This window comes from Duganella violaceipulchra (genome assembly GCF_019166075.1).
Classification (GTDB): domain Bacteria; phylum Pseudomonadota; class Gammaproteobacteria; order Burkholderiales; family Burkholderiaceae_D; genus Rugamonas; species Rugamonas violaceipulchra.
In genome coordinates, this window is the sequence record NZ_JAHTGR010000013.1 from 170,059 (window position 1) to 227,729 (window position 57,671).

The 57,671-nt window shown below is 64.2% G+C and carries 46 protein-coding genes (2 of these 46 only partly in view); 18 read left to right on the plus strand and 28 right to left on the minus strand.

The features are described 5' to 3' along the window. A protein-coding gene (locus KVP70_RS23125) for an arginine/lysine/ornithine decarboxylase (RefSeq protein WP_217944700.1) crosses the window boundary here: on the plus strand, positions 1–632 show its 3' end. It extends 1,621 nt beyond the left edge of the window; the window shows 632 of its 2,253 coding nt (coding positions 1,622–2,253); its start codon lies off the left edge, out of view; the stop codon is at positions 630–632. On the opposite strand, the gene KVP70_RS23130 is transcribed toward KVP70_RS23125, so the two are convergent. After that, entirely contained in the window at positions 622–810 is a 189-nt protein-coding gene (locus KVP70_RS23130; RefSeq protein WP_217944702.1) for a hypothetical protein, read from the minus strand. The two genes, KVP70_RS23125 and KVP70_RS23130, sit on opposite strands and share 11 nt — an antisense overlap. Positions 811–912: 102 nt before the next feature. Here KVP70_RS23130 and KVP70_RS23135 point away from each other — a divergent pair, with 102 nt between their 5' ends. The 3 genes from KVP70_RS23135 to KVP70_RS23145 are packed head-to-tail and all read left to right on the plus strand — an operon-like array spanning position 913 to position 4,954. Next, on the plus strand, positions 913–2,673 hold the full coding sequence (locus KVP70_RS23135) for a DUF1800 domain-containing protein (protein WP_262311700.1): 1,761 nt from the start codon (positions 913–915) through the stop codon (positions 2,671–2,673). Positions 2,674–2,682: 9 nt separating this feature from the next. Beyond that, entirely contained in the window at positions 2,683–4,113 is a 1,431-nt protein-coding gene (locus KVP70_RS23140) for a DUF1501 domain-containing protein (protein ID WP_217944704.1), read from the plus strand. 34 nt (positions 4,114–4,147) lie between these two features. Next, entirely contained in the window at positions 4,148–4,954 is an 807-nt protein-coding gene (locus KVP70_RS23145) for a lipid II flippase Amj family protein (RefSeq protein WP_217944706.1), read from the plus strand. On the opposite strand, the gene KVP70_RS23150 is transcribed toward KVP70_RS23145, so the two are convergent. From KVP70_RS23150 to KVP70_RS23160, 3 genes are read right to left on the minus strand one after another with little or no spacing between them, the layout of a single operon-like run. Then, positions 4,955–5,821 (minus strand): dioxygenase family protein, encoded by an 867-nt coding sequence (locus KVP70_RS23150; RefSeq protein WP_217944708.1) that lies wholly within the window; start codon positions 5,819–5,821, stop codon positions 4,955–4,957. A gap of 13 nt (positions 5,822–5,834) precedes the next feature. Then, on the minus strand, positions 5,835–6,536 hold the full coding sequence (locus tag KVP70_RS23155; protein WP_217944710.1) for a hypothetical protein: 702 nt from the start codon (positions 6,534–6,536) through the stop codon (positions 5,835–5,837). Between the two features lie 30 nt (positions 6,537–6,566). Continuing rightward, positions 6,567–7,115, minus strand: a complete 549-nt coding sequence (locus tag KVP70_RS23160) for a Spy/CpxP family protein refolding chaperone (protein WP_217944711.1) — start codon at positions 7,113–7,115, stop codon at positions 6,567–6,569. 206 nt (positions 7,116–7,321) lie between these two features. Here KVP70_RS23160 and KVP70_RS23165 point away from each other — a divergent pair, with 206 nt between their 5' ends. Then, on the plus strand, positions 7,322–8,014 hold the full coding sequence (locus KVP70_RS23165; RefSeq protein WP_217944713.1) for a response regulator transcription factor: 693 nt from the start codon (positions 7,322–7,324) through the stop codon (positions 8,012–8,014). 3 nt (positions 8,015–8,017) lie between these two features. Beyond that, the gene (locus KVP70_RS23170; RefSeq protein ID WP_217944715.1) at positions 8,018–9,580 is read left to right on the plus strand and encodes a sensor histidine kinase; all 1,563 of its coding nucleotides are present in this window, start codon (positions 8,018–8,020) and stop codon (positions 9,578–9,580) included. Positions 9,581–9,588: 8 nt separating this feature from the next. Here the strand turns inward: KVP70_RS23170 and dcd are convergent, their stop codons facing one another. The 10 genes from dcd to KVP70_RS23220 form a co-directional block, all read right to left on the minus strand. Further along, positions 9,589–10,155, minus strand: a complete 567-nt coding sequence (dcd, locus tag KVP70_RS23175; protein WP_026334698.1) for a dCTP deaminase — start codon at positions 10,153–10,155, stop codon at positions 9,589–9,591. Between the two features lie 55 nt (positions 10,156–10,210). Continuing rightward, positions 10,211–11,044: an alpha/beta hydrolase gene (locus tag KVP70_RS23180; protein ID WP_217944716.1), complete on the minus strand. Its 834-nt coding sequence runs from the start codon at positions 11,042–11,044 to the stop codon at positions 10,211–10,213. Positions 11,045–11,120: 76 nt separating this feature from the next. After that, positions 11,121–13,574, minus strand: a complete 2,454-nt coding sequence (locus KVP70_RS23185) for a DNA internalization-related competence protein ComEC/Rec2 (RefSeq protein ID WP_217944718.1) — start codon at positions 13,572–13,574, stop codon at positions 11,121–11,123. Positions 13,575–13,601: 27 nt separating this feature from the next. Further along, positions 13,602–13,745 carry a hypothetical protein gene (locus tag KVP70_RS23190; RefSeq protein ID WP_217944789.1) on the minus strand — a complete coding sequence of 48 codons (144 nt, stop codon included), beginning with the start codon at positions 13,743–13,745 and terminating at the stop codon, positions 13,602–13,604. A gap of 47 nt (positions 13,746–13,792) precedes the next feature. After that, the gene (locus KVP70_RS23195; protein WP_217944720.1) at positions 13,793–14,599 is read right to left on the minus strand and encodes a CsgG/HfaB family protein; all 807 of its coding nucleotides are present in this window, start codon (positions 14,597–14,599) and stop codon (positions 13,793–13,795) included. A 99-nt stretch (positions 14,600–14,698) separates the two neighbouring features. Then, positions 14,699–15,490: a TatD family hydrolase gene (locus KVP70_RS23200; protein WP_217944722.1), complete on the minus strand. Its 792-nt coding sequence runs from the start codon at positions 15,488–15,490 to the stop codon at positions 14,699–14,701. Positions 15,491–15,494: 4 nt separating this feature from the next. Next, positions 15,495–16,190 carry a lipoprotein-releasing ABC transporter ATP-binding protein LolD gene (gene lolD / locus KVP70_RS23205; protein ID WP_217944723.1) on the minus strand — a complete coding sequence of 232 codons (696 nt, stop codon included), beginning with the start codon at positions 16,188–16,190 and terminating at the stop codon, positions 15,495–15,497. After that, a complete protein-coding gene (locus tag KVP70_RS23210) occupies positions 16,183–17,448 on the minus strand; it encodes a lipoprotein-releasing ABC transporter permease subunit (RefSeq protein ID WP_217944725.1) in 1,266 nt (421 codons plus the stop codon). The genes lolD and KVP70_RS23210 overlap by 8 nt, the downstream gene beginning before the upstream one ends. Before the next feature lie 90 nt (positions 17,449–17,538). Next, positions 17,539–18,213, minus strand: a complete 675-nt coding sequence (locus KVP70_RS23215; protein ID WP_217944726.1) for a PEP-CTERM sorting domain-containing protein — start codon at positions 18,211–18,213, stop codon at positions 17,539–17,541. 73 nt (positions 18,214–18,286) lie between these two features. Continuing rightward, positions 18,287–24,487: an SdrD B-like domain-containing protein gene (locus tag KVP70_RS23220; protein ID WP_217944727.1), complete on the minus strand. Its 6,201-nt coding sequence runs from the start codon at positions 24,485–24,487 to the stop codon at positions 18,287–18,289. A 310-nt stretch (positions 24,488–24,797) separates the two neighbouring features. On the opposite strand from KVP70_RS23220, the gene KVP70_RS23225 reads away from it, so the two are divergent. The 4 genes from KVP70_RS23225 (at position 24,798) to KVP70_RS23240 (ending at position 28,446) form a co-directional block, all read left to right on the plus strand. After that, on the plus strand, positions 24,798–25,841 hold the full coding sequence (locus KVP70_RS23225) for a hypothetical protein (protein ID WP_217944729.1): 1,044 nt from the start codon (positions 24,798–24,800) through the stop codon (positions 25,839–25,841). 1 nt (position 25,842) lies between these two features. Continuing rightward, positions 25,843–27,537, plus strand: coding sequence for a single-stranded-DNA-specific exonuclease RecJ (gene recJ / locus KVP70_RS23230; protein ID WP_217944730.1), 1,695 nt, complete (start codon positions 25,843–25,845; stop codon positions 27,535–27,537). 93 nt (positions 27,538–27,630) lie between these two features. Next, positions 27,631–28,026, plus strand: coding sequence for a VOC family protein (locus KVP70_RS23235; protein ID WP_217944731.1), 396 nt, complete (start codon positions 27,631–27,633; stop codon positions 28,024–28,026). A gap of 144 nt (positions 28,027–28,170) precedes the next feature. Then, positions 28,171–28,446 carry a hypothetical protein gene (locus tag KVP70_RS23240; protein ID WP_217944733.1) on the plus strand — a complete coding sequence of 92 codons (276 nt, stop codon included), beginning with the start codon at positions 28,171–28,173 and terminating at the stop codon, positions 28,444–28,446. Between the two features lie 121 nt (positions 28,447–28,567). On the opposite strand, the gene KVP70_RS23245 is transcribed toward KVP70_RS23240, so the two are convergent. Next, positions 28,568–29,014: a YybH family protein gene (locus KVP70_RS23245; RefSeq protein WP_217944735.1), complete on the minus strand. Its 447-nt coding sequence runs from the start codon at positions 29,012–29,014 to the stop codon at positions 28,568–28,570. A gap of 105 nt (positions 29,015–29,119) precedes the next feature. Between KVP70_RS23245 and KVP70_RS23250 the strand changes: the two genes are divergently transcribed. Genes KVP70_RS23250 through KVP70_RS23260 form a run of 3 tightly spaced genes read left to right on the plus strand, consistent with a single transcriptional unit; the run spans position 29,120 to position 30,580 of the window. Then, positions 29,120–29,557 carry an antitoxin Xre/MbcA/ParS toxin-binding domain-containing protein gene (locus tag KVP70_RS23250; RefSeq protein WP_020703698.1) on the plus strand — a complete coding sequence of 146 codons (438 nt, stop codon included), beginning with the start codon at positions 29,120–29,122 and terminating at the stop codon, positions 29,555–29,557. Next, the gene (locus KVP70_RS23255) at positions 29,558–30,247 is read left to right on the plus strand and encodes an RES family NAD+ phosphorylase (protein ID WP_217944737.1); all 690 of its coding nucleotides are present in this window, start codon (positions 29,558–29,560) and stop codon (positions 30,245–30,247) included. Between the two features lie 3 nt (positions 30,248–30,250). Continuing rightward, positions 30,251–30,580 (plus strand): DUF2288 domain-containing protein, encoded by a 330-nt coding sequence (locus KVP70_RS23260; protein ID WP_217944738.1) that lies wholly within the window; start codon positions 30,251–30,253, stop codon positions 30,578–30,580. On the opposite strand, the gene KVP70_RS23265 is transcribed toward KVP70_RS23260, so the two are convergent. Next, positions 30,577–32,424, minus strand: coding sequence for a carbohydrate-binding module family 20 domain-containing protein (locus KVP70_RS23265; RefSeq protein WP_217944740.1), 1,848 nt, complete (start codon positions 32,422–32,424; stop codon positions 30,577–30,579). The two genes, KVP70_RS23260 and KVP70_RS23265, sit on opposite strands and share 4 nt — an antisense overlap. A gap of 252 nt (positions 32,425–32,676) precedes the next feature. Between KVP70_RS23265 and KVP70_RS23270 the strand changes: the two genes are divergently transcribed. The 3 genes from KVP70_RS23270 to KVP70_RS23280 all read left to right on the plus strand — a co-directional run bounded on the left by KVP70_RS23270 (position 32,677) and on the right by KVP70_RS23280 (position 35,088). Next, positions 32,677–33,363 carry a GntR family transcriptional regulator gene (locus KVP70_RS23270; protein WP_217944742.1) on the plus strand — a complete coding sequence of 229 codons (687 nt, stop codon included), beginning with the start codon at positions 32,677–32,679 and terminating at the stop codon, positions 33,361–33,363. A 115-nt stretch (positions 33,364–33,478) separates the two neighbouring features. After that, positions 33,479–34,405 carry a family 43 glycosylhydrolase gene (locus KVP70_RS23275; protein WP_217944744.1) on the plus strand — a complete coding sequence of 309 codons (927 nt, stop codon included), beginning with the start codon at positions 33,479–33,481 and terminating at the stop codon, positions 34,403–34,405. Between the two features lie 20 nt (positions 34,406–34,425). After that, positions 34,426–35,088, plus strand: a complete 663-nt coding sequence (locus tag KVP70_RS23280) for a hypothetical protein (protein WP_217944746.1) — start codon at positions 34,426–34,428, stop codon at positions 35,086–35,088. Here KVP70_RS23280 and KVP70_RS23285 read toward each other — a convergent pair. From KVP70_RS23285 to KVP70_RS23295, 3 genes are all read right to left on the minus strand, one after another. Next, positions 35,064–36,425, minus strand: coding sequence for an 8-oxoguanine deaminase (locus tag KVP70_RS23285; RefSeq protein WP_217944748.1), 1,362 nt, complete (start codon positions 36,423–36,425; stop codon positions 35,064–35,066). The genes KVP70_RS23280 and KVP70_RS23285 overlap by 25 nt on opposite strands. 75 nt (positions 36,426–36,500) lie before the next feature. Beyond that, positions 36,501–37,862: a nucleobase:cation symporter-2 family protein gene (locus KVP70_RS23290; RefSeq protein ID WP_217944749.1), complete on the minus strand. Its 1,362-nt coding sequence runs from the start codon at positions 37,860–37,862 to the stop codon at positions 36,501–36,503. Positions 37,863–38,045: 183 nt separating this feature from the next. Further along, a complete protein-coding gene (locus KVP70_RS23295; protein ID WP_217944751.1) occupies positions 38,046–38,945 on the minus strand; it encodes a LysR family transcriptional regulator in 900 nt (299 codons plus the stop codon). 116 nt (positions 38,946–39,061) lie between these two features. On the opposite strand from KVP70_RS23295, the gene KVP70_RS23300 reads away from it, so the two are divergent. Together KVP70_RS23300 and KVP70_RS23305 are read left to right on the plus strand one after the other, a co-directional pair. Further along, a complete protein-coding gene (locus tag KVP70_RS23300; RefSeq protein WP_217944753.1) occupies positions 39,062–39,607 on the plus strand; it encodes a carboxymuconolactone decarboxylase family protein in 546 nt (181 codons plus the stop codon). A 25-nt stretch (positions 39,608–39,632) separates the two neighbouring features. Next, positions 39,633–40,256: a pyridoxamine 5'-phosphate oxidase family protein gene (locus KVP70_RS23305; protein WP_217944755.1), complete on the plus strand. Its 624-nt coding sequence runs from the start codon at positions 39,633–39,635 to the stop codon at positions 40,254–40,256. On the opposite strand, the gene KVP70_RS23310 is transcribed toward KVP70_RS23305, so the two are convergent. The 9 genes from KVP70_RS23310 to KVP70_RS23350 all read right to left on the minus strand — a co-directional run. Beyond that, positions 40,257–42,302, minus strand: coding sequence for an alpha/beta hydrolase domain-containing protein (locus KVP70_RS23310; protein ID WP_217944757.1), 2,046 nt, complete (start codon positions 42,300–42,302; stop codon positions 40,257–40,259). It lies immediately after the preceding gene. Continuing rightward, complete coding sequence (locus KVP70_RS23315; RefSeq protein ID WP_217944759.1) at positions 42,296–42,751, minus strand: YbaK/EbsC family protein; 456 nt, start codon at positions 42,749–42,751, stop codon at positions 42,296–42,298. Before KVP70_RS23315 ends, KVP70_RS23310 begins: the two co-directional genes overlap by 7 nt. A gap of 13 nt (positions 42,752–42,764) precedes the next feature. Then, positions 42,765–43,838 (minus strand): DUF4272 domain-containing protein, encoded by a 1,074-nt coding sequence (locus KVP70_RS23320; protein ID WP_217944761.1) that lies wholly within the window; start codon positions 43,836–43,838, stop codon positions 42,765–42,767. Between the two features lie 53 nt (positions 43,839–43,891). Next, entirely contained in the window at positions 43,892–44,305 is a 414-nt protein-coding gene (locus tag KVP70_RS23325; RefSeq protein ID WP_217944763.1) for an RcnB family protein, read from the minus strand. Between the two features lie 82 nt (positions 44,306–44,387). Beyond that, on the minus strand, positions 44,388–45,119 hold the full coding sequence (locus KVP70_RS23330; protein WP_217944765.1) for a hypothetical protein: 732 nt from the start codon (positions 45,117–45,119) through the stop codon (positions 44,388–44,390). 9 nt (positions 45,120–45,128) lie between these two features. Continuing rightward, a complete protein-coding gene (locus KVP70_RS23335; RefSeq protein ID WP_217944767.1) occupies positions 45,129–45,968 on the minus strand; it encodes an aldo/keto reductase in 840 nt (279 codons plus the stop codon). Beyond that, positions 45,874–46,845, minus strand: coding sequence for a hemagglutinin repeat-containing protein (locus KVP70_RS23340; protein ID WP_217944769.1), 972 nt, complete (start codon positions 46,843–46,845; stop codon positions 45,874–45,876). Before KVP70_RS23340 ends, KVP70_RS23335 begins: the two co-directional genes overlap by 95 nt. 82 nt (positions 46,846–46,927) lie before the next feature. Further along, positions 46,928–47,785 carry a PoNe immunity protein domain-containing protein gene (locus KVP70_RS23345; RefSeq protein WP_217944771.1) on the minus strand — a complete coding sequence of 286 codons (858 nt, stop codon included), beginning with the start codon at positions 47,783–47,785 and terminating at the stop codon, positions 46,928–46,930. Further along, positions 47,782–57,671, minus strand: the 3' portion of a protein-coding gene (locus tag KVP70_RS23350; RefSeq protein WP_217944772.1) for a hemagglutinin repeat-containing protein. 382 nt of this gene lie beyond the right edge of the window; the window shows 9,890 of its 10,272 coding nt (coding positions 383–10,272); the start codon falls outside the window, past its right edge; its stop codon occupies positions 47,782–47,784. The genes KVP70_RS23345 and KVP70_RS23350 overlap by 4 nt, the downstream gene beginning before the upstream one ends.

Genomic DNA, 57,671 nt, shown 5'->3' on the forward strand with positions numbered 1-57,671 from the left:
ACGGCAAGTTCGCCGAGACCGGCATCCCGGCGTCGATCGTCACCAAGTACCTGGCCGAGCACGGCGTGATCATCGAGAAGTGCGGCCTGTACTCGTTCTTCATCATGTTCACCATCGGCATCACCAAGGGCCGCTGGAACACCTTGCTGACCGCTTTGCAGCAGTTCAAGGACGATTACGACAAGAACCAGCCGATGTGGCGCATCCTGCCGGAATTCGCGGCCGCCAACCCGACCTACGAAAAAATGGGCCTGCGCGACCTGTGTCAGCAGATCCACGATTTCTACAAGGCCTACGACGTCGCGCGCCTGACCACCGAGATGTACCTGTCGGACATGATCCCGGCCATGAAGCCGTCGGACGCCTTCGCCAAGATGGCGCACCGCGAAATCGAGCGCGTCGCCATCGACGAGCTGGAAGGCCGCATCACGTCCATCCTGCTGACGCCTTACCCGCCGGGCATCCCGTTGCTGATCCCAGGCGAGCGCTTCAACAAGACCATCGTCGACTACCTGCGCTTCGCGCGCGACTTCAACGAGCGCTTCCCCGGCTTCGAGACCGACGTGCACGGCCTGGTCAAGCGCGAGGTCGATGGCAAGCGCGGTTACTTCGTCGATTGCGTCAAGCAATAGCACCTATCCCATAGCAAAAAAGCCCGCCATCCTGAATACGTTCAGGGCGGCGGGTTTTTTTTCGTCCCGTCAAGCCACGTTGCGAAAAAACCCCATTTCCAAATAGCATCTTTATTTGCAGCGCATTAAGTTCGTACAACACCCATCCAACTTCTTCCAACGTCAGGCAATTATTCATAGTTGCCGCGCGGAATTGAAATTGGTTTCCTCTTGAAAGTTGGACTCTTCTACAATCGCCGTTTTTGGAATTCCAGAAGGCAAGGGTATGAAGTTTACGTCTGTGAAATTGACATTCGGGGTGGCGCTGGCCCTGGCAACGGCTGCGTGCGGTGGTGGCGGCGCTCCTGGCGGCGAGACCGCCGATCACACCGCCTCCAGCCTGACCAGCGCCAGGCTGAGCCAGGGTGCCAGCCGTTCAGGCAGCGCCAGCGGGCTAAGCGCGCCGCAGGCGTCGCCCATGCCAAGCACCGCGGATACGTCCGGCCCCGCGCCGCTCACCCCCACGGGCGCCTCGCACTTCCTGGCCCAGGCCACTTTCGGCCCCACCACGGACAGCATCGCCGCCCTCGTCAACAGCGGCAAGGAAGACTGGCTTGCCGCTCAGTTCAAGAAGCCACAAACACTCCACCTTAGCTACGTGCAAGGGGCCCTCCCAGCCGGCACGGCCTTGACGCAATATCAAGTCTTGGAATCGTTCTGGAAACAGGCGGCCACGGCCGACGACCAGTTGCGCCAACGGGTGACCTATGCGCTGTCGCAAATCTTTGTGGTCTCCATGGCCGACCTGAATCTCCAGGCACGTCCGGCCGGCGTGGCCAGCTATTACGACATGCTGGGCCACCACGCCTTCGGCAACTTCCGCGATCTGCTGCAAGGCGTGGCGCTACATCCGATGATGGGCCTCTATCTCACCCACCTGCACAACCAAAAGGAAAACGGCCCGCGCGTCCCGGACGAGAACTTCGCGCGGGAAATCATGCAGTTGATGAGCATCGGGCTGTACCAGCTCAATCCCGACGGCAGCCTGAAACTGCAGAACGGCAAACCGGTCGAGACCTATACGCGTGACGACGTCGTGGGCATGGCCAAGGTATTTACCGGCTGGAGCTGGGCCGGCCCCGACCAGTCCCAGGACCGGTTCTTTGGCATGGTCGCCGATCCCGCCCGAGACTGGACGCCGATGCAGAATTATCCGGCCTACCACTCCAACTCAGCCAAGAGTTTCCTGGGCACACAGGTCAGCGGAGGCAGCGGCGAAGCCGATCTGAAGGCCGCGCTCGATACGCTGTTCCAGCACCCGAACGTCGGCCCCTTCATCGGCCGCCAGTTGATCCAGCGCCTGGTCAGCAGCAATCCCAGCCCGGCTTACATCAACCACGTCTCGGCAGTGTTTGCCAATAACGGCAATGGCGTGCGCGGCGACATGCGCGCCGTCATCCGGGCGGTACTGTTCGACCCCGAGGCGTCCGACCAGGGGAGCGCGAAAAAACTGCGCGAACCGGTCCTGCGCCTGGCCCACTGGATGCGGGCCTTCAATGCCAAATCGGCTTCCGGCCGCTTCCTGCTACAAAGCACGGACGTTGCCGCCCGCCCGCTGGGCCAGACGCCGCTGCGTGCGTCGTCGGTGTTCAACTTCTACCGCCCGTCCTACACGCCGTCCAACACCTCGCTGTCCGCGCAGGGACTGGTGGCGCCGGAAATGCAGATCACTGCGGAACCGTCGGTGGCCGGCTATCTGAACTACATGCAGGAAGTCATCCCCCTGGGCGCCGGCACCGCCCACGATATCCAAGCCGACTACAGCGCCGAACTGGCGTTGGCCGCGCACCCCTGGCAGCTGACGGAACGGATCAATCTGCTCCTGATGCACGGCAGCATGTCGTCGACCTTGCGCAACCAGATCATCAGCGCACTCAACGCCATCCCTCTGCCGGCCACGACGGGCAACAACGCCACCCAGATCGAGGCCGCGCGCAAAAACCGCGTTTACCTGGCCATCTACTTGACCATGGCATCGCCAGAATATCTGGCGCAACGATAAGGAATCCCTATGCAAACCGACATCTCCTCCCGCCGGCATTTCCTTGGCAAAATGCTGGCGCTCGCCGGCGGCAGCAGCGTGCCTTTCACTATGAATCTGGCAGCCATGGGCAATGCCGCGGCAGCCGGGGCCACCGACTACAAGGCGATCGTCTGCCTGTTCCTGGCCGGCGGCAACGACCATTTCAATACGCTGCTGGCCACGGACAGCGGCTCATGGGACGAATACCGGCGCCTGCGCGCGACCGCCAGCACCACCTCGATCGCGCTGCCAGCGGCCGGCGCGACGGGCGGCGTGCTGCCCATCGCGCCGAACGCGGCGCATGGCGGCCGCACCTTCGCGCTGCACCCGTCGCTGCGGCCGCTGAAGGAACTGTTCGACGCCGGCCGTGTCGCCGTGCTGGCCAACGTCGGCACCCTGATTCAGCCGCTGACCCTGGCGCAATATAAGGCGCGCACTGTTGCCTTGCCGACCCGCCTGTTTTCGCACAACGACCAGCAGGCGATGTGGCAATCCTCGCAAACGGAACAGGCCGGCGGCGCCGGCTGGGGCGGGCGGCTCGGCGACTTGATGGCCAGCGGCAACGGCAACGCCGCATTTACCTGCATCTCCAACGCCGGCAATGCGCTGTTTCTCAATGGCCGCTCGGTGCGCCAGTACCAGCTCAGCGGCAAGGAAGCACTCGCCATCAATAAGCTGGACGGCGCCCTGTTCGGCGCGCCGGCGGCGGCCAATCCATTGCGCCAGATCGTCACCGGCGATGCCAGCAATCCATTCCAAAAGGAATACGCCGCCGTCACCGCGCGCGCGATCAACCTGCAGGCCGCGCTCAGCGGCGCGATGGCCGGCGCCGGCGCGCTCGCCGAGCCGCCCCCCTACATCAATCCGAACACCGGCGTGGCCGTCGTCAATTCGCTGGCCGTCCAATTGCAGACCGTCGCCCGGGTGATCGCCGGCCGCGATGCGCTGGGCATCAAGCGCCAGGTGTTTTATGTCAGCCTGGGCGGCTTCGACACCCATGATTCCCAGGCGCGCAACCAGGCCGACCTGCTGGCCAAGATGGCCCATGCCATGGCCTACTTCGACGACGTGCTGGCCAACCTGCAAGGCACCGACCTGCGCAAGCAGGTGACGCTGTTTACCGCCTCCGACTTCGGCCGCACGTTCAGCAGCAACGGCGACGGCACCGACCACGGTTGGGGCGCGCACCATTTCATCATGGGCGGCGCGGTCAAGGGCAAGGACATCTACGGCAGCATGCCGGACACCGGCGTCGGCCACGACCTCGACGTCGGCTCCGGCGCGCTGCTGCCGACCACCTCGGTCGACCAGTACGGCGCCACGCTGGCCAGCTGGTTCGGCTTGTCGGCCACGCAGATCGCCGACGTGTTCCCGAATATCGGCAACTTCAACACCCGCAACCTTGGCTTTATGGGATGATGCCGGATCTGCAACAACCGCCCGCGCGCGCCCCATGGACAAGCAACTGGTATTCATCTGTTTTCTGACGTTTGTAATCCACATCATCGGCACCCTCGCCTACTCGGTGAGGATAGCCGGGGTGCGCACCCGGCGCATCGCCGTGTCGCTGGCCTTGTTCAGCATCCTGGTGCTGGTGTCGCGCACCTCGAACTCCTTCCTCGGCCCGTTTCTCGCCAAGCGCATCGAACTGAGCCTGGCCCAGCCGCTGGCGGCCGACCACGTGCTGTCCGACCTGCGCTGGCTGCTGCTGGCGGCCACGCTGGCGACGCTGGCCGGGGCGATCCTGATCCCGACGTTCCAGCGCGTGTTCTGCCGCGCGGTCGAGCATTTCCAGGTGCACCGCTCGGTGCCCAAGCTACTGCTGCACGGCTTCTTCAAGGGTGGACTGTCCTACGTTAAGGATGTGGCCGCCATGCCGTCCACCGACAATGTCCGGGGCCTGCGCGACAGCGGCAGCGTGTCGATGTCGGTGACCTTGCTCAACGTCGGGGCGGTGGCGCTGTGGACGGTCGGCGTGTTCGCCTCGCTGTACGCGGGGGTGCTCGATCCCGAGGTGCGGGTCACCTCCAGCACGCTCTCGTCCATCATCAACGGCGGCGCCACCGTGATGATGGCGGTGTTTATCGACCCGCATATGTCGGGCATGACCGACGACGTGGTCGAGGGCCGCGTCAGCGATACGCAGTTCCGCCGCGCCGTGGTATGGCTGGTCGGCAGCCGCCTGGCCGGTACCCTGCTGGCGCAGATGCTGCTGGTGCCCTCGGCCGCCCTGATCGTCTGGGTGGCCAAGGTGCTGTGATCAGCCCGCCACGCCCACCGTCAAGGTCACCAGGTAGCCGTCGGTGGCGTTGCCGGTGACGGCCCCCATCTGCAGCGAATAACCGTCGCTGAAGATGTTGTCGGTGGCGTAGCTGATCTGCGCCAGGTTGCGCACGCTGGTGCTGTAGCCGCTGGCGGCGTAGACCTCGTTGAGCGTCGCCATCGGGAAGGTGAACTGCGAGGTCTTGATGCGGTTGGCCGCGCTGGTGCTCTTGGCCAGCGTTGGATAGACCTCGAAATGCACATGCGGCATGCGGCCCGAATAGCAGCCAGGGAAGATAGTCTGGAAGGTCAGGTTGCCGCTGCTGTCGCTGGCCTGCACCCCGCGCAGGTAGTTCTGGTCCGTGACGCCGTTCGAATACAGCGAGTAGTTGCCGTCGCGGTCGCAGTGCCACAGGTAGACCGCGTAACCGGACAAGACCGCGCAACTGCCGTTGGCGTTGACGATCTGCAGCTTGATGGTCAGCGGCACGCCGGCCGCCACGCCGGTCGGACCGTTGAAGCTGCCGCGGATATCGCTGCGCACCACGCCCGACTGGGTCAGCACGTTGACCACGCCGCTGTTGTTGCTGTTGGTGCCGTCGCCCGGATAAGGGCCGCCGGTTTCCTCGGGTATCACCGCGCAGGAACCGGCGGTGGTGGTGGTGGTGGTGCTGCTACTGCTGGTCGAGGTCGCCGTGGTGGCGTCGCTGGCCGATGAGCCGCCGCCTCCGCAGCCAAGTACCGGCAGCGCCGACGCGCCAGCCAACAGCCAGCGCAAGGTCTGGCGGCGGTCGCTGGCCAGGTTCAGCATGGCGCTCAGGTCGGCCGCCAGGCTATGTTCGTGGGTGTCGTCGTGGGATTGCATTTTTTCTCCTTGTTTATACGGTGGTGTTGACCAGGTTGCCGCTGGTGCCGCTGCCGCCCACCTTGGTCGACAACGCTTGCAGGAAGGCCGCCAGCTTGGTGTTGGCGTCGGTGCTGCCGGTGCTGTCGGCGCTGGCACTGGCGCCGCCGCTCAGCTTGTCGAGCAGCTTGGCAAAGCTGCTTTCCAGCTGGCTGACCGCGTCGCTACCGTCGGTGCTGGTGTCGGTGCTGGTGTCGGTGCTGGTGTCGGACGTGCTGTCGGTGCTGCCCGAACTCAGCTTGGAGAGCAGGCTTTGCAGATCCGACTCCAGCTTGCCCGGACCGCCGGGGCCGCCGCCCTGCTGCCCCTCGCCGTAGGCCGGCGCATCGCTGCTGCTGGCGTTCTGCGCGTGCAGCGCCCCCATCAGGCTTTGCAGGAAGCTGCCCAGCGCGTCAGCCACGGTGCCGCTGCTGTCGGTGTTGTCCGTGCTGTCGGTGCTGCTGGCGCTGCTGGCGCTACTGGCGGTAGCCGAGGTGCTGCTGCCATCGCCGGCATCGGTGATGCCTATGGCTTTGAAGGCGTCGGCGATGGCCGAGGCGAAGCCGCCGCCTTCGGGCGGACGTGGCGGCGGCGCGCCGCGCGTGACCTCGGCGCCGTTGCCGGCGCTGGTGCTGCTCAAACGGCTCAGGAAGCTAAGCTGGCTGGTGTTGCTGGAACTCAGGGCGCTGATCGACATAAGGTTCTCCGTTCAATGGTTGAGGGTGCATCAAGGGCGCGGCATGCGGCGGGCTTCTCCTTCCGCCTGCTTCTTGCGCTGCTCGGGCGTCAACACGGCCAGCAGCTTCTGTTCGGTACGCACATGCTGCAAGGCGATGTTGGCCATCGCCGTCGCGGCATCCTTGGCCAGCGCCGCGGCCTTGGCGTCGTCATACTGGTCGGCGCGACCCAAGGCGCGCAACGCCTCATGGGCCTTGGCGGCGGCCTTGCCCTGCTCGCGCAGATACGGCTCCTGCGCGTGCAGGATGGCGAACACCTTGTCGTCCTGTGCCTCGCTCAGCTCGATGCCGTGGACGAACGGCGGACGGCCGCCCATGCCCATATGGGGACCGCCGTGGAAGCCTGGACCTGGACCACGGTCGCCATGCTCCGGGCCTTCGTGCTCGTCGCCGTGGCCGGCGCCCTGCATCATCATCGGTGGGCGCCCGGCGTCGTCGCCCAAGTCCTCGGCGCGGGCGGCGCCACCGGCGGCGAACAGCGGCAGCGCCATGGCGGCAGCCAGCAAGATATTGTGTAAGCTGGTTTTTTGAGTTTTCATACAGACAATCCTTGGTTGGTGGGGAGTAGCCATTCTCTGGCCGCCCCGTGTAAAGCGCCGTAAACCCAGGGTAAATCGAGGTAAAGATGACTGTTTTGACATGCAATTGGGGCTGGGCAAGCCATTGTAAATCGGCGTAAAAGACCGCCGGGTGCGCCTGCGGGGCTGTTATGATCGGCCCATCGACATAGAAAGAAACACGCGGCATGAAGAGCAAAGTACTGCTGATAGACGACGACATCGAACTGGTGGGCATGTTCAAGGAATACCTGGAACAGGAAGGCTTCGACGTCAAAATGGTGCATGACGGCGAAGCCGGCACCGCCGAAGCCTTCACCGGCCTGTATTCGATCGCCATCCTGGACGTGATGATGCCGCGCATGAACGGCCTGGAAACGTTGCGCCGCATCCGCACCAACAGCCAGCTGCCGATCCTGATGCTGACCGGGCGCGGCGACGACACCGACCGCATCGTCGGCCTGGAACTGGGCGCCGACGACTACGTGGCCAAGCCTTGCACCCCGCGCGAGCTGACCGCCCGCATCCGCGCCATCCTGCGCCGGGCGCAGAGCGCGCCGCTCGACAACGGCACGCCGGCGGCGCTGACCGTCGGCCAGCTGACCATGTGGCCGGAGCAGCGGCGCGCGGCCTGGGCCGGCAACAAGCTGGAACTGACCAGCACCGAATTCAACCTGCTCGAAGTGCTGGCCCGCAACGCCGGCCGCCCGGTCAGCAAGAACGCCTTGTCCGAACAGGGGCTGGGCCGGCCGCTGGCGCGCTTCGACCGCAATATCGACGTCCACCTGAGCAGCCTGCGCCACAAGCTCGGCACCATCGCCGACGGCCGCTCCTGCCTGCAAACCGTGTACCGCCTGGGCTATCAGCTGATCAAGGAGTAGCCTGTGGGCCGCTTGTTCTGGAAGTTTTTCGTCTGCATCCTGCTGGCCCAGCTGACCGCGACGGTCGGCATCGGCGGCGCCATCTGGCTCAAGAACCGCGACCAGCAAGCCAACCAGGCCAACGACCTGGACACCAGCCCGCCGGCCGAAATGGCGATCAGCTCGGCCGCCGCCACGCTGGAATTCGGCGGCGTCAAGGCGCTGCGGCGTTTGCTGGAGGGGATGGAGCGGCACAAGGTGTTCGCGGTCGACGAACAGGGCCATGAGCTGCTGGAGCGCAGCATCACCGCCGCCATGCTGCGCGAATCACGCGCCCTGCTCAAGCAGGAAGGCAAGCGCCGCGTGGTGCGCCAGGTGGCCGGCCCGGAGGGGAAACGATATATATTATTTATACCATCACACGGCCTGGGCTTCGACCGCCCACTGATGGCGGGCCTGGGCAGCACCCAGATGGCGCTGCAAGGCGGGCCGGCGGCGCCACGCGGCGACCAGCCCGGCGCCGGCCCAGGTCCAGGACCGGGTCCCGGCTCCGCCCAAGGCCCGGGGCCCGGCCCCGGCTTCGACCCTGGCCGGGCCGGCCCGCCGCCGGACGCCCCGCCGGGCAACGAGCGCGGCTACGGCGGTCCGGGCGGTCCGGGCGATATGCGCGGCCCGCGCTTCCAGCCGCTGACCCTGTGGGTGCCGGTCGCCGCCGCCATCCTGGCCAGCCTGTTGTTCTCGATGCTGCTGGCCTGGTACTTTTCCCGGCCGATCCGCGCCCTGCGGCTGGCCTTCGACGCCGCCGCCGGCGGCGACCTGGCGCCGCGCTTCGGCGCCACCGGCACAGGCAAGCGCAACTCGGAGCTGAACGACCTCGGCCGCGACTTCGACCGCATGACGGCGCGCCTGCGCAGCCTGATCGACGGCCAAACCCGCTTGCTGCACGACGTCTCGCACGAACTGCGCTCGCCGCTGGCGCGCTTGCAGGCGGCGATCGGGTTGGCGCACCAGCAGCCGGACAAGCTGGCGGCCTCGCTGGAGCGCATCGAACGCGAGAGCGTGCGCATGGACAAGCTGGTGGGGGAATTATTGACGCTGGCGCGCCTGGAAGCGGGCGCCATCAAGGCCAGCCAGGAAGAAATCGGCATGGCCGAACTGCTGGAGCAAATCGCCGACGACGCCAATTACGAAGCGTCCAGCCAGCAGCGCAGCGTGGTGCAGGAAGGCGAAGCCGATGTGCTGGTCGCCGGCCAGGCCGACCTGCTGGGCCGCGCCATCGAAAACGTGGTGCGCAACGCCATCAAGCACAGTCCCGAGGGCGGCGTGGTGCAGCTGCAAGCCCACACCCTGCCCGAGGGCCGCAGCCTGAGCATCCGCGTGCTCGATCGCGGACCGGGCGTGGCGCCGGCCGACCTGGACACCATCTTCCAACCGTTCTTCCGCTCCAGCAACGCCAGCACCGAAGGCCACGGCCTCGGACTGGCGATCGCCCAGCACGTGATCGAGGCCTACGGCGGCAGCATCAAGGCCAGCAACCGCGCCGGCGGCGGGCTGTGCGTGGAGATGATACTGCCGGTGAAAGTTTGAACTAGTTCTTATGCTTTCGGCAAGGTCACGCCGTGCTGGCCCTGGTACTTGCCGTTGCGGTCCTTGTACGACACGTCGCACACTTCGTCGCTCTCGAAGAACAGCACCTGCGCGCAGCCTTCGTGCGCGTAGATCTTGGCAGGCAGCGGCGTGGTGTTGGAGAACTCCAGCGTCACATAGCCTTCCCATTCCGGCTCGAACGGCGTGACGTTGACGATGATGCCGCAGCGCGCATAGGTCGACTTGCCCAGACAGACCGTCAGCACGCTGCGCGGAATACGGAAGTATTCCATGGTGCGCGCCAGCGCGAACGAGTTCGGCGGGATGATGCAGACATCGCTCTTGATATCGACGAAGGAGTTCGAGTCGAAGTTCTTCGGATCGACGATGGTGCTGTTGATGTTGGTGAAGACCTTGAATTCATCGGCGCAGCGGATGTCGTAGCCATACGACGAGGTGCCGTAGGAGATGACCTTGCGGCCGTCTTCCTGGCGTACCTGATCCGGGAAGAACGGCTCGATCATCCCATGCTGCTCCGCCATCCGGCGTATCCATTTATCGCTTTTAATCGTCATCGCAAGGCATTCCTAAAGTTCAGGGGCGGCGCAACAGCGCCGAATGCCCAAGATTTTACGCGAAAGCCTGCTTTTTAAGAACTTTTTTACCAGATTCGCCCAACAGCCCGGCGATCATCTCGCGGGTGGCCTGCGCCGCCAGCGCCGGCGACTCCATCGGGAACAAATGTCCGCCCGGCACAATGCGGTAGTGCTTGCCCACCAGCGCCTGGGTGTGGCCGAGGCCGGACTGGCTGGTTTCCCAGGAATCGGTGCCGCCGATGAAGCCGATCGGCGCCGGGAAGCGGCCCCGCACCAATTTGGGCAGATGGTGCGGCAGGCTGGCGTAGATCATGGTTTCCACTTCGCGGGTGAAGCGCAGCTGCACGCCTTCCGCATGCGGCTTGAGTCCGCTTTCCATGTAATCGGCCAGCACGCCCGGCGCCCATGCCGCGAACAAGTCCTTGCCGGCGAAGTGCTGGAAGGCGGCTTGCGCATCCGGCCACACATTGCGGCGGCGGATGGAGAATTTTGCCGGCGGCACGCGATTGGCGTTGCCGCTCATCTTGATCAGGCGCCAGAACCAGGCGCGCCAACCGGCCACGACCGGCGCATCGAGCATGACGACGCAGCGCACCAGGTCCGGCCGGGCATGCGCCACCATCAGGCTGAGCATGCCGCCCAGCGAATGGCCGACCAGGATCACCGGTTCGTCGTAGCGCTTGGTCAGTTCGTTGATGTATTCGTCGACCAGCTCCGGCCAGCCGTCGCTGACCGGGTAGCGCGCACTGTGGCCGTGCATGTCGAGCGCCTGGATATCGAAATCGTCGGCCAGCAGCTCGAAGTACTGGCGGTACACGCCCGCCGGGTAACTGTTGGCATGGGCAAAATGCAGCTTGGGCTTGGTCACAAGCGGTCTCCGTATGATTGTTTTCAGGCCATTGTAATGGCACTTACCCCGGCAGGCTTGGGGGAAAGGCTCTAATTTAGCGGCTATACCAGTAGCGCGCGTGCGCCTGGCGCCAGGCGCCGATCTCGATAGTATCGCCAAAATCCAGGGTTAGTGCGCCGGCCAGGTCGGTGCGCAGGCGCTCGATGTGCAGCTGGCCGTAGCGCTCGTAGATTTCCGCCTTTGGATGATGGTAGCGATTTCGATAACCGACCTGGAACAGCGCGGTCCGTGGCTGCACCGCCAGCAGGAATGCCGGCGTGGACGAGGTGCCGCTGCCGTGGTGCGGCGCCAGCAGCACGTCGGCCCGCAAGCTGGCGCGGTCGCGCTGCACCAGCGCAGCCTCCTGCGCGGCTTCGATGTCGGCGGCCAGCAGCATCGATTTGCCGCCGGCCGTGATCTTCAGCGTGCAGCCCCGCGCATTCGGCTTGAGCGTGGCGTCGGCGTAGCTGGCGGCCGGCGGATGCAGCAGCTCGAAACGCACGCCGTCCCAGTCCCAGCGCTGGCCCGCAGCGCAGCGCAGGTGCTGGCGCGCGGCCCTGGCGATGGGATGCTGGAACGGCAGCGATGACAGCACCCATTCCACCCGTACGCCGTCCAGTAACGTCAAAGCGCCGCCGGAATGATCGGCGTCGCTGTGGCTGACGATCATACCGTCCAATGCGGCGATGCCGCGCGCCTTCAGGTAAGGCAGGATGACACGGTTGCCGGCATTGGAGGTCAGCGAGTAGGCGGGGCCGGTGTCATATAGCAGACGATGGCCGCTGGTCTCGATCAACAGCGCCATGCCCTGCCCGACGTCGAAGGCGGTGACGGTCATGCGGCCTGGCGCTGGGTGCGAAGGCTCGGCGGCCAGCAGCGGTATCCAGCTCGCCAGGCCCAGCCAGCGTACCGGCCAGCCGCGCGGCGCGAGCAGCCAGATGGTGCCGCCCATGGCCCAGCAGAATAGCCAGAACGACGGCGTCGGCGCGCTCCATACGGCGTAGCGCAAGCCGCTGAACCATTGCAGGCAGGCGGCCAGCCATTCCACCAGCAGATGCGCAAGGCCCAGCACTGGCGCCGCCAGCAGCGCGGGCAGCATGCTGCCGACCAGCGCGAGCGGCGTGACCACAAGGCTGATCAACGGTATCGCCACTGCGTTCGCCAGCGGACTGACCACCGAGACCTGGGCGAACAACAGCATCGTGAGCGGGACCAGGCCAAAGGTCACCGCGTACTGCGTGTGGGCGCCGACGCGCAAGGCCTGCCAGAACTGTTCAAGGCGTGTGGGGCGAGGCGCTGCGTCGTCGCGCCGCGCAGTCCGTGGCGTGGTGCGGCCGACCGTCGCATACAGTATCGTGCCGACCGCGCCGAACGACAGCCAAAAGCCCGGCCACAATACCGCCCAGGAATCGATCAGCACCACCACGCCAAGTGCGCAGCACAGCACATGCGATACGCTGGCGATGCGGTTCATCCACAGCGCGGCGGCGACCACCATCAACATGTACAAGGTGCGCTGCGCCGGCACGCCGAAGCCGGCTAGCAGGACATAGAACAGCGCCACCGTCGCGCCGACCAGCGCCGCCACTTTTTGCGCGGGCAGCAGCAAGGGCAGCTGCGCGCGCGTGAAGAACGAGTACCGCCACAGATTGAAGGCGGCCAGCGCGAACAGCCCCGCCACCATCGTGATGTGCAATCCTGAGATGGATATGAGGTGGCCGATGCCCGTCCGGTTGAAAACATTCCAGTCCGATTGATCGATGCCGCGCTGGTCGCCCACCACCAGTGCGACGATCACGCCGGCATACGGCTTGCCAGGCAGCGCGCCAAGAATGCGCGCTCGCAGCATCGCGCGCGCGCGCTCGATCACGTTGCCAACGCTGAAGACAAAGCCGTCCAGCCGCCGGTTGTTCGGCGCCGGCCGCACATAGCCGGTCGCGCGCAGGCCTTGTTCCAGCAGCCATGCTTCGTAGTCGAAGCCATATGGGTTGGCATTGCCGTGTGGCCGTTGCAGGCGCACCGTCAGCTGCCAGCGCTCGCCCGGCTGGACATCGCCGATCTCATTGACCTGGTCGCGAAATCCAGCATACCAGGCCAACGAAATATGCGGCGGAACGGAGTCCTGCGCGCGGCCCAGCACACGTTCCACCGCAAAATTGAAACGCACGCCCTGATCGAAGCGGTACGGCAGATTGTCGATGGTGCCGATCAAGGTGAAGTCGCGGCCTTCGTCGGCGGCCGCAAGTTGAGGCGCCAGGACGCGGTAAGCCATCCAGCCCGCCCACAAGAATCCGATCACGGCGCCGGCCAGCAAGGATGTCGCGCAACGCAATGCGGCGTTCGTGCGCGCGCCGAAGCGGTGCATTTGCCACCGCAAGCAGGCGTACCACGACAACAACCACGCCGCCAGCACAAGGGCCGCCGCCAAGTCGGCCATCGGGGACGGTAACGCCGCCTGCGTTTGCAGCCAAGCCGCCCCTGTGGCGAAGCCGATCGTCACCGCCCTCATCGCCTTGTCCGGCCTGACGGCCGCTCCTCAAGTATTGCAACAGTCCGATACTACGCAGAACCGCCGCCCTGCGATGACGATGGTGCTGCGTCCCTCCATCAGCTTGTCCAGTGCCTGCTGCACTTGCAGTTCGCTGGCGGAATCGAGCGCGCTGGTGGCTTCGTCAACCATGGTTTCAATCGTGCAGGCGGTCCGCTCGCGGCACGATCGCGCGCGCCTTATTTCACCGACACGTCGGTGGCTTTGACGGCGATGTGATCGGTGATGTTCTTGGCGGCGATGGTGTCGGCCAGGAAGGCCGTCGACTTGACCAGCAGGTCGCGCGCCACCTCTTCCAAAGGCGAGCCGCTGATGCTGGCGTGGCTGCCGCCCAGTCCAACGCCGCCGCCCCAGCCCAGCGCCGACACGCCGAAGCCGTTCTTTTCGTTATTTGCCTGGAAAGTCTTGGAGGCGACGATCTTGGCGCGCTTCACGTCCACCACGCGGATGTCCATGTTCATGTGAACCTTGGATTTCTTGAAGTCGACCGAGCCGGCCAGCAAGCCCAGCGGGCCTTTGAGGAAGCCCAGGCCGCCCAGGCCGGTGGAGCTTTGCTCGAAGCCCAGCGAGGTGATGGAACCGGTGATCATGTAGTCGGCCGCCTCGGCCTCGACCTTCTTGCCGATCAGCGCCAGTTCCTTGTTGATCTCTTCCATTTCCGCCCGTTCCTGCACATCGAAGCAGCCGGTCTGGGTCAGCGCGGTGGCCAGCATTTCGGTCATGCCGGTGCCGACGCCGGTGTAGCTCGGCTGAGCGACATCGCCGCGGCGCTCCCACCAGCGGTATTGGCGGGGGTCCTGCTGGCCAGCGCCCGACGAACAATCGGCCGACTTGCACTTGAACTCGGTGAACACGACCTTGGCCGCAGGCGTTTTACACTTGGGCACGTCGATCTGGCGCTCGGAGACTTCGCTGGAATCGGCGAAACTGGCGACAGGAACCAACACCAGCGCTGCAAGGCAAGTACTACGGACGATGTTTTTCATTACGGACTTTCGATTAATTGTGCAAATAATAAGGTTTTTAATTATGCACTATTGACCGGGCGTCAAATCTATCCAAATCTAACCGTGCGCGCCTATCGTTCAGGTGGGCATGCGCGGCAGCACGGCGCGCGCGTTGGCGCTGGTGGCGTCGGCCACTTCTTGCAGGGGGATGTTGCGCAACTCGGCAAGCACGGCGCCGATGCGGGGAATTTGGTCGGGACTGTTGCGGCCGGGGTGGACCCAGCTGGGGGCGATATCCGGCGCGTCCGTTTCCAGCACGATGGCTTCCAGCGGCAGCTCGGCCGCCAGCCGGCGGATTTGCAGCGCGCGCGTAAACGTCATGGCGCCGCCGAAGCCCAGCTTGAAGCCCAGCTCGATGTAGCCCTGCGCCTGCTGGAAGCTGCCATTGAACGCGTGGGCGATGCCGCCGGCGGGCCGGATCTGGCGCACATGCTTGAGCACCACGTCCTGCGAGCGGCGCACATGCATCAGCACCGGCAGCTCGAAATCGCGGGCGATCTTGAGCTGTTCGCGGAAGAAGAAGATCTGCTTCTCGCGCATCGCCGGCTCGGTCAGCATGGGGATGAAAAAATCCAGGCCGATCTCGCCCAGCGCGACGAAGCGGCGGTCGGCCATGGCGGCGGCGACCTGCTCGCGCAGCACGCGCAGGTCGTCCTCGTCGGCGTGCGGAACGTAGATCGGATGGATGCCCAGCGCGTAGCAGCCGTTGTCCACGCTGGCGGCCAGCTGGGCCACCACCGGGAAGTTGGCCGTCTCCACCGCCGGGATCACGATCATCGACACGCCCTGCTCCCGCGCCAGCGCCGCCTGCGCGGCCGACTCGCCGCCGAATTCGTGGGCGTCGAGATGGCAGTGGGTGTCGATCCACATGACGTCAGTCCTGGTAAGGGTGCAGGCCTTCGTCGGTCAGGCGCAGCACGCGGTCGCAGCGGCGCGCCAGCTCGATATCGTGGGTGACGATGATGAAGGCGGTGCCCAGGGTGCGCGACAGTTCCAGCATCAAATCGAAGATCGTCTGCGCGGTGGCGTGATCGAGGTTGCCGGTCGGTTCGTCGGCCAGCACGCAGGCCGGCTGCGTGACCAGCGCCCGCGCCAGCGCCACGCGCTGACGCTCGCCGCCGGACAGCTCGCCCGGCACGTGCGTAACGCGCTTGGCCAGGTTGACACGGGTGAGGATCTGCTGCGCCAGCGTGCTGGCCTCGCTGCGCTTGACGCGACGTATCATCAGCGGCATCGCCACGTTATCGAGCGCGGAAAATTCCGGCAGCAGGTGGTGGAACTGGTAGACGAAGCCCAGCGAGGCGTTGCGCAGGTCGCCGCGCGCCGTCTCGCTCAGGCTGGCGAAGTCCTTGCCCAGCAGGGTGACGCTGCCCTTGGTCGGCGTATCAAGGCCGCCCAGCAGGTGCAGCAAGGTCGATTTGCCGGAGCCGGAGGCGCCGACGATGGCCACGCGTTCGCCGCGCCGCACGTCGATGTCGATGCCGTTCAGCACCTGCACCGAGTAGTCGCCTTGCGTGAAGGTCTTGCCCAGGCTGCGGCAGGAAAGGACCACGGGCTCCAGATTACTCATAGCGCAGCGCCTCCGCAGGTTTCACGCGGGCGGCCCACCAGCTTGGGTACAAGGTCGCCACGAAGGCCAGCACCACGGCCACGCCGCCGATCTTGAACACGTCCGGCCAACGCAGGTCGGACGGCACGCTGCTGATGTAGTAGATATCCTTCGACAAGAACTGCACTCCCAATAAATGTTCAATAAACGGCACGATGACGTCGATGTTGAGCGCCACCAGCACGCCCCCTGCCACGCCGATCGCGGTGCCGAGGATGCCGACCAGCGCGCCCTGGATCATGAAAATCTTCATGATCGAACGCGGCGAGGCGCCCAGCGTGCGCAGGATGGCGATGTCGGCCTGCTTCTCGGTCACCGTCATCACCAGCGTCGACACCAGGTTGAAGGCGGCCACCGCGATGATCAAGGTCAGGATGATGAACATCATGCGCTTCTCGGTCTGTACGGCGGCGAACCAATTGGCGTTGAGCTTGGACCAGTCGCGCATGATCAGGTCACCCGACATGCTGGCCTTCAGGTCTTGCGCCACTTGCGGCGCGCGGTGCATGTCGGACAGGCGCAGGCGCAGGCCGGCCGGCGCGTCCATGCGCAGCAGCTTTTCGGCGTCGGTCAGGTGGACGAAGGCCAGTGCGGAGTCGAACTCGTTGTGGCCCGCTTCAAAGATGCCGACCACGGTGAACGAGCGCAGGCGCGGCAGCACGCCGGCCGGCGTCGGCTGGCCCTGGGCCAGCGCCAGCGTGACCTTCTCGCCGAGGTTGACGCGCAGCGCGCGCGCCAGCTCGATGCCCAGCACGATGTTGTAGCTGCCCGGCTGCAGCGCGTTGAAGCTGCCCCGCTTGGTCTGCTTGGCGACGTCGGAGACGTTGGGTTCCTGCTCCGGCAGCACGCCGCGGATGATGGCCGGACGCAGCACATCGTCGCGCACCAGCATGCCCTGCGTTTCGGCAAACGGCGCGGCGCCGATCACTTCGGGATTCTTGCGCGCTTCGGCGGCGGCGGCGTGCCAGTCAGGCATAGCACCGCGGGCGTCGAAGATTTCGATGTGGGCCAGCACCGACAGCATGCGGTCGGTCACTTCTTTCTGGAAGCCGTTCATCACGGACAGCACGACGATCAGCGCGGCCACGCCCAGGCCGATGCCGGCCATGGAGATGAGCGAAATAAAGGAGATAAAACTATTGCGCCCGCTGCGCTTGCCGGCCCGCGTGTAACGCAGGCCGACCAGCCATTCAAAGGGCAGGTTCCGGATAAGGCTCATGGGCTCCAAAGGGTTTCAACATTGGCGAGCCCGCAGTGTGCCATATAAATAGGATTTCATGGGCGAAACACCGTACCCTGCCCCGACAAATCAGGCGAAGCTGGCGCTCTTGCCCGGTTTGCGGCGGGCGACCAGGCCCAGCAGACCGAGGCCGGCCACCAGCATGGCCCAGCTGTCCGCTTCCGGCACGGCCGAAACGCCCAGCAGCGTTTGCGAGCCGGCGGCGGTGTATTCGGTGTAGACGTAGTTGCCGCCATGGCCGGTGTAAGCCAGCGCATTGCTCAACATGCCATGCGCGATGCCGGCGACCACGTCGTTGTCATCCAGGACGCCGCCGGTGGTCGGCAGTTGCAGTTTGCCGTGGGCGAAATCCTTGTCATCCAGCGTTTCCCACAAGGCCAGCTGGAATGCCGCCGCATTGTTGGCGTTGTAGACGCCGTTATTCAACACTTTGCTGTACGAGGTTTCGTACAGGCCCACGATGGCGCTGTTCGACTGCCGCGTCAGCAGGCCGCTGTAGCCGGCCTGGTCGTTGGCCGGCGTGGTCGGATCGATGCAGAAGGCCAGCGTATTGACGCCGTCGCCGCTCAGGGTCCACGGGGTAATCGTGGTGGCGGACGGGGTGCCGAAGAAGGTGGCGTCCTCGTTGTAGTACTCGAGCGCGGACTTGGTCTGCACGGTGATGGCGGCGTGGCTGACGCTGGAGAATGCCAGGGCGGCGGCTACGGCGGCGGCTTTGACTGCGGTGTTGAAGTTGATGGTCATGATGATTTTTCTATAAAAGTAGTTGTAATCGGCCGCCGGAGCTGGTCCCCGGCGACATCCCCGCTTTGAAATCTTAGCAATGCGCTACCGGGCTCTGGCCCACCAGCGTTGCCGCCGGCTCGGAACCGATCAGGTCGGCGATGGTCGGTGCGACCACGCCGGCCGCGGTCGCGTCTGCCCTGGCGACGTCGAAATACACGTCGGTCATGTCGGCCGTTTTGCCGTTGTTCATGACGACACTGCTGCGCTCCAGGTGCAGGTTGTTGTTGGCGTCGACGAACGGCAACTCGGTGTATGCCACCTTCAAGCTGGCCACGCCGGCGTCCTTCAGCGACATCAGCTCGCCCGCATCGGTCTTGCCGTCGCTGTTCTTGTCCTGCCAGACCAGCAGGCTGGTGAACTGACCATCCTTGGCATCGACCACGCCGTCGTGGTTGCTGTCGTAGCTTGCCAGCTTGGCGAAGCCCGAACCCTTGCTGGCGCCGCCGAACAGCTCGTTGATGCTGTCGATCTTGCCATTGCCGTTGCTGTCGATGGCCAGGAAGCCGTCGCTGGCCGACAGCCAGCCGGACTGGATCGCCTTGCCGGTGCCCAGCAAATCGAAGCTGCCCTGCATCGCGCCGCGGGCGATGGTGTGGATGCCGTCGCCATTCAGGTCGATCGCGATCGGGGTGATGGTGGCATCCCAGCTCATGTCGTTCTTGCCCGAAGTCAGCGAGATCGTGTCGGTGTGGGTCACGTTGGTGTAGGCCTTGCCGTCGCCGGCCACGTCCGAATCGATGGCGTCGTTGGCGCCGGTGTTCTTCACGCCCCACTTCCAGTTGCTCATGTTGTAGGTGCGCTGATCCGACGAGAAGTAGGCGCTGACGTTGGTCTTGTCGAACACCAGGTAGTAGTTGCCCGGCGTCAGATCGTTGAACTTGTAGTTGCCGCTGGCGTCGGTCTTGATCGTGCTGCCCAGCTGCTTGTTGGTGGCGGCGTCGTACAGCGCCACGCTGATGCCTCCAATGCCTTCCTCGCCGCTGTCCTGGATGCCGTTGTGATTGGCGTCGCGCCACACCTTGTCGCCGATGCTGGCCTTGCGATAGATGCCGGCATCTTCGGTGGTGATGTTCTGGCCGGTCGCCAGGGTGATGGCGCCGGTACTGCCGGTGCTGCCGTTGACGCTGGTGATGTCGGAATCGCTGGCGTCGGTGCCCATGCCGGACTTGGTGAAGTACCAGCCGCTGCCGTTAGTGACCGCAACCTTGTACGAACCGGCGGCGAGGCCGTCGAACAGGTACTGGCCGCCGTCGTGGGTGACGGTGGTGGCCTTGAGCGTGCCGGCCGTGTCGTACAGCTTGACGGTGACGCCGTCGACGCCCTTCTCGCCGCTGTCCTTGACGCCGTTGTAGTTGACGTCTTCCCAGACGGTGTCGCCGATGCTGGCGGCCTTGACCAGGCCGGCGTCGCGGCTCGCATCCTTCGCGCCCGAGGCCAGCGAGAACTGCGCGGTCTGGCCGCTGCTGTCGGCGTCCGAATCGGCGCCGGTGTTCGTGCCCTGGTTGGTCTTGGTGAAGATATAGCCTTCCGGTGCGCTGAACTTGACCGAGTACTTGCCGGGGCCGACGTCGGCGAACGAGTACAGGCCGGCCGCGTCCGTGGTGTCGGTGGCGATGGCCACGCCTTTTTCGTTGAGCAGCGTGACCACGACATTCTTGGCCGCCGCCTCGCCCGACTGCTGGATGCCGTCGCCGTTGGTGTCGTACCAGACCTTGTCGCCGACCGAAGCTTTTTGATACAGGCCCGCGTCCATATTGGTGGCGTGCTGGCCGGCGCTCACGGTGATCGCGCCGAGGTTGCCGCTGGCGTCGGCGTCGCTGTCGACGGCGCCGTCGCTGCCCACGTCCTTGGCGGTGACCAGATAGCCGCTCGGCGCCTTGATGTCCACCGAGTAGGTGCCCGCCGCGACCGAGAACTTGTAGTTGCCGTTGCTGTCGGTGGTGGTGGTCTTGACGATGTTGCCGTCGCCGTCGCGCAGGTTGACCGTGACGCCGGCCTTGCCGCTGTCGCTGCCGTCGTCCTGCAAGCCGTTGCCGTTCTTGTCGATCCACACCTTGTCACCGATGGTGGCGGCCGCCAGCACGCCGGCGTCCACGCTCTTGTCGACGTGGCCCGACGTGACGGTGACGGCGTGCGACAGGCCGCCGGCGTCGACGTCGGAATCGACGCCGTCGTTGCCGCCCTGGTCGGCCTTGGTGAAGACCATGCCTTCCGGCAGCGTGGCCTTGTCGAACTGCACGGTGTAGCTGCCTGGCTTGAGGCCGGTGAACAGGTAGTTGCCGTCGCAATCGGTGGTGACGGCCTTGCCGACCTGGTTGCCGTCGGCGTCGACCAGGATCACCTTGACATCGGAGACGCCGCATTCGCCGCTGTCCTGGATGCCGTTCTTGTTGCTGTCCAACCAGACGCGGTCGCCGATCGAAGCGGCCTTGTACAGGCCGGCGTCGACGGTGTTGTTGACTTCGCCTGCGGCCAGCTTGACGACATTGCTGACACCGTTGCTGGCGAAGTCGCTGTCCCTGGCGTCGTCGCTGCCCGCGTCCTTGCCGGTGAAGCTGAAGCCCGACGGCGCCGTGACCGACACCGTGTAGCTGCCCGGATCGGCGGTGAAGCTGTAGTGGCCGGCGGTATCGGTGGTGGTGGTGGCCACCACTTTGCCGCTGCCGTCCTTCAGCTGCACGGTAACGCCGCACAGGCCCGCTTCGCCGCTGTCCTGCAGGCCGTTGCCGTTCTTGTCTTCCCAGACGGTGTCGCCCAGCTTGGCCGGGGCCGCCACCAGGCCGGCGTCCAGGTCGCTGTTGACGGCGCCCGAGGCCAGCGTCACTTGCGCGGTCTTGCCGGTGGTGATGTTGGCGTCGGAATCCTTGACGTCGTTGGCGCCCTGGTCGGCCGCCGTGAAGCTGTAGTTGGCCGGCAGCGAGCCCTTGTCGAACTGCACGCTGTAGCTGCCCGGCTTGAGGTTGGTGAAGCTGTAGTTGCCGCTGGCGTCGGTGGTCGCGGTGGTGCCGGTCGGATTGCCGGCCTGGTCCAGCAGGATCACCTTGACGCCGGCCACGCCGGTTTCGGCGCTGTCCTGCAGGCCGTTCTTGTTGGCGTCGTACCAGACGCGGTCGCCCAAGGTCGCGCCCTTGTAGAACCCGGCGTCGACGTCGTTGTTGACCTGGCCTGGGGCCACGGTGACCTGCTCGCCCTGGCCGGCGGCGTCGACATCGCTGTCCAGCGCGCCGTTGCTGCCGGCGTGCTGGCCGGTGGCGCTCATGCCGGTCGGTGCGGTGACCGAGATCGCATACTTGCCGGCGTCCACGGTGAAGCTGTATTTGCCGTCGGCGCCGGTGCTGGTGGTCTGGACCACGTTGCCCTGCTCGTCCTTCAGATCGACCTTGACGCCGACGATGCCGGCCTCGCCCGCATCCTGCACGCCGTTGCCGTTCTTGTCTTCCCACACGCGGTCGCCGATGGTGGCCTGCAAGGCGCTCACGCCCGCATCCAGGTCGTGATTGACCGCGCCCGAGGTCAGCGTGACCTGCTGGGTCTGGCCGGTGGTGACGCTGGCGTCGGAATCGGCGGCGCCGTCGCTGCCGGCGTGCGCGCCACTGAACACATAGCCGGTGCCCAGCGTGGTCTTGTCGAACTGCACGCTGTAAGTGCCCGGTTTCAGATTGTTGAACAGGTAGTGGCCATCAACGTCGGTGGTGGCGGTGGCCACTGCGGCGCCGGCGGCGTCCAGCAGCGTGACCTTGACGCCGGAACGGCCGGTTTCATTGGCGTCCTGCACGCCGTTGCGGTTGGCGTCGTTCCAGACCGTGTCGCCCAGTTCGGCGAGCTTGTACAGGCCGGCATCCACCGTGGTGTTGCTTTGGCCGGCCGTCAGCTTGACGTTGGCGCTCTCGCCTGCCGCGTTGATGTCGCTGTCGGTGGCGGTGTTGCCGCCCTGGCCGCTCGCGCTGCTGACGTAGCCCACAGGCGCGGTGACGGCGATCGAATAGGTGCCCGGATCGACGGTGAAGCTGTACTGGCCGCCGTCGTGGGTGACGGTGCTGTTGACCACATTGCCCAGGCTGTCTCTCAGATCGACCTTGACGCCGTCGATGCCGCTTTCGCCGCTGTCCTGCACGCCGTTGGCATTGCTGTCTTCCCACACCCGGTCGCCCAGCGTGGCTTGCTGCACCATCAGGCCGGCGCGCAGGGTCAGGTTGTCGCCCGAAGCCAGCGTGACTTGCGCGGTCTTGCCGGTGCCGGTGTCGGCGTCGGAGCCCGCGCCGCCGGGGCCGCCCTGCGCGGCGGAGGTGAAGTTGTAGCCGGCCGGCAGCGTGCTCTTGTCGAACTGCACGCTGTAGACGCCGGGCGCCAGGCCGTTGAACTGGTAGTGGCCGTTGGCGTCGGTGATGGCGGCAGCGCCCGTCACCGGGTTGCCGCTGGCGTCCAGCAAGGTGACCTTGACGCCGGCCGCGCCGACTTCGCCGTTGTTCAGGCGGCCGTCGCGGTTGGCGTCGATCCACACGATCTCACTGAGCGAGGCCGGGCGGTAGACGCCGGCGTCGACGTCGAGCTTGATGTCGCCCGCGCCGACCGTGACGCTGGCCTTGCCGTCGCTGCCGACGTCGCTGTCCAGCGCGCCGTCGACGCCCTTGCCGGCGGCGGTGAAGGCGTAGCCCGCTGGCGGCGCCACCGACACGGTGTAGGTGCCCGGATCGACGGTGAAGCTGTACTGGCCGCCGTCATGGGTGGCGACCGAGCCGACCACGTGGCCGCCCGTGTCCTTGAGCGTGACGACCGCGCCGTCCACGCCCTGCTCGCCCGCGTCCTGCACGCCGTTGCCGTTGGCGTCTTCCCACACGCGGTCGCCCACGGTGGCTTGCTTGACGACGATGCCGGCGTCGAGGTGCTGGTGGCTGTCGCCGGAAGCCAGCGTCACTTGCGCGGTCTGGCCGCTGTTGACGTCGGCGTCGGAATCGATGGTGGTGTCGCCGCCCTGGGTCTGGGTGGTGAACAGGTAGCCGACCGGCAAGGTGGTCTTGTCGAACTGCACGCTGTAGCTGCCCGGTTGCAGGCCGCTGAACTGGTAGTGGCCGCTGGCGTCGGTGGTGACGGTGGCGCCGGTCGCATGGCCGGCCGCGTCCAGCAGCGTGACCTTGACGCCGGCCACGCCCGCTTCGCCGTTGTTCTGCACGCCGTCGCGGTTGGTGTCGTACCAGACCGTGTCGCCCAGCGACGCCGGACGCACCAGGCCGGCGTCGGCCTTGTTGTTGGTCTCGCCCGGCGTCAACGTGATCGCGCCGGTGTTGCCGCTGGCGTCGATGTCGCTGTCGACGGCGTCGCCGCCCTGACCCTTGACCGTGGCCGCATAGCCGGCCGGCGCCTGCACGGACACCGAGTAGGTGCCGGGATTGACGTCGAAATGGTATTTGCCGCTGGCGTCGGTGGTGGTGGTCGAGACCACGTGGCCGTCCGCATCCTTCAGCTGCACGGTGACGTTGGACAGGCCGGCTTCGCCGCCGTCCTGCACGCCGTTGCCGTTGCTGTCTTCCCAGACCAGGTCGCCCAGATGCGCCATCGGCACCTTGAAGGTCAGGTAGTTGGGCGTGACGCTGGTGTCGGCGGCGCCGCAGCCAACCAGGCCGCCGGCGTCGCGCACCGTGAAGCCGACGTCGAAGCTGCCGGCGGCAGTCTGGCTGGGTTCGAACGACAGATGGCCGGCGGCGATGTCGGCGGCCGAGATTTCGGTGTTGATGGCCACGGCCGCGCCGTTGAGCATCAATTTGCCGGCGGTCGGCAGCGAGGTGATAATGACGGACTGGAAGGCGTCGTGTTCGACCTTGTCGACGAAGCCGAAGTCGGCCTGGGCCAGCGTGATCGGCGCGCCGTTGGTCAGCGCAAAGACCTTGTCGGCGCCGGTCGGCGCGTCGTTGACGGGGTCCACCACCACTTGCAAGCTCAGCGTGATGTGCACACCGTTGCCGTCCTGGGCGATGAATTCGATGGTGGCGAACTGGCCGTTGTAGTTCGGCTTCCAATCGCCCGGATGGACATAGACGGTGTCGGCATCGACGCGGCCGAACAGCGGCGTGTTGGCGCTTGACGTGGTGCCGTCCGGCAGCTTCACAATCATCGCGCTGATGTTCAGGGCGGCGGTCGTGCTGACGCCGGCCGCAGCCAGCACATCGCGCATATCAAAGGTCGCATTGGTGTCTTCGCAGACGTGAACCGTACTGTTGATCGAAATGGTAGTCATTTCAACATCCCCGCCGTCGCGCCGTCGTATTTGAACTTAATCATTCGTATAAGCCTACAAAAAGTGGTTTTAGAGTGGATTACTAACCGGCGCGGCTCGTGACGAAAAACAGGTCCAAGGCGGCTGGGGAAAGCGGAGTAACTGACATCACCGGGCTAAAGTGATGCTGGTGGTACATGTAAGTTGCCGCAATTATAGCAAAGGTTTTCTTTTGATAATTGTTATTTTTGACTTTTATCATTCCATGCATCATTTTTAAGTTCCTAAACGCAACATCCCATCGCTCCCCGCTATGCCCTACAATCTCGGCATGACTGAAATCACCCTTGCCCTGCCTTACGCGCTGCCGCCACCAGAGATGGCGCCCGACCTGTTGCGCGCCCTAAAAACTCCTGCTTGGGCTACGTTGTTGTCTCGCAACAAACACTGTCAATACAACATCTACGACAACGACAGCCGGGTGCTGCCGCACGAGGCCTGGCTGGCCCACGCGCTGGGCCTGGCGTCCGCGCCGGATCGCCCGGACACCGGCGCGCCGGTGGCCACCGCCGTCATGCACGGCTGCGGTCTGCAGGCGGAAGCCGGGCTTGGCCACTGGTTCATCGTGCAGCCGGCGCATATTCAGCTATCGCGCACGCACCTGCTGCTGTCCGATCCACGCGCGCTGCAATTGAGCGAGGCGGAATCGCGCGCGCTCTACGAGCTGGCCCGCCCCTGCTTCGAAGAACAAGGCAAGACGCTGCTGCACCCCGCGCCCGGCTTGTGGTTTGCACGGGCCGACGAGTGGTCCGGCATGGCCACCGCCTCGCCCGACGCCGCGACCACGCAAAACCTGAGCGACTGGATGCCCGAGGGCGAACACGCGCGCGCCTACCGCAAGCTGCAAAACGAAATCCAGATGCAGTGGCACGAACACCCGGTCAATGAGGCACGCCAGGCGCGCGGCCTGCAAGCGGTGAACTCGTTCTGGCTGTGGGGCGGCGCCGGTCCGCTGAAAGCCGCGCCGCAGCCGCTGGCCATCGCGGGCGGCCCGGCTTGGATGCAGGCACTGGCCGCGCCCGCGCTGCGCCAGCCAAGCGCCGCGCAGTTGATCGCCCGGCCGGGCGGCGCGATGCTGGCCGAGCTGATACCGTCGGCGCAAACCGGCGACTGGTCCGACTGGATCGCGCGCATGCAGCGCATCGAACAGGAATGGCTGGCGCCATTGCTGGCGGCCTTGCAGGACGGCCGTATCAGCCGCCTGACGCTGCTGCTCAGCCACCGCAACGGCTGGAGCACCGTCGGCACCAGCAAACTGGCGCTGCGCAAATTCTGGCGCAAGCCAAACCTGAACCTCTTACTGAAGCAAGCCTGACATGACCCGTATCGCCATCCGCCCCTGCCCGTTCCGTGAATCCGAAGTGCTGCGCCAGGGCGGCATCCACCCTGTGCTGGCGCGCTTGTACGCCTCGCGCGGCCTGACCGACGCCAAGGAGCTGTCGAGCGAACTGGCGTCCATGATTCCGCCTTCGGGGCTGCTGCACATCGGCGCCGCCGCCGTGTTCCTGGCCGACTCGATCGCCAGCGGAAAGCGCATGGTGATCGTGGCCGACTACGACTGCGACGGCGCCACCGCCTGCGCGGTCGCGCTGCGCGGCATGCGCGCGATGGGCGCCAACATCGACTTCATCGTGCCTAACCGCTTCGAGTACGGCTACGGCCTGACGCCGGAGATCGTCGAGCTGACGGCGCGCGAAAAACAGCCGGACATCATCATCACCGTCGACAACGGCATCGCCAGCATCGACGGCGTGGCCGAGGCCAACCGGCGCGGCATCGAAGTCGTCGTCACCGACCACCACCTGCCGGCCGACACGCTGCCGGCCGCGCGCGTGATCGTCAACCCGAACCAGCCGGAGTGCGGCTTCCCGAGCAAGCATATGGCCGGCGTCGGCGTGGTATTCTACGTGCTGCTGGCGCTGCGCGCGGAATTGCGCAAGCGCGGCGTGTTCGACGCCCAGACCCAGCCCAAGCTGGACAACCTGCTCGACCTGGTCGCGCTGGGCACCGTGGCCGACGTGGTGCGGCTCGATCCGAACAACCGCATCCTGGTGGCGCAGGGCCTGAAGCGCATGCGCGCCGGCCGCATGCACGCCGGCGTGGCCGCGCTGTTCCGCGTGGCCGGCCGCGAGCCACGCACCGCCAATCCCTTCGACCTCGGTTTCGCGCTGGGCCCGCGCCTGAACGCGGCCGGACGGCTGGAGGACATGTCGCTGGGGATCGAATGCCTGATCACCGACGACGACGGCCGCGCATGGCAACTGGCGCAGCAACTCAACGAAATCAACCTGAAACGCCGCGAGATCGAAGCCGAGATGCAGGACGCGGCCTTGCTGCACCTGGACGCGTTCGAGCCGGCCAACAGCAGCACCATCTGCGTGTTCGACGAATCGTGGCACCAGGGCGTGATCGGCATCGTCGCCTCGCGTCTGAAGGAGAAATTCTTCCGCCCGACCATCACCTTCGCGCCCGGCGCCGACGGCTGGATCAAGGGCTCCGGCCGTTCCATCCCCGGCTTCCACCTGCGCGACGCGCTGGACCTGGTGTACAAGAAGGCGCCCACGCTGATCGACAAATTCGGCGGCCACGCCATGGCGGCCGGCCTGACGCTGCGCGCGGATGCCTTCGACGCCTTCGCCGCAGCCTTCGAGGAAGTGGGCCGCGCGTGGTTGAGCAAGCAGCAGCTGGAGCGCGTGATCGAAACCGACGGCCCGCTGGAAGACGCTTACTACACCACCGCGTTCATTGAGCTGATGGATGGCCAGGTTTGGGGCCAGGGCTTCGCGCCACCGGTGTTCTGCGACGAGTTCCGCGTGGTGAGCCAGCGCATCCTGAAAGAGCGCCACCTCAAGCTGCTGCTGGAAAAGAACGGCGCGCGTTACGACGCGATCTGGTTCGGCCACGTCGATTCACTGGGCGAGCGCGCCAAGGTCGCCTTCCGTCTCGACGCCAATGAATACAACGGCGTCACCAAGGTGCAGCTGATGGTGGAGCACGCCGAACCGGCGTAAGTCGCGCCCTCGCGCGCAGGTGAGAATGCGCGCACTTTCCACATTGGCAAGATGGTATTCTATGCATCCCCGCCTATCTTCCAGGATGGATCGATGCAATTATCCAATTACCTCTTCTTTACAACGACTTGCGAGCAAGCACTGGAGTTTTACACCCAGTGCGGGCTGGGTCGGATGACCGACGTATTGCGGTTTGGTGTAGATGGCATGCCAGTTCGCAATGAAGCCATGCGCGGCAAAATCATGCATGCAAGATTTGAGGGGCCAGGCGTCCTGTTCTTCGCCTCCGACAATGACGATGCGGAGCCAATGCGGGGGTCCGCACATATCCTGCAGATGACCGACCGGCAGTTGACGAAACAGCTTTTTGACAAACTGGCTGAAAAAGGCATGGTCACCACACCGCTAGACATGCAGGTTTGGGGGGATTACTACGGCAAATTGACCGATCAGTTTGGCGTGCAGTGGATGGTGAACTGTTCGGCCTGAACTCGGCGTGCTGCGAGTGGCCTACTCCTGAGGAATGGAGGCAGTTCCGAGACTGCCACCTCAACCACGCACGATATTGCAACTGCTATTTTATATGTATTCGGTGAATCTATGAGCTGCGAGAAATGCATTGGCCTGACTAATATGAAATCCATAAAATCCAGAATGGATTTAGAAGATAAGATTGCGGTGTGTCAGAAGGAAATGAAAAAAGGGATCTTAAAGAATGAAGGCGCCGGATACTGGGGAACCTCGTTCTCTAAATTGTCTTTGGGATATATCGGTGACATTGTAAGCAATTATTTTTCTTGCGCATCCTGCGGGCAGCTTTTTCATCTACACGCTGAGACATATCACGGTGCGGGTGGTGGATTTGAGAAAATTGGAAGTATTGACGAGCGCTTGCAGGATGATATTTAATTTTGTTTAATGAGTAGTGCTCGTGAGTTTTTCAGATAAGCAAGCTGTTATCCTGAACGCCGTTGGCCGAGTTAGTCTACTGGCCGCCCTTAATCGTATGTTAGACCCGAGCTACTGTATTTCATTTTGCCCCACAAGCCTCGACACCGCCATCGAACACAATGCGCCACGTATTCGGCGCCTCCAACCGCCAGACCGAGCTGAATCGCGCGATCAGCTTGCCATCCGGGCCATGCACTGGTCCGGATGTCTTGGCCAGCGTGCCCGACGCCAGCACCTCAACCTCGTCCGGCTCCCAGGAAAACGGCGCATCCGGCTTGGTAAAGAACTTCTTCCACTCATCGGCCACCGCCTGCTTCCCGCGCACGGATTGCCCGGCGCCACTGAACACCGCCTCTTCGGACAAGAAAGTCACGAAAGCCGCATGATCGCGTGCCTTCATGGTTGCGGCAAAGGCCCGCTCGACGTTGGCCACCTGCTCCTGCACTCCAGTGAAGGCTGGCGCGGCACCCGCAGCGGTCACAATCAATGCCAACGCCCCCGTCACCGCCAGACACATCCATTTCATGGCCACCCTCCCCTTATTTTGTAGACAAGACGATATTAGTCCAGTTGGTCCTCGATTGCTATTAATCCTAAAAAGGAGTATAACTAGTCCATCAACGGAGGATTTATGAATCTTACCTACGCTTACCCCCGCAGCCGCTTCGAGCCCACCATCTTGGTCGACCTGAACGCCAAGCCCGAGCGCGAACGACTGTCCAAGGCCGCCCTCAAGGGCTTTTTCAAGCTGGCCGCCGCCTGGAAGCTGCGCGACGACGACGCCCGCGAACTGTTGGGCGGCATCTCAAGCAGCGCCTACTACGAGTGGAAAAAAAACCCGGAACGCACGCTGGAGGTGGACTGCATCACGCGCATCTCCTACCTGCTGGGCATCTACAAGGCGCTGCACATCCTCTACGGCGACAAGCTCGCCGACGAATGGATGGGCCTTGCCAACACCAACCTGATCTTCGGCGGCCGCACGCCACTGGCCTATATCGAGGCCGGCGGCCTGCCCGCCATGCAGATCGTGCGCCAGTTGCTGGACGCCCGCCGCGGAGGACTGTAAGTGCCGGTCAGCCTGATTCCTCCCCTCACCACGCTGCGCCAGTTCGACACCTGCCGATTGCTGCCCTCGCGTTTCGCCGATTTCGAAGACTCGGTGCTGGCGCCACTGGCCGATAACGACCAGGACCTGCACGACCTGTTCGAACTGGATAACGCCACCAACGCCCGCCTGCAGGCGCAGAACGGCGGCGCCGCCGGCATCACGATGGACGAACTGGTGTTCGGCGTGCCGAACTTCCGCATCGTGAACGCCGCCTTTACCTACGCCCGCCCTGAAGGCAGCCGCTTCAACGGCGGCGATCGTGGCGCGTGGTACTGTGCCTTCGATGTCGAGACCGCGCTGGCCGAAGTGAGCTTCCATAAAGCCGTCGAATACGCGGAGATCAACCGCTTCGACGACAGCGTCCAATACCAGACCATGCTGGCCGATTTCACCGCGCCCTTCCACGACCTGCGCGGCCAGGCGCGCTACCTGGGCTGCCTGGCGCCGGACAGCTACATCGAATCGCAGATCCTGGCCGAACGCCTGCTGGACGGCGGCTCGCTGGGCATCATCTACCCGAGCGTGCGGCTCGACGGCGGCATCAACCTCGCCTGCTTCCGCCCTGCGCTGGTGGGCAATGTTCGCAAAGGTGCGGCCTATCGGTTAACATGGCGGGGAAACCCCGTACCGATCATCGAAATTATCTGAATCATGCAAACCAAACCTGAAAACGACACCGACCTGCGCCTCAAAGTAAACCGCGAGACCGCGCGCCTGCCTTGGGCCGAACTGCTCAAGCATTTCGCCGCCGGCAATGTGGTGTGGATCGCCAATTCGCTGGACCTGGTCGACGTGGCCGTGCGCATCTCGCACGACGACAAGGCCCACATCGGCCAGTGGATGGAAGCCGGCCTGCTCGCCAAAGTCAGCGACGAGCAGGCTGCGAACTGGCTGGAGATCAACGCCGAACTGTGGGCAGTCGTCGTCGGCCCCTTCATCCTCGTGCAGCAGGAAAAGGCTGTTCCAGCCAGCGTGCATTAAAACTTGAAGCTGCCCGCGTCGAGCGTGACCGATCCGCCGCAAGCCGGCGTGGTCGCTTCGCGATTGCCGCTGGCGGTGGACTGGTTACTCTCCCACACGGTGCTCACGCCGTACTTCATGAACTTGTACTGGATCGCCGTCGACGGCGGCAGCTGGAAGGTGCGCGACCACGGCACATTGGCCCCACTGCCTTCGATGGTCAGCTGATTGCTGGCGCCCTGCACCCAGTTGCCCAGCTCCGCGCGATTGCCCACCACGTACACGTTCTGACCCACCACCGTATTCGCATTCGCCACGCGGAAGGTCACCGGCACCGTGGTGCACGTGCCGCCGCCACCGCCGCCGATCTTCTGGTTGATATGCAGCGCCACGGCAGGCACTGTCGCGCCGCCATTGGCCGGGATGCTCACGCTGGTCACGCCATTGCTGCCGACTGTGACGCTGTCGCTGGTGCAGGCCGTGCCGGCGGCGTTCAGTTGACCATGCACCACGTTGCAGTAGGTCCCGGAGGGCAGCAGCGTTTGCAGCGACGCGTTCCAGGCCGAATACTCATTGTTGATCGCCACGAAGCCCTTGGCGCCGCGTCCGAACGCGATCTGGTTGGCGGTGCCGTTGGTGAAGTAGTCCACGCCCTGCCCCGACGTCGCCGAACGGAAGGCCACCATGTTGGAGATGTCGCTCCAGCGATGGATGAAGTCCCACTGCTGGTTGATCAGCGGGTTGCCGCTGGCGTCGAACGGGCTGGCACTCGGCGGCGCCTGGTCGAAATTGGTGAAGCGGAAGCCCGAGTGCAGCTGCGCCGAGCCATACGGCCAGGCCAGCATGAAGATGTTCGCCAGGTCGTAACGCTTGGTGCCTTGCGTGTCGTTGGTCGTGCCGGAGACATAATTGCTGGCCACCAGCGAGCTGCCATTGCGCTCCGTGTCCCAGTTGTTGACAAAGACAGTCGCTTTCTCGCTCGGCACAAAGCCCCAGGTGCCGCCCCAGTTGCCCGGCGTGCCCATGATGGCGCGCACCTGCGACAGGCTGGCGCCGTTCTCGTTGCGGAACATGGCCTTGATGGCGAAGGTGTACTGGAATTCGTTCAGCATGCCGACGTTGTAGTAGTCGGAGCGCACCACGTTACTGTCCGGGATCACCTCCTGCGTGATCCACAGCGACTCGCCAGCCAGGGTGGTGTGCGTGACGCCGCCCATGATCGCCTGCAGGTCGCTGGGCTGCATATGCTTGGCGGCGTCAAAGCGCACACCGTCCACGCCCATGTTGATCAATTTGGTCAGGTAGGTCTTGACCTGGCCTTGCACGTAGGAGCCGTCGGTCTTCAGGTCCGGCAGGCCGCTCAGGCGGCAGAACATCACGTTGTAGCGGTTTCCCGGCGAGCCGTAGTCACCGCCGGCGATATCGCAGGCGGGATGGAAATCACTGGAGCTGAAGAAGGGATAGGCCAGCGTCGTCGAATTCCACGTCGAGCCATCAGTGGCGGTGCCGGAACCGGCCGCCAGGTGATTGACCACCACGTCCGCATACACGCGCACCTTGGCCGTGTGGCAGGTGTTGATCATGGTCTGGAACTCGGCCTCGGTGCCCATGTTGCTCTTCAGCGAAGCGAAGTTCACCGGCTGATACACGTCCCACCACGCACCCAGACTGGCCGAAGCCTGCGGCGGCGATACCTGCACCGCGCCAAAGCCCTGCGGGCCGAGCCAGTTGGTGCATTCCTTGGCGATGTCGTTCCACTTCCAGCGGAACATCTGGACCGATGTGTCGGCGGGGTTGAAGGCGGCATGCGCAGGCGCGAGGGCGCAACCGCCCAGCAGGCCGGCGGCCAGTAAGGTTTTCATCATTTTTATCTCCGTGTCGTTATATTTTGTATTTTGGGAAATACTGCAGCCCAGATAAAATGTAGCAGAACTACAGTAAACAACAAGTGGAATTCGCTACAGTTTTCACATTCCCCTACGGGAATCGCTTCCACTGGTTTTCCATACGACACATATGTAATGCGATTACTCGTGTGATACTGCCAGATAGTCAATCCCCGGCAGCCCCTGTATGATGGGGCGAAAAAACGACACTACGAGATCCATAGCCACCTCATGTCCAGCACACTCCCCGTCGAAAGCGCCAACGATATCGCCAACAACCTCGCCGAAGCCATCGCGGCGCGCAAGCTGCCGCCTGGGACCAAGCTAAGGGAAGAAGCGTTGTGTCGTTTGTACTCGGTCAGCCGCACCAAGATCCGCGCGGCGCTGCTGATACTGTCGAAGGACAAGCTGATTAACATGGTTCCCGACAAGGGCGCCGTCGTCAGCCAGCCCAGCGAGCGGGAGTCGCGCGAGATCTTCGCGACGCGGCGCATCATCGAAGCGGCGCTGGCGCGCGAGTTCACCGCCAAGGCCAAGCCGGCCGACTACAAAATGCTGGAGAAGCATTTGAAGGAAGAACGCAACGCACTGTCGCAAGTGCCGTCGAAGATGCGGCAGCAGCTGCTGGGCGATTTCCATGTGCTGCTGGCGGACGTGGTGGGCAACGAGGTGTTGAAGGAAATCGTGCGCGAGCTGGTGGGCCGCAGCTCGCTGATCACCATGCTGTACCAATCCGAACGCGATGCCGCCTGCTCGTCAGATGAACACAGCGCCTTCCTGGCCGCCGCCCGCTCGGGCGATGCGGACAAGGCGGCGGAGCTGATGCTGCACCATCTGAGCCACGTGGAAGCGGCGCTCAATTTCGACGTCAACGCCAGCCCGACCAAGAAAGATCTCATCTCCGCGCTGCTGATGTAGCGATACGAATCGCGGTATCGCTAAGCCACAAAAATTCATTAGACGCGCCCTCGCAGCTGCCGCAGCATGAATTCCTGCATCCGGCAGACACAAAACCTATAAAGCGAGACGACAAATGAACAAACAGCTACTCAAGCGATGGGCGGCGGCGACAGCTATCGCCTTCTGCGCAGCAGGCGCACATGCCGCCACCTGGACGCTCACCGGCTCCCTCATCACGCACGACCCCAGCGTGTACAAGGAAAACAGCACCTGGTGGATCACCGAGACCAGTGATACCGGCATCGGCGTGAAGTACTCGCCGGACGGCCACGCCTGGACCCAAGGCGTCAGCATCTTCGGCGGCGGCCTGTCGTGGTGGAGCCAGTACAACAACAACTCCAAGACCGTCTGGGCGCCGGACATCCACGTCTGGAACGGCAAGGCGATCCTGTACTACGCGGTGTCCACCTTCGGCTCGCAGAAATCGGCCATCGGCCTGGCCACCGCCACCAGTATCGCAACGGGGAACTGGACCGACAAGGGCGCGGTGCTGACGTCCGCACCGGGCAATAACTACAACGCAATCGATCCCAACTTCTTCGTCGACAAAGCGGGGCAACCGTGGCTGTCGTTCGGTTCCTTCTGGACCGGCATCTATACCACGCGCGTCGACGCGAACACCCTCAAGCCCACCGGCAGCTGGTACCACCTGGCCGCCGACAGCACCGGCATCGAGAACTCGTTCATCATGTCGAACGGCTCGTACTACTACCTGTTCGTCTCCAAGGGCAAGTGCTGCGATGGCGCCAACAGCACCTATCACATCTCGTACGGCCGTTCGACCAGCGTGACCGGGCCGTATCTGGACAAGAACGGCGTCGACATGGTCAACGGCGGCGGCACCACGCTCGATGCCGGCGGCGGACGTTTCATCGCGCCCGGTGGAGAGTCGGTGGCCAACGGGGTGATGGTTCGGCATGAGCTGGATAGCCAGAACGGCTACAACGGCGTCCTGTTCATCAACGACCTGACCTTCAGCGGCGGCTGGCCGACGTATTGATGAAAGTAGCGGCGGCATTCATGGCGCTCGCTGCGGCCTTCCTGTTCACCGTCTGGGCAGGAAGGAACGCGCCAACGCAAGACCTGCCCACCGAGGCCAGGATCTCGGTGGCGCCCCACGCTGCCGACCGGCCGCCGCCAGCGCCGACAAGCGCCGCCGCCAATCCGACAAGCGAAATCTCGCTCACCGACAATCAGGACCTGATCGCCGATTTCGCGCTGCGCAAGGTGATGGACGGCTTTCTGCTCTACCGCAGAGAGGCCGGCCGAATGCAGGCGCTGGCAGACCATCTGCATCGCGTGCTCCCCGCCGGCGCGGCCGCCGAAGCAATCCGGATCGCGGCCAACTACCAGGCCTACCTGACCGCACATGACGAACTGCTGGCGGCCCAGCGCTTCACATCAAACGACGCGGCATCGCAGGACCTGAACCGCATCGGCAGCTGGCAGCAGCAACGCCAGCAATTGCGCATCCGCACGCTCGGCGAACGCATCACGCTGGAATGGTTTGGCAATGAAGATGTTTATCTGGGACAGGCGCTCGACGAACGGCGCCAGCGCAGCGAAGGCCATCCGCCCGCCGCCGACGCCGCGCCGGAGGACCAGGCAGCCCATGACCAGCATATGCAGCAGGCCGTGAACCAGGCCATCGCCAGCTATCAGCGGGCAGCCAGCGCCAATTGATGCGCCAGCGCGTTGTGGCGCTCGATCACGACCGGCAGGTCGATCGTGCACAGCACACCGTCGCGCACCACCACCTTGCCGTTGATGATGCTGTACGAGACATTCGGTGGCGTGCAGAACACCAGCGCCGCGACCGGATCGTGCAGCGCACCGGCAAAGCCTATTGTATCGAGCTTGAACATCACGATGTCCGCCGCCATGCCCGGCTTGAGCGCGCCGATGTCATCGCGGTTCAGCACCTTGGCGCCGCCCAGCGTGGCAACTTCCAGCGCCTGCCGCGCCGTCATCGCGTCCGGACCGAAGCCCACGCGCTGCAACAGCATCGCCTGCCGCACTTCGCCCATCATGTGGCCGGAATCGTTGGAGGCGCAACCGTCCACGCCCAAGCCCACCGACACGCCGCTGTCGAGCATCTTGCGTATCGGCGCGATGCCCGACGCCAGACGCATATTCGAGCAAGGGCAATGCGCGATACCAGTGCCGGTGCGGCCGAACATGTAGATGCCATCGTCGTCCAGCTGCACGCAGTGCGCGTGCCAGACGTCGTGGCCCACCCAGCCGCAATCCTCGGCATATTCGGCGGGCGTCATATTGAATTTTTCGCGGCTGTAAGCGATGTCGTTCGCGTTTTCAGCCAAGTGCGTGTGCAGCGACACGCCGAAGCTGCGCGCCATCGTCGCGGCTTCCTTCATCAGATCCCGCGAGACCGAAAATGGTGAACACGGCGCCACCACGATGCGCTGCATCGCGTAGCGACCGGCATCGTGATAGGTTTCGATCAAGCGTTGCGTGTCCTTGAGGATCGCGCCCTCCTCCTCCACCACGCGGTCCGGCGGCAGGCCGCCCTTGGACTGCCCCACGCTCATCGAACCGCGCGCGGCGTGGAAGCGCATGCCGATCTTGCCGGCCGCCTCGATGCTGTCATCGAGCTTGCAGCCGTTGGGGTAAATGTACAGGTGGTCGCTGCTGGTGGTGCAGCCGGACATGATCAGCTCCGACATCGCCGCCAGCGTCGACACGTTGACCATCTCCGGCGTCAGGTTGGCCCAGATCGGATAGAGGTTGGTCAGCCAGTTAAACAGTTCGCCGTTCTGCGCGGCGGGAATCACGCGCGTCAGGCTTTGGTACATATGGTGATGGGTGTTAACCAGCCCGGGCATCACCACGTGGTTGGCCGCGTCGATGATTTCGTCGGCCTGCTGCGGCAGGTCGGCGCTGCGACCGACTTGTTCGATCACGTTGTCCCGGATATAGACGGCACCGTCGGCGATTTCACGGCGCTCGTCGTCCATCGTTACCAGCACGCGCGCATTTTTGATCAGTAGGGTTTTAGTCATGTTCTATGATGGTTAAACACTGCGGAAACAATGCGCGGGCACTGCGGAAACAGTCAGGTTGATATTGAGCGTATTTTAAGCTGCTTCACGCTCGGAGGTTAAAAAAGCCTGCGGTGGCACTTCCTCTTCTTCATCGTCGTCGGTCAATTCCACCGGACGTTCAGGCAGCACCAGGTTCAGGGCAACCGCGACCAGCGCGCCAACCGTGATGCCCGAGCCGAAGACTTCCTTGACGAAGGCAGGCAGCTGGGACAGCAGTTCCGGCCGCACCGTCACCGCCAGGCCGCAGCCGATGGACACCGCCATGATGACGCCGTTACGCTTGGTGTGCTCCACGTGGCTCAGCAACTGCACGCCGGCCGAGATGATCATCGCGAACATCATCAAGCCCGCACCGCCCAGCACTGGTTGCGGGATCGTCACCACCACCGCGCCCAGCACCGGGAACAGGCCGGCCAGCAGCAGCATCACGCCGGTCAGCGCCACCACGTGGCGGCTGGCCACACCCGTCAACGACACCACGCCGACGTTCTGCGCGAAGGTCGATACCGGAGGGCTGGACATCAACGCAGCGAAGGCCGAGCCGACGCCGTCGCACAGGATGCCGCGCGCCAGCGTCTTGCCGCGCATCTTGGTGTTGGTGGCGGCGCCCAGCGCCATGAAGGTGCCGGTGGTTTCCACCATCGTCACCAGGTAGGCGATCGCCATCGCAACGATGCCGGCCACCGGGAAGGTCATGCCGTAATGGAGCGGCTGCGGCAGCGCGAAGATCGGCGCATTCTGCACTTGCGTGAAGTCGATCATGCCCAGCGAGACGCACAGCAGGTAGCCGATGAACATGCCGATCACCACGGCAGCGGCGGATACAATCCCCTTGCCGAATTGGACCAGCATGATGACCGTGACAAGCACGAAGGCGGCGATGCCCAGGTTGAGCGGCGATCCATAAACAGCGCCCGGCGCATGGCCGCCCGCCGCCCAGTCCACCGCCACCGGCACCAGCGACAGGCCGATCATCGTCACCACCACGCCAGTGACGGCGTGCGGGAACAGCTTGCGGATCTTCGGCATGAAGCAGCTACCGACGATCATCACCACCGAAGCCGCCAGGGACGAACCAAGGATCGCCGGAACGCCGTGTTCGAGACCGATGCTGATGGCCGCGCCGACGAAGGCGAAACTAGTGCCCATCACGCAAGGAAGCCTGATGCCGACTGGACCTACGCCTTTGCACTGAATGATCGTGACGATGCCTGAGCCGAGCAAGGCGGCGTTGATCAGGGTGATGATCTGGTCCGCCGGCAGTTTGAGCGCGGCGCCCACCACCAGCGGCACGGCGATGATGCCGCCCAATGCGGCAAGCATGTGCTGCGCCGCCAGCAATATGGTTGTGAATAGGGGTGGTCGGTCCTCGACCTGAAATAACAAGTGATTCATAAACGCGTCTCCGTCTGTCTTTTTTATTGGGCGTTACTTTGCAACTACTACCCACACGGGCTGCCCTTAACCGTGCGTAGAAATGATGCTTAGCAACGCAACAGCTCGTGACCGGCGCGTTTAATTGACAACGATATTGCGCCTCGTCGGATACATTGTCAACGAATTTTGTATACAATTTTTCTATCGAAGCGCACCGTCTTCACGCAGCGTGGCGATCGCCAGATCGAGGAAGGCGCGCAGCTTGCGGGACGAATGCCGGCCTTCGTGGTGCACCACGCTGACCGGCACCGCTGCGGCCTCGTAGGAGGACAGGATGGTGCTCAAACGGCCATTGGCCAGGTACGGCGCGGCCATGTAGGACAGCACACGGGTGATGCCGAAGCCGTCCAGCGCGGCGCGCAAGGCGGCGTCGTTGCTGGTGCTCCTCAGGCGCGGGTGCACCTTCACGGTTTGCGGTTTGCCGTCGTACTCGAAGCGCCAGTCATTGGTCGCCGTGACGGCGGTGGCGGCGATCAGGTCATGGCCGGCCAGGGCCTGTGGTGTAGCGGGCACGCCACGCTCGGCCAGGTAGGCCGGCGCCGCGCACACCACCTGCCGCACCTGCCCCACCCGCACCGCCTGATAGCTGGAATCGGGCAAGGCGCCGATACGGATCGCCGCATCCACGCCCTCGTCCATCATGTTGACCACGCGATCGAGGAAGCGGCATTCGACATCGGTTTCCGGGTAGCGCCGCAGGTATTCGGTGACGATGGGCGTGACGTACATCGCGCCGAACATCACCGAGGCGGTGATCACCAGCCGTCCGCGCGGCGCACCGTGCGCGCCGGCGGCCGAGGTTTCGGTTTCCGCCACGTCGGCCAGGATGCGGCGGCAATCGGCGGCGTAGCGCGCGCCGGTTTCAGTCAGCCGCACCACGCGCGTGGTGCGCAGCAGCAGGCGCACGCCCATGCCCTCCTCCAGCTCCGTGACGGCGCGCGTGACCACCGGCGGCGAGATCTTCAGCTTGCGGGCGGCGGCGGCGAAACCACCTTCATCGACGACTGCCACAAAGATCGCCATGGCGGAAAGCTTGTCCATATTATTCCCAAATTAGAAATAGTTTATTGCAAAAACAACGGATTCTCATTATCCCGCACATCGATGAAACTACAAGTGTTCGCTGAACAAACAACCCAACCTAAAGGAAAACCACCATGAACCGTATCGCCACCATCGAAACCGCCACCGCCAACGCCGAACAAAAAGCCCTGCTGGACGCCATCCAGGGCCAGTTGGGCATGGTGCCCAACTTCCTGAAAGTGTTCGCCAATTCGCCGGTCGCGCTGCGCGCCTTCCTGGGCCTGCACGGCGTGGCCAATGGCGGCTCGCTCGACGCCTTGACCCGCGAGCGCATCGCCCTGGCGCTGGCGCAGCAGAACAGCTGCGAATACTGCCTCTCCGCCCATACCGCGATCGGCCGCAAGACCGGTTTGAACACCGAAGAAATGAACGCCGCCCGCAGCGGAAACAGCACCGATGCGCAAGCCGATGTCGCGGTGAAGTTCGCGCAAAGCCTGATGGAGAACAAAGGCGCTGTCAGCGCCATCGAGCTGGCCGCCATTCGCAGCGCGGGCTACAGCGAATCGGACATCGTCGAGATCATCACCCACGTCGGCATGAACTTCCTGACCAATATTCTCGCCAAAGCCAGCCACGTGGAGATCGATTTCCCGAAAGTCGAACTGAAAATCGCAGCCTGATTTCACACTGATCGAGGAGCACATCATGGGATGCGCCTATTCCGATATCACCTTCACGCCGGCGGTGCGTGAGGTTCAGAGCAGCATGGGGAGCCGCGCCCGTTATGCGTTTCTCGACCAGATGGAAGAACGGCAGGACAGCCTGGGCGAAAGGGAAATCGCCTTCATCGAAGAGATGGATCATTTTTACCAGGCCACCGTCAGCGAGACCGGCTGGCCTTATGCGCAGCATCGCGGCGGACCGAAAGGCTTCCTGCGCGTGCTCGACGCGAAAACCCTGGCCTTCGCGGACTACCGCGGCAATCTGCAGTACCTCAGTGTCGGCAACCTGAAGGTGGATGACCGCATCTCGATGATACTGGTCGATTACGCGAGGCAGGTGCGGATGAAAATCGTCGGCCGCACACGCATCGTGGAAGCGGCGGACGATCCGGCCTTGATGGAGTTGCTGCAGATGCCGGGCTACAAGGCCCGAGTCGAGCGCGCCTTCATCATCACCGTGGAAGGCTACGACTGGAACTGCCCGCAGCACATCACGCCGCGCTACACCGAGCAGGAAGTCACCGCCATGACCGCGCCCCTGCTCGCCCAGCTCAAGCAGCTGAAGGAGCAGGTGGCAAAGCTCACGGCGCCAACCGGCACAACTTAGTTACGGGGCGGCATACAGATAAGCGCAACCCTTGTCGGCAGGGTCGTGCTGCATGATGCGGTCATACAAACCGGCGTTGCCGGTCAGGGTGCGGTCCATATCCTCAGGCAGCAGCAGGCCCGCTGCAATCTGGCGTTGCGCGGCGGCGCGCACGGCGGCGACAAAATCGTCGCGGGTGGGATAGCGCGCCTCAAGGCTCGGACGCGGATCGCCGCTGACGGCCCGTTCGGCCTCGGTGCGGGCGAACGGAACGAAACTGCCGTCGAAACGCGACGTAGCCCAGGCAAATCCGGTCTCCGGCGCGCGCAGGTTCCAGCCGGTATGCGTGCCGAGCGGCGCCTGGACCTCAACCAAACGCACGCCGCCCTTGTCGTTGCCGTCCGCGTCCGGCACGGGCACGCGGGTTTCATATTCGTCGCCGCTATCGGGCGGAACCTTGTCCGCTATGCCCTGCTTCGCGAACCTTCTACCGAAGTCCAGGCGCGGCTCGCGCAGGTTCTGCTCCGGAGGCGTCAGGCCTAAGCCTGCCGGGAAGATGGCGCGGTAATCGGCCACCGTGGTCAGCGTGCGGTCAGCCAGTTGCGGATAGGCGCTGGCCGGAGGCTGCTTGCCTTTGCTGGTCCAGTCGTCCAAGGCCAGGACCAGCGCGCGCATCGGCAGATAATGGTCGCTGGTCGATACGCACGCGGTGAACGGCGCACGCGTGCGCGAGCGGCCCACGTAATGCTGCGCCCCCATGAAGCCATAGATGCGCACATTGTCCGCCGGCGCCACGTCCTGCATGCCGTCCGGTGTGGTGGCGATCAGCGATGCGCCGCGATTCCAGAACTCGGTCGAGGTGTTTGCGATGATGAGTTTGGGCAGCCGCCCCTGTTTGTCGCGCGCATGATCGAGATAGGATGCGGTCTGGCCGCTGACAGGATCGCGCGACGGCGCGGTGGTGAACGGGAAAGCGTCCGCTGGATAGTCGTGCTCCTCCAGCATCGACGGATGGCGCGTCGGCTGTGCGAAGCGGCTGTTGAAACCCGCCGAGCCACCGGCGCCCGGCACATGAAGATAGGCGCCACTAAAGACCAACTGGCCCGATTCGTCCACATTCAAGCCATCGTGCAGCATGCGGCCGATCACGCGGCCGGACTGGCTGATGCCGAACATCAGCACGTTCTTCGGCACGGGCGCGCCTTCAAACGGTTTGTCGCGGAAGTAGGCCAGCAGATCGCGGATGCCGGCCAGGCCGGCGCCGGTCACGTATGGATCTTTCGCGACGTAGGTCAGTTCGTAGATCGTATCGGGCTTGAAGCCGTCGTCCAGCCGCACGCGGCCAGGGCCGCCCGCCTGCTCAGGCGCGACAAAGTGCCAGCTGCTGCGAGGGACAAGACGGCGCTTGTCGCCGGGACGCGCGCGCATGGTCAACTGTGCGTGCGGATCGTTGGGCGTGGCCGGTTCGTAGGTCAGGCCGCGCATGCCGGCGTAGGTGGCAATGTCCACCGGCGCGTTGACCGTGAACTCGTTCTGCACCCTGCCCTTGACGCCCTGGGCGAGAGGCGGAGCAAACACCAGCGGCCGCGCGCCGGGGGCTGGCGGCGCCACATCCCAGGTCCAGGCGGAGAACAGCATCGAGAAACCGTGCCGCATCAGGAAGCCGTCACCGGCGTCGGCGGCGGTGGCCGGATCGTTGTTGGCCGGGCTGCGGCCGTTGATCTGGCCCAGCATGGCAATGCCGCCCCGGTTGTTGACATCGTAAATCAGACTGGATGGCAGGCCGCCCGCAGGCCGCAACAAAATGAACTCGCTGGAAAACAGCACACGTCCGCGCGCATCGCGCGGTGCGCGCTTCAAATCGACGATGGCCGCGTTGGCGGCCGCTTTCGGGTCCAGCGCAAAATAGGCGATGCCGCGTATTTTTTCGTAGGCGCCTGCTTCGCCGTAAGTCACTCCCGGCGCAAACGGAGCGCGTTCCTTGATCTCGATCCGCTCGACGGCGGCCAGCGCCGTTACCGACACACTCACCATCGCCAGCAATGCCAGCTTCCGTTTGATCAGCATACGTCCACCCATTGTCCTTGCGTGATCGTCACCAGCATGTCCGGCGCCATCCGCACCACACTGTTGACCGAACCTGCGGCCGGCAGCACTTCGTCGAAATCGCGCAGCGATTCGTCGACATACACCGGTAGCGCCTGCGCCAGGCCGAATGGGCAAACGCCGCCGACCGGATGGCCGGTAGCCTCGACCACCTCTTCGGCCGGCAGCATCTTGCCCTTGCCGAAGGCCTCGCGGAATTTGCGATTGTCGATACGCGCGACGCCGCTGGCGACCAGCAGGATCACGCGGCCATCGCGGACACGGAAGGCCAGCGTCTTGGCGATGCGCCCCGGCTCGACGCCATGTGCTTCAGCCGCCAGCGCCACGGTGGCGGTGCTGACATCCAGCTCCACGATCGGAAGATGAAGGTCTCGGGCGAGGAAAAACTCACGAACGGATTGTAGGCTCATAGGTGTTTGCAGGTCAGGTTGGTGTATCGACTTCGTCCCAGTCGCGGTCTTCGAATTGCACCAGCCAGTTCAAGGCTTGGTGACGCTCTTGCAGCACGCCGTCGTTCAGCCCCGCCGGAGTGGCGGTCTTCTTCAATATCGCCTGGCGTGTGGCCCAGTGCAGGCGGTAGTGCAGATCCAGCGCATCCAGGATCTCCGCCGCCGGGCGCATGGCCAGCTGCTTGCGCAGGCCTTCGGTGCCGCGATCAATAACGGTGCGCGAGATCGCGGCCACGTCGCAGATCGCGTCGGCGAACGGCAGCGCCACCTGCAGGCCAAGCGCCCATTGCAGCACAAGGATGGCTTCATACCGCCACAGGAACTGGGTGGTTTCCTGCTCGGCGGGGGTCTCCTTGGCGAGGAAAGCCCGCTCCGCATCGGTCAGGCTGGCGAAGGCTGGAGGAAAGCGTTTTTGCAGGTCGTTGACAGCGATGGCGCGGCCGCCCGCCAGCGATTCCGCGCGGATCGCGACTACGAACAGCGCCAGCATCCTGCGCAGCACATCCTCGGGGGTGCGCAGGCGCAGCTCAGGCTCGGAGACCAGCGGCGGCAGTGTTGCCGGCACCGCGACCTTGCGGGCGGCCAGCAGCTCGTCCGAGCGCGCCTTGCGCTGCCAGGCCTGCGGCGGGTACGGAACCACGGCTTGCGGATCACCGTCGTCGCCGGTGGCAGCCAGCAGAATGCGGCCTTGCGGATCGCGCACGCTGCCGTCGGCCATGAAGACGATGGCGTTTGCGGCCTCCGCCCACGCGGCGAAGCTGTTCATTGCGCCGGCCTCGATGGACAGGCCGACATGCTGGCGCACGCGCTGCACATGACGGATCACATGATAGCGGACCTGCGTCATGCGGCCTTCACCTGCTTGGGCCAGGTGGTTCATGAATCCATTGAGATGGGGCTGCAATTCGGGATCGGACAGGTCGCGCCGTGCATTGAGCAGATGCGGGAAGCCAGGCTTGGGAACCTCCGCTACCGTGCAGTAGGCGTTGATCAGAATGTGTTGGCTGGTGTCTTTGGGGGAGAACAGGTGTTTGAGTCGGTTTAGCATAATTTGCTGGACAGTTTGCGCTGTCCAGCAGTGTAGCAGAGCCGCGCGCGGTTCTAGTTACTCAGCAACAGGCTGAGGATCACGCCGGTGGCGACGGCGACCAGCACGTAGTCGGCGCCGGTCTGCACCCAGTGGTAGCCGCGTGGTGGGGCGCTGAGGCGATGGCCGCGCCAATCGTCGACCACGTATTGACGGCCGCGGTACTCAGGTGGCAGCCGGCCGCCTTTGCGCAGGTCATGGCGCGGGCCGGCGCCACGGTCGTGGTCCCGGTTGTCGTCATGGTGGTAGTCGGAGCGGTCGTTGCGGCGTTCGTCGCTGCGATCGTAACGGTGGTCGTTGCGGTCTTCGTACTGGCTATGACCAGGACCGCCACGTCGGCCGTTGTCGTGACGATCCTGCGCGGCTGCGGGACCGATGCCGGCCACGCTGGCAGCCAACACGGCCGCCACTATCATGTTCTTGTTCATTTCAGCTCCTTGGGGTTCGCTGCGGATGAGCCAAGGTACGCCGCCAGCCCACAAGGTTCTGTACGTTGGCGTACGCAGCGTATTACATGGGCGCCGCCGGGATGTCGTATTCGATCAGCGTTTCGTCATCCCAGCTGGTGTCGGCCAAAGGCGGTGAGAACACATTTTTGTACTTGGGGATGAATGGCAGCGGCAGGCGTCGATCGCCGGACACCAACGTCACGCCGGCTGCGTTCAATGGCGCCTGGTAGCGCAGCTGAACACTCTTGATGTGACAAGCGCCGCCAGCAAGCGAGAGCCCACTGCGAATCAGGAAGGGTATGTCCTCCCGGTTGACGGCCCAGCCGATCTCGCACTCCATGCGCAGGTCGCCCAGGCGGCGCGCGTTCGCGGGCACGCCGGGGGTATGAATGTCGCCGCGCCAGCGCACCAGACTTTTCCTCTTGTTGGTGACCAGATCCGCCTTGTCGTCGATGGCCGCCTGGATGCGCGGCAGGACAAAAGTGCCATCCGCCGCGATGGGGACGTTTTCGGAGGTATTGTCGCCGGCGATACGCAATGTGACGCCGTCCACCTGTGCGCCCGGTGTGGCGGACACCAGCTTGAATTTCATTGGTGCGGCGGGCGCGTACTTGCGATGCTCGTCGAATGCATCCACTCCTTTCAGCATGACCTTGTAGGACTTCAACTCAGGATTCTTTACGCCGCCCACTTCAACCACTTGCGGCGCCTCCACCTCGGCCTCGGGGACTTCCTGTGCGCCGGCGCTGCTACAGGCCAGCAGCAGGCTTAAAATAAGTAATTCGTGTTTCATAAATCCTGATTAGCGCATATCGAGCACACGGGCGCGACGTGGTGGAGGGAAAGCCAGATCCAGCGCGGCCAGATCCAGCGGGGAGAGTTTGATATCGGCGGCGGCCCGGTTGGCGCGCACATGTGCCGGATCGGTGGCCTTGGGGATGGCGATCACGCCGCCCTGATGCAGCACCCACGCCAGCGCGATCTGCGCCGGTGTCACACCGTAGGCATCGGCGACGGCGCGCAGGCCGGGGTTGTCCAGCAGCGCGGCCTGTTCGCGGCCGTGCGATTCCAGCGGCGAGTAGGCCATCAGCGGCATGCCCTGCTGGCGGCACCACGGCAGCAGATCGAATTCGACGCCGCGCTTGCACAGGTTGTACAACACCTGGTCGGTGGCGACGGCGCCGCAACCGACGGCGTCCTGCATGCTTTCGAGGTCGAAGTTGCTGACGCCGTAGGACTTGATCTTCCCGGCCATCTTCAGCGCTTCGAAGCCGGCGATGGTCTCGTCCAGCGAGTAGTGGCCCTGCCAGTGCAGCAGGTAGAGATCGATGGCATCGACCTTCAGGCGGCGCAGGCTGCGCTCGCACGCGGCCTGGGTGCCTTCGAAACTGGCGTTGTGCGGATAGACTTTGCTGACCAGGTAAACCTCGTCGCGCCGGCCGGCGATGGCGGCGCCCACCACTTCCTCTGCACCGCCCTCGCCGTACATCTCGGCGGTGTCGATCAGCGTCATGCCCAGGTCCAGGCCCAGTTGCAGTGCGCGGATTTCATCGTTCTTGCGGGCGGATTCCTCGCCCATGTTCCAGGTGCCCTGCCCCAGCACTGGCACCGTTGATCCCGAAGGGAAGCTCACAGTTTTCATCGTGGCACCTGCCGTTAAAAAACGTATGGTATTCCCAACCGTGCCTTTCAGGCAAGCACCGTCGGCCGGCCATTATCAGTAACGCCCGAATGTCCTTGTCGGCCACCACTGTGCTGCCGCGGATGACCGTGTCGCGTCCGCTGCTGGCGCTGACGCTGCCGCCGCTGAGCAGGCTGCCCACCTGCGTCACTACGTCGCCGCTGGCCGAGGCACCCACCACGCTCTGGTTCTGGCGGATCTCCTTGTCGTACAGCTTGCTGCCCGGATCGTTCTGCTTGCTGATGTTGACTTCGTTGACGACGGCACTCACCGTCACATCGCGCCCCGCCAGCAGCGTGCCGTTGCCGGCGGCGCCGATCGCCACCTGCGTGCCGCTCAGCTTGATGTCCTGGCCGGCCACCAGCTTCAGGTCGCCGCCGCTGGCAACCTGGCCGGTCTTGTACGTGGTGGCGCTGTCTTTTTCCGTGAAGCCGGCCACCTGCGAGGCGTAGGCGCTGCCGGTTTGCAGCGCGTTGAAGTTGACGTCGCGCCCCGCGACCATGCCGACGCTGGCGCCGGCGATGGTGCCGCCGGTGTCGGTCACGTCGCGTCCGGCCTTGATCGCCAGCGCGCCGCCGGCCGTGATGCTGGCCTGGTTCGACAAGGTGGTGTAGCTGCCGCTGGTATTGACGCTGGCGTATTCCTGCTTGACCGTCAGCGACTGGTTGAGCACGTCGCCCCCGGCCTGCAAGCCGACCGCGCCGCCCTTGATGGCGCCGCCCTGGTTGACGATGTCCTGCCCCGCCACCAGCAGCGTGCGGCCGTTGGCGCCGTCGATCAGGCCGCCATGGTTGACGATGCTGTCGCTGGTCTGGATGCTGACGCCGTCGCCGGTCACCAGTGACGCAACGCTGATGCCGCTGGTCAGGAATGTCTAGTGACGGCTGTTACCACACTCCCCCATCTGCGCGGTTGCGGCCCTAACGCTTACCGCCTAACCACATTTTCAGGAAACCAGGTTTTGCCACAGGCCGCTTTGCATGCGTGCTCGGTCCATTCGGCCGCAGCAAGTCACCCGGATAATGCTCATGTCCCAAGCACAAGGTGTCGTCGATATCAAATACTTTTGCCACGACCGCTGCTTCGATGCACCACCGCCCAAAATAGCTTCCTTTCTCCAAAGGGTGCTTTACCGGATCGCCATAGATATACCACCAAAGTTCGTCCTTACCCTTGCGTGCCAACTCTGGATACCAGTTATCCACGAACTCGCGTAAAAACTTTGGCCGCTGATCCTCGGACGCATCTATCGCTTTGAGCAATCGGGCATAGGGTTTGGGATGCAACAGGCGGGTGCCAATGGTTCGATCTATCTGACGAGTTGCCATTACGCGATCGAGCAACTCATCCTGCCCAGCTGCATCGATCAGCATCACCAAACGGTTCCATTGATCATCCTGAATACCTAACGTGAGCGCCAGGCCTACCAGCCAGAAGCACAAGTTATAGTGGTTCAAATTAGCAAGGTCAAACGTCCAGTCGCGGCAATTTTTTAAATGATGCTCTTCATACACCTTCTTGGTCAGACGGTTAGAGAGCTCCCACGCATCGAGTATGCCAAAAAAATGCCTGGCCAATTCACGGATGGGGTCACCTCGCGAGTACATTCGTAGAATCAACCGAAGAAACTCAGATGACGCGTCCAGCGAATATTGTGGATCGTATACCGGATTCTGACTAGGAAGTGCCAACGCAGAAAGCATTTTTACTGTTCGAGCCTGACTGTGTTCGACCCATTTATCCCAATAAGCCATATCTCCCATTGAGTCGCGTATCATGGTTTGGCTCCGTTCAGGTTACTCTTCGGAAGAATTATCTTGGACATATCTATTGCCTTAGGTTTGCCAAATGTATTCAAGACTTGCAGTTCAGTGGCGCCATCTGCGCGTGTGGTTACAACCCACGTTTCGGTCCGCCCAGCTTTGACGGAGTCAGCAATGTCTGCAGCTAGCATCTCATTCCCAACCGCCTTCTCTATGCGCTTACTGCCAGCAGTCCAACTCGTCGACCCCTGTAAACCATCTGCGGTGCTACCTAAAGCTGACGCCCCAGTTTTACCATCCGTCCCTACAAATTTGTATTCAATCACCACGTAATCCACACCCGGACGGTTCACCTTGTACAGGTCATCAATCCCCGTCTCGCCAACACCAGGGATACGCGCCAACTTCTGACCATCTGGCACAATCTGCCTTACCGTATTTTGACCAAACAAATCTCCCATCACACTTTTTTGTGCCGACGTGAGACTCTTTAAATCCAATAGAGCTTGTCCATTGACATCCAGCACGCCGCCGCTGTTCAACAATGCCTTGGTAGCCAATTTATCGACACCGCTGAGAACTAGCGGGCTCAAAGTAGCTTTCACACCATCAATCATAGCAGGTGACATGCCAGCCATTGCATACGTCGCAGCCGCTGCTTGTGGACTTAGCCCCAAGCTTTGCAGTACCTGCTCACCATAGGTTACGGCCCCCTGTCCCGTTATCGCCTTTTTGGTGCCAGCAATCAAGTTGTCAGTCAAGACCGTACCGCTTACAGCGGCTGCCACACAGCCAATGCCGGTAGTGCACGCAAGACCATCGCCCGACAGCCCTGCCGCCGACAGCCCAGCCTGTACTGTCCCCTCCAATCGCGTACCGATCTGGTTTCGCGACAGCCCGTCCTGGAAACCCATCCCAATCGTGTACTGGAACAGTGGACCGTAAATCCTGCCGTCCTGTCCTCGCTGACCGTCGAGCAGAGTCCGTTCCGCCGTCATGCCCTGCCCCATGTCTTGCATAGTCTTCAGGTAGGCATAAGCGGGATCGTCCTTCGGAACACCTTCAGCGCAATGCACCAGCGCGCAGGCAGCGGCCACCAGCCTTGCTTCCTGCTGAGGATCGCCTTTTGCCAACTCGCGAATACGCTTGATTTCGGCGTCATGTAATTGCCGATTATTCGTGTCCGTGGCGAGTGCAGCCGCACCGCCTGCCGTGCCACCCACAGCGGAGCCAATTCCCAGCGCAGTAGCTTCGGCCAACCCCTGTGAAATAGTCTTCGCCAGTTCAGGATCGACGCCTTGTGCCACCAATGCGTCTCGGGCTTGGACTTGCAGATCATCCAGAACTTTGGCCCTATCAGCGACCACACCAGCGCCAAGGGCTCCGCTTAGCCCGCCAGTCAATCCACCGCTGACGGCATGCAGCGCTACGCGATACGCGCCACCCTCGTCCCATTTTTCAGCCTCAGCCAACAATATCTTTTGCTTATCCACATCCGTCTCGCTCTTGGCCTGCTTCACCAATGCATCGCGTTGGTCACCAGCATATTGAGCAATCGCTTTCGGCGCCTGCTTGCTGAACTCCTGCGTAATAGCGATCTGAGCGTCGACATCCTTCTGCAACTGCTGCGCATCCCAGCCCTTGACCAAAGCGCCGGCCTTGGCCGCAGCCGATTCCGTCGTCACGTCGCGATCCACGCCTGCCACGGCTGTCGCCGCATCCTTGCCCGTCGCCAGTTGCTTGACCTCGTCGGTGATGGCGATCAGGCCGCCGCTGATGCCGCTTGCCGTCGTGCTGCCCTGGTCGCCACTGGCCGAGCCGAAGCCGCCGCTCGCGCCCGGTTTGCCATCGGCGGTGGCAGCCTCTTTTTGTTCCTTGCTCAACGTGTCGGGCAGCTTGCCTTGGTCGCCGAGCTTGCCGCTGACCGAACCGGACAACGCAAAGCCGCCGGCATCATAATGGTCCTTGTTCTGCAAGTCGCTGGTGGTCAGGCTGCCGGTGACCAGCACGTTGCTGCCCCGGTCGATGGCCGTCTGGCTGCTGCTCAACAGGCCAGCCTTCAGATCGGTATTGCCTGCCACCGCCACCTGGAAGCCGCCTTCGCCGGCCTTGATGCCGCTTTGCTCCAGCACCGACAGGAAGTCGCCGTCCACATGCGACTTGCCGATGCTGCCGCCAACCGTGCTGGCGCCGTAGCAGAACGGTGGAATGCACAGGCTGGCATTCAGGCCGGAACTGCTTTGCTTGCTGTTGAACTTGCTGCTGTCCTGCAGGCTCTCGATGTTCAGGTCGCCGCCGATGTCGGCCACCACCGTCGGCGCCGCGATCACGCCGCCCTTGAGCGTCGTATCACCGCCGCTGCTCAAGTTGACCTGGCTGCCGGCCGTGACGTGGCTGTTGGTGTAGCCGATGTCGTCGCCGTCGGCCTTGCCGCGCGCCTGGCTGACGGCCAAATCGATCGTGAAACCGTTCGATGTGCCGCCGATGCCAAAGCCGATGCCGATGCTGCTGCCGCTGGAACTGTTGGTGCTGTGCTGGCTGGCCGTGCTCTGCGCCGCCAGCAAATTCACCTGGTTGTCGGCCGACAGGTTGACGTCCTTGCCGGCGGTGATGTCGCTGCCGATCGCCGTCAGGTTGCTGTCCTTGCCGGCGCCGCTCGCGTTGATGGTCGCGCTGCCGCCGGCCGAGACGGTGGAGCCCACAACCGTATCGCTGGCGTGCACCACCGTGCTGTCGCTCGTCTGGTTGCCCAGGCTGATGCTGACCTTGATGCCCGTGTTCTGGACCGCGTTGTAGGCCTTGTAAGCATCTTGCAGGCTGCCCACCGCGTTCAACGCCGCCAGCGCCTGCATGCGGCCGTCGCTGGTGTTCTTCGCCGCGCTGACCATGCTGTTCGCGCTCTTCAACGCATCCACCAGCGGCATGCTGACCGTGCCACCGATGGCTGTCTTGTTGTAGATCGTATGGTCGCTGCTGTCGCTGCTGTTCATGGCAGTGTTGATCAGCACGTCGCTGGCGCCGATGTCGATATCGCCCTGCGGCGCCTTCACCTCGCTGGCCGTTTGCGTGTACTGCTCGCCCGCCTTCAAGGTCACATTGCCGCCCAGGCTGGCGATCTGGCTGCCCACCTGCGTCACGCTGGCACTGGTGCCGTCGCTCGCGCTCTTGACCGTGCCGATGGCCGGCTGGAACGTCGTGCCGATCGACCCGGACTTCTTGCTGCCGCTCGACGACGCGCCTTCGCTGCTGTTCTCGGCGCTGACGATGCTCAGGTTGCGCCCGGCATCGACGACGATGTCCTTGTCGGCCACCACCGTGCTGCCGCGGATGACAGTGTCGCGTCCGCTGCTGGCGCTGACGCTGCCGCCGCTGAGCACGCTGCCCACCTGCGTCACTGTGTTGCCGTTGCCGGCCTTGGCCTGTTCGCTCTTGCTGTAGCCGAGCGCGCCGGAGGCGACATTGAACGAGAAGCCGCTGCGTTCGTGTTGTTCGCTGTGCTGCTCGCTGCCGCTCTGCTGCGCGCTGGCCACCAGCAGGTCGCGGCCCGCGTTCAGGGTCAGCGCGCCGGTGGCGCTCAGCTCGCTGCCGGTGACGACGATGTCCTTGCCGGACTGCACCGAGACCGCGTCGCCGCTGACGCTGCTGCCCACCACCTTGCTGACGTTGCTGTAATCGGCCGAGCTGTTGCTGCTCTTCTTGAACATGCTGCTCGACTCGTCATGGTGCGCCAGGTCGGTCAGATGGGTCTCCTGCACCTGCGTGATGCTGACGTCGCCGCTGGCCGCCAGTTGCACCTTGCCGCCGCCGGCCAGGCTGCTGCCGGCGATCGCCAGCGAGCCCAGGCCGCTGTCGCCGGCCTTGACGGTCAGGTTGCCGCCGGCCGTCACCGAGGCGCCCACCACGTTCTGGTTCTGGCGGATCTCCTTGTCGTACAGCTTGCTGCCCGGATCATTCTGCTTGCTGATGTTGACTTCGTTGACGACGGCCGCGATGCTCACATCGCGCCCCGCCAGCAGCGTGCCGTTGCCGGCGGCGCCGATCGCCACCTGCGTGCCGCTCAGCTTGATGTCCTGGCCGGCCACCAGCTTCAGGTCGCCGCTGCTGGCGACCTGACCGGTCTTGTAGCCGGTGCTGCTGTCTTTTTCCGTGAAGCCGGCCACCTGCGAGGCGTAGGTGCTGCCGGTTTGCAGCGCGTTGAAGTTGACGTCGCGCCCAGCGACCATGCCGACGCTGGCGCCGGCGATGGTGCCGCCGGTATCGGTCACGTCGCGCCCGGCCTTGATCGCCAGCGCGCCGCCGGCCGTGATGCTGGCCTGGTTGGAGAGCGTGGTGTAGCTGCCGCTGGTGTTGACGCTGGCATATTCCTGCTTGACCGTCAACGACTGGTTGACCACGTCGCCCCCGGCCTGCAGACCGACCGCGCCGCCCTTGATGGCGCCGCCCTGATTGACGATGTCCTGCCCCGCCACCAGCAGCGTACGACCGTTGGCGCCGTCGATCAGGCCGCCACGGTTGACGATGCTGTCGCTGGTGTTGATGGCGACGCCGTCACCGGTCACCAGCGCGCCGCTGGCCTTGACGGCGTCGGCGCCCGCATGGGCCAGGTAGACCTTGGGCACCAGCACGTTTTCCACCGTGCCGTCCGGCAGGCTGACCGTTTCCGTTTCCATCCAGACGATGTCGCTGGTCAGGTGGCTGATCTGGTCGGCGCTCAGCGCGATGCCGGGCCGCAGGCCGTATTGCTGCGCGACGCTGATGCCGCTGGTCAGCAATTCCTTGTAGCGGCTGTCGTCGCTCTGGCCGCCGGTGGGTGCGCGGCCGGTCAGTTCGATCAATTGGTCGCGCACCAGGCGCTGTTCATAGAAGCCGTCGCCCAGACGTTTTTGCGTGACGGCTGGATCGGTGTCGAGCGCCTTCAGCAGGTAGTCGCTGCTGATCCAGTCGCCATGATTGGCGAACTGCGGACGGGTTTCGAACACGTGGCTGCCGTTGGCGTTCGGGTTCAGCAGCGACAGCCCGTTCGGCGTCACCTTGACCACCGCGCCGCTGTTGGCGGCGTTCTGCGCCAGGCTGGCGCCGTGGCCGGAGTTGACGTCGCCAAGCGCCTGGCCACCGGCGCCGCTGCCGTGCGCCGCGCCGCTGGTCGCAGCCGAGCTGGCCTTGCCGATGGCGTTGACGTTATCAATGTCGCGGGCGCCGTTGTAGGCGCCGCTACCGCTGGTATCCAGACGCGTATGTCCCTGGTTACCGAGGCCGCTGCCGCCCGCCAACGCGGCATCCGTCGCCTGGTTGGACAAGCCGCTGCCGCCTGCTTGTGCACCCAGCGCCGCGTTGTTGCCGACACCGCTAGCACTGGCTTGCGCGTCAAGCGCAGCCTGGTTGGCGACGCCGCTAGCGCCGGCTCGCGCGCCATGCGTCACCTGGTTGGCGATGCCGCTAGCGCCGGCTTGCGCACCTTGTGCCGCCTGATTGGCGATGCCGCTGGCGCCGGCTTGCGCACCTTGCGCCGCCTGATTGGCGATGCCGCTGGCGCCGGCTTGCGCACCTTGCGCCGCCTGACCGGCGATGCCGCTAGCGCCGGCTTGCGCGCCTTGTGCCGCCTGATTGACGGTGCCGCTAGCGCCGGCTTGCGCGCCATGCGCCGCCTGATTGGCGATGCCGCTGCCGCCGGCCACACTGGCGCCGCCCGCGTTGTTGCCAACGCCGCTGCCGCCGACGTGGCCGCCGGCGCTGCCGCCACTGGCGCCGTTGCCGGTCGCATGGCTGGCGCCGCTGGCGCTGTTGTTGCCGGTTGCGAGCACGGTGACACTGTCGCGGATATTGCCGACCGTGCCGGCCGTGACGTCGACGTTGCTGAAGCTGCGGCCGATGATCGATACGCCTTTCCCGCCGGAGATCACGCCGGCGGCCGAGCCAATTATTTCGCTCTGCGATGGCATGGTGTAGGCAACGACCTGGCCGTCGTCGGTTTTCCAGGTGCCGTCGAAAGTGTGGTTGCGGTACAGCGTCGCGCCCTGGTTGATGATGGCTGCGCCGCCGTCGATGGCGAGGCCGCCCGTGGCCATGATCTGGCCGTACTGGTTGGTCAGCGCCTGGCCGACGGTCAGGCGCATATTGCCGCCGGACAGGATCTGCGCCACCGCACCGGAACCCGGAGCGATCTGGTCCTCTTCCGCCGTGTGGTGCGCCAGCCGGGATTGTTCCAGCTTGCCGGATTGCGGGGCCACCGCACGCGCCGTAACACGGATGATAGTCGAGGTCGGATCGTCGTACTCCGGCTGGGTCTCGAAGCGCACGCAGTTGGAGGAGCAATTGCCGTACTGGCTGGAATACGCGATCGGCCCACTGTTCCAGTGGTTGACGGCGCCCAAATAGAGGTCGGTCGGCGTGCCGGTTGGCCCGCCCTGGTCAGGGTTGGCCTGATTGTCCTTGCGGACCATATAGTACAGCACGCGCGTACCGTCGCTCATCGCAATGCGAAGGCGCTCCCCTTGCGCGCTGTAGGCCCCTGACGCGGCCCAGAAGAAGGCGGAGTCATTGGCGTGCGTACGGATGACCGCGCGGCCATAAGCATTGCCGTCCGGCGCAAACATGATCTTGTCTTCCAGGACGTCGTCAGGATTGACGTAGTAAAGCTCGCTTGGGACGTAATTGCTGGAGTTGGGGTCGTAGTTATTATGGTTGTCGCCATGATGGGACCAGCTCGGCAACGACATCTGCTTGGTCTCATCGACCGTCTGCACCTTGATCAGCGTAACGTTTTCGCGGATGTTGTTCACGCTGGCCGCGTTCAGCGACAGGTCGCCGGCCGCTTCAATGGTCGACGACATATTGTTGACCAGGCCGGTCGTACCGCCGTTCAGCGCGCCAGCGATGCTCAGGCTGCCGCCGCTGTAGATGCTGGCGCCGCCGGTGTTGTTGATGGTGCCAGCCACGCCCAGCGCCATCGTGCCCGTCGAGCCGAGCAAGGTGCTGGCGCCGGTGCTGTTCAGGTTCTGGGCCTCCAGGGTCAGGTTGCCGCCGACGATGGCATTGGTATTGTCGATGGTGCCGCTGCTCTTCAGGTCCACCGTTGCCGAGCCGTTGATCTGGCCGGCGTTAGTCAGGTTGCCCGCCGCATTGACCGCCACACCCCGCCCCTGCATCACGGCGCCGGCGTTGTTGCTGACGTTGTTGCCGCTCAGCGTCAGCTTGCCTACCGCCTCGAAGGTGGCGTTGTTGACGATATTGCCCGTCACCGTCAGGCTCAGGTCGCGGTTCGAATGGAACTGCGGGGTGCCGCCGCCCCGGGTGTAGTCGCCGTCCATGCTCAGCGCCAGGTCGCGGCCGCCTTGCAGTTCGCCGTTGCCTTGCAATACGTGAGTGACCACGACCAGGTCGCGGCCGGTGGTGATATTTCCGGCCTCGTTGCTCAGCTGTTGCGCAGTCAGGCTCAGGTCGCCATCGGTGCCTGCGCCGGTGCCGATGCGGCCGCCGTTGTTGTTGACCTGGTTGGCGACGATCTGCGCATTGCCGCCCGAGATGATCAGGCCGCTATTGTTCAGGTTGGCGCCGGCCTGGTTGAAGGTCAGCGTACCGCTGCTGTTGATCGTGCCCAGGTTGTCCAGCAATTGCGTCGCTTGCAAGGTCATGTTCCTACCCGAGGCGATGATGCCGGCGCCGCTGTTTTGCAAACTGACGGCGCCGAGCAGCAGGTTGCCGCCGCCGGCAATCACGCCGGCATTGCTCATCGTTCCCAAGCTGGTGACGCTGGCATCGCCGCTGCCGGCGTTGACGATGCGGCCGTTGCCGTTGTCGATGGACAGTGCTTTCAGCGTCAGTGCGGCGGTGGCGCCGGCCGCTTCGATCGCGCCACCGCTGTTGATCAGCGCGCCACCGGCATCGATCTGCAAGTCCTTGCCGGATTGGATGGTGCCCTGCACGTTGTCCAGCGCGCCGGCGATGGTCAGCACCGCCTTGCCGTCCGCCAGGATCTGCCCTTTCTCGTTGCTGAGGCTGACCGCGCTCAGCGCCAGGTCGGCGCCGCCGCTCTTGGCGGTGGCGATCTGGCCGTTATTGTTGTTGACGGCTTGGGCGACGATGGTGATGGCGCCGCCGGCGACGATCTTGCCGTCGTTGTTCAGATTGGCGCCGGCCTGAGTGAAGGTCAGCGTGCCGGCGCTGGTGATGGCGGCGTGGTTGTCAACTTGCTGGTCCACCGCCAGCAGCAGGTTGCCGGCCGTGCCGATGCTGCCGCCGGTGTCGTTCTTCAGCGTATGCGCGCTCAGCGCGAGATTGCCGTTGGCGGCGATCAGGCCGCTGTTGACAAGGTCGCCGCCGATCAGCACATTGGTATCGCCGATGCCGACGTTGACGATGCGGCCGCCGCTGCTGTCAAGGGTTGCCGCTGTCAAGTCCAGCGTGCCAACGGCGCCTTCGGCCTCGATGGTGCCGCCCGCATTGCCCAGCGCGCCCACGGCGCCCAGCTTCAGGCTCTTGCCGGCTTGCAGCGTGCCGGAGCCGTTGTCCAGGTCGGCGCCGCTGCTCAGCGTGGTATCGCCGCTGGCGAGTATCTTGCCGCCGCGGTTGCTGATGCTCTGGCTGGTGACGCTGATGTCGGCGCCGGATGCGCTGCTGGTGGCGATCTGCCCGCCATCGTTGTTGAAGCTGGCCGCGTTGAACGTGGCCGTGCCGCCGGCCATCATCTGACCGCTGTTGCTGAAGCTGGCGCCGGTTTGCGTGAAGCCGAGCGTGCCGACGCTGCTGACCGTGCCCTGGTTTTGCATCTGCTGCGTTACCGCCAGCTCCAGGTTGCCGCCGGCAGCGATAGTGCCGCCCGCGAGGTTTTGCGCGCTCTGCGCCGACAGCAACAGGTTGCCGTTGCCTCCGATCATGCCGCTGCTGACGATGCTGCCCTGGCTGCTGATGCTGCTATCGCCGTTGCCGACGTTGACGATGCGGCCCGCCATGTTGTCGATGGACTGGCCCTGCACCGCCAGCGTACTGCCGGCGGCCAGCGCTTCGATCACGCCGCTGGCGTTGCCGAGTGCGCCGCCAGCGCTCACCCGCATGTCACGGCCGGCTTGCAGCGTGCCGTGCGCGTTGTCCAGCGCGCCGTAAACGTTGACGACGGCGTTGCCGCTGGCCAGCACGCTGCCGCCGCGATTACTCATGGTCTGGCTGTCCAGGCCGATGTCCGCGCCGGAATTGCTCAGTGTGGCGATCTGGCCGCCATCGTTGTTCAAACTGCCCGCGCTAACGCCAATCCGGCCGGCGGCCGTCAACGTGCCGCTGTTAGTGACTTGCGAGATGGTTTGCCAGGAATCCAGCGTGCCGCCGCTGTTGATGGCGCCGCGATTGTCCAGCAACTGCGACAGCGACAAGGTCATCGAACCGGCGGACGACACGCTGCCGCTGTTTTGCAGGCTCTGCGCGCTCAGGTCCAGCGTGCCGTTGCCGGCAATGGTACCGCCGCCGCTGATGCCGCCCTGGGCGCTAACGCTGGTGGCCGCCGCACCGACATTGACGATGCGGCCGTTACCATTGTCAATGGCGCCCGCCTGCACGTGCATGGCGCTGCCGGATGCCAGGGCTTCGATCACCCCGGCGTTGTTGCTCAGCACGCCGCCAGCGTTGAGGCGCATATCCTGACCCGCTTGCAATGTGCCTTGCGCGTTGTCCAGCGCGCCGCCGACGTTGAACACCGCGTCGCCGCTGGCTTGCACCCGGCCGCCGTGGTTGCTCAGGCTCTGGCTGGCGATTACGATGCCGGCGTTGGAATTCGACAGCGTCGCGATCAGTCCGCCATCGTTGTTCAGGCTGCCGGCGGCGATGGTCGCCTGTCCGGCCGAGACGATCTGGCCGCTGTTGTTGACGATGGCCGTAGTCTGGTTGAACGTCAGCGTACCGCCGCTGTTGACGA

What these genes read in the sequence shown, in the direction of transcription:
- KVP70_RS23130 (WP_217944702.1), bottom strand. Translation starts at nt 810, where the DNA reads ATGAATAATTGCCTGACGTTGGAAGAAGTTGGATGGGTGTTGTACGAA.
- KVP70_RS23140 (WP_217944704.1), top strand. Translation starts at nt 2,683, where the DNA reads ATGCAAACCGACATCTCCTCCCGCCGGCATTTCCTTGGCAAAATGCTG.
- KVP70_RS23145 (WP_217944706.1), top strand. Translation starts at nt 4,148, where the DNA reads ATGGACAAGCAACTGGTATTCATCTGTTTTCTGACGTTTGTAATCCAC.
- KVP70_RS23150 (WP_217944708.1), bottom strand. Translation starts at nt 5,821, where the DNA reads ATGCAATCCCACGACGACACCCACGAACATAGCCTGGCGGCCGACCTG.
- KVP70_RS23155 (WP_217944710.1), bottom strand. Translation starts at nt 6,536, where the DNA reads ATGTCGATCAGCGCCCTGAGTTCCAGCAACACCAGCCAGCTTAGCTTC.
- KVP70_RS23160 (WP_217944711.1), bottom strand. Translation starts at nt 7,115, where the DNA reads ATGAAAACTCAAAAAACCAGCTTACACAATATCTTGCTGGCTGCCGCC.
- KVP70_RS23165 (WP_217944713.1), top strand. Translation starts at nt 7,322, where the DNA reads ATGAAGAGCAAAGTACTGCTGATAGACGACGACATCGAACTGGTGGGC.
- dcd (WP_026334698.1), bottom strand. Translation starts at nt 10,155, where the DNA reads ATGACGATTAAAAGCGATAAATGGATACGCCGGATGGCGGAGCAGCAT.
- KVP70_RS23185 (WP_217944718.1), bottom strand. Translation starts at nt 13,574, where the DNA reads ATGAGGGCGGTGACGATCGGCTTCGCCACAGGGGCGGCTTGGCTGCAA.
- KVP70_RS23190 (WP_217944789.1), bottom strand. Translation starts at nt 13,745, where the DNA reads ATGGTTGACGAAGCCACCAGCGCGCTCGATTCCGCCAGCGAACTGCAA.
- KVP70_RS23195 (WP_217944720.1), bottom strand. Translation starts at nt 14,599, where the DNA reads ATGAAAAACATCGTCCGTAGTACTTGCCTTGCAGCGCTGGTGTTGGTT.
- KVP70_RS23200 (WP_217944722.1), bottom strand. Translation starts at nt 15,490, where the DNA reads ATGTGGATCGACACCCACTGCCATCTCGACGCCCACGAATTCGGCGGC.
- lolD (WP_217944723.1), bottom strand. Translation starts at nt 16,190, where the DNA reads ATGAGTAATCTGGAGCCCGTGGTCCTTTCCTGCCGCAGCCTGGGCAAG.
- KVP70_RS23210 (WP_217944725.1), bottom strand. Translation starts at nt 17,448, where the DNA reads ATGAGCCTTATCCGGAACCTGCCCTTTGAATGGCTGGTCGGCCTGCGT.
- KVP70_RS23215 (WP_217944726.1), bottom strand. Translation starts at nt 18,213, where the DNA reads ATGACCATCAACTTCAACACCGCAGTCAAAGCCGCCGCCGTAGCCGCC.
- KVP70_RS23220 (WP_217944727.1), bottom strand. Translation starts at nt 24,487, where the DNA reads ATGACTACCATTTCGATCAACAGTACGGTTCACGTCTGCGAAGACACC.
- KVP70_RS23225 (WP_217944729.1), top strand. Translation starts at nt 24,798, where the DNA reads ATGACTGAAATCACCCTTGCCCTGCCTTACGCGCTGCCGCCACCAGAG.
- recJ (WP_217944730.1), top strand. Translation starts at nt 25,843, where the DNA reads ATGACCCGTATCGCCATCCGCCCCTGCCCGTTCCGTGAATCCGAAGTG.
- KVP70_RS23235 (WP_217944731.1), top strand. Translation starts at nt 27,631, where the DNA reads ATGCAATTATCCAATTACCTCTTCTTTACAACGACTTGCGAGCAAGCA.
- KVP70_RS23240 (WP_217944733.1), top strand. Translation starts at nt 28,171, where the DNA reads ATGAAATCCATAAAATCCAGAATGGATTTAGAAGATAAGATTGCGGTG.
- KVP70_RS23245 (WP_217944735.1), bottom strand. Translation starts at nt 29,014, where the DNA reads ATGAAATGGATGTGTCTGGCGGTGACGGGGGCGTTGGCATTGATTGTG.
- KVP70_RS23250 (WP_020703698.1), top strand. Translation starts at nt 29,120, where the DNA reads ATGAATCTTACCTACGCTTACCCCCGCAGCCGCTTCGAGCCCACCATC.
- KVP70_RS23260 (WP_217944738.1), top strand. Translation starts at nt 30,251, where the DNA reads ATGCAAACCAAACCTGAAAACGACACCGACCTGCGCCTCAAAGTAAAC.
- KVP70_RS23265 (WP_217944740.1), bottom strand. Translation starts at nt 32,424, where the DNA reads ATGATGAAAACCTTACTGGCCGCCGGCCTGCTGGGCGGTTGCGCCCTC.
- KVP70_RS23270 (WP_217944742.1), top strand. Translation starts at nt 32,677, where the DNA reads ATGTCCAGCACACTCCCCGTCGAAAGCGCCAACGATATCGCCAACAAC.
- KVP70_RS23275 (WP_217944744.1), top strand. Translation starts at nt 33,479, where the DNA reads ATGAACAAACAGCTACTCAAGCGATGGGCGGCGGCGACAGCTATCGCC.
- KVP70_RS23280 (WP_217944746.1), top strand. Translation starts at nt 34,426, where the DNA reads ATGGCGCTCGCTGCGGCCTTCCTGTTCACCGTCTGGGCAGGAAGGAAC.
- KVP70_RS23285 (WP_217944748.1), bottom strand. Translation starts at nt 36,425, where the DNA reads ATGACTAAAACCCTACTGATCAAAAATGCGCGCGTGCTGGTAACGATG.
- KVP70_RS23290 (WP_217944749.1), bottom strand. Translation starts at nt 37,862, where the DNA reads ATGAATCACTTGTTATTTCAGGTCGAGGACCGACCACCCCTATTCACA.
- KVP70_RS23295 (WP_217944751.1), bottom strand. Translation starts at nt 38,945, where the DNA reads ATGGACAAGCTTTCCGCCATGGCGATCTTTGTGGCAGTCGTCGATGAA.
- KVP70_RS23300 (WP_217944753.1), top strand. Translation starts at nt 39,062, where the DNA reads ATGAACCGTATCGCCACCATCGAAACCGCCACCGCCAACGCCGAACAA.
- KVP70_RS23305 (WP_217944755.1), top strand. Translation starts at nt 39,633, where the DNA reads ATGGGATGCGCCTATTCCGATATCACCTTCACGCCGGCGGTGCGTGAG.
- KVP70_RS23310 (WP_217944757.1), bottom strand. Translation starts at nt 42,302, where the DNA reads ATGCTGATCAAACGGAAGCTGGCATTGCTGGCGATGGTGAGTGTGTCG.
- KVP70_RS23315 (WP_217944759.1), bottom strand. Translation starts at nt 42,751, where the DNA reads ATGAGCCTACAATCCGTTCGTGAGTTTTTCCTCGCCCGAGACCTTCAT.
- KVP70_RS23320 (WP_217944761.1), bottom strand. Translation starts at nt 43,838, where the DNA reads ATGCTAAACCGACTCAAACACCTGTTCTCCCCCAAAGACACCAGCCAA.
- KVP70_RS23325 (WP_217944763.1), bottom strand. Translation starts at nt 44,305, where the DNA reads ATGAACAAGAACATGATAGTGGCGGCCGTGTTGGCTGCCAGCGTGGCC.
- KVP70_RS23330 (WP_217944765.1), bottom strand. Translation starts at nt 45,119, where the DNA reads ATGAAACACGAATTACTTATTTTAAGCCTGCTGCTGGCCTGTAGCAGC.
- KVP70_RS23335 (WP_217944767.1), bottom strand. Translation starts at nt 45,968, where the DNA reads ATGAAAACTGTGAGCTTCCCTTCGGGATCAACGGTGCCAGTGCTGGGG.
- KVP70_RS23345 (WP_217944771.1), bottom strand. Translation starts at nt 47,785, where the DNA reads ATGATACGCGACTCAATGGGAGATATGGCTTATTGGGATAAATGGGTC.